This window comes from Streptomyces sp. NPDC104106, from assembly GCF_055584345.1.
Genome location: NZ_JBVJMF010000002.1, coordinates 114,556 through 171,594, shown reverse-complemented (window position 1 = coordinate 171,594; position 57,039 = coordinate 114,556). Strand labels below are relative to the sequence as shown.

The 57,039-nt window shown below is 72.4% G+C and carries 49 protein-coding genes, 2 pseudogenes and 1 riboswitch (2 of these 52 cut by a window edge); of the genes and pseudogenes, 18 read left to right on the top strand and 33 right to left on the bottom strand.

What is annotated here, in order from left to right; genetic code table 11:
• Positions 1-750: the 3' portion of a methylmalonyl Co-A mutase-associated GTPase MeaB gene (meaB, locus tag ACZ60X_RS04750; protein WP_469593294.1), read on the top strand. It extends 255 nt beyond the left edge of the window; only the last 750 of its 1,005 coding nucleotides appear in the window; its start codon lies beyond the left edge, outside the window; its stop codon occupies positions 748-750.
• A gap of 216 nt (positions 751-966) precedes the next feature.
• Entirely contained in the window at positions 967-4,587 is a 3,621-nt protein-coding gene (locus ACZ60X_RS04745; RefSeq protein ID WP_469593292.1) for a hydantoinase B/oxoprolinase family protein, read from the top strand.
• Between the two features lie 60 nt (positions 4,588-4,647).
• Here ACZ60X_RS04745 and lgt read toward each other — a convergent pair whose 3' ends face one another.
• Positions 4,648-5,538, bottom strand: coding sequence for a prolipoprotein diacylglyceryl transferase (gene lgt / locus ACZ60X_RS04740; protein ID WP_469593290.1), 891 nt, complete (start codon positions 5,536-5,538; stop codon positions 4,648-4,650).
• Positions 5,539-5,706: 168 nt separating this feature from the next.
• Here lgt and ACZ60X_RS04735 point away from each other — a divergent pair, with 168 nt between their 5' ends.
• Positions 5,707-6,213 (top strand): MarR family winged helix-turn-helix transcriptional regulator, encoded by a 507-nt coding sequence (locus tag ACZ60X_RS04735; protein WP_469593288.1) that lies wholly within the window; start codon positions 5,707-5,709, stop codon positions 6,211-6,213.
• Between the two features lie 25 nt (positions 6,214-6,238).
• On the opposite strand, the gene ACZ60X_RS04730 is transcribed toward ACZ60X_RS04735, so the two are convergent.
• Positions 6,239-7,600: an MptA/MptB family glycosyltransferase gene (locus ACZ60X_RS04730; protein WP_469593286.1), complete on the bottom strand. Its 1,362-nt coding sequence runs from the start codon at positions 7,598-7,600 to the stop codon at positions 6,239-6,241.
• 878 nt (positions 7,601-8,478) lie between these two features.
• Here ACZ60X_RS04730 and ACZ60X_RS04725 point away from each other — a divergent pair.
• Positions 8,479-9,036 (top strand): hypothetical protein, encoded by a 558-nt coding sequence (locus ACZ60X_RS04725; RefSeq protein ID WP_469593285.1) that lies wholly within the window; start codon positions 8,479-8,481, stop codon positions 9,034-9,036.
• 42 nt (positions 9,037-9,078) lie between these two features.
• On the opposite strand, the gene ACZ60X_RS04720 is transcribed toward ACZ60X_RS04725, so the two are convergent.
• The 5 genes and pseudogenes from ACZ60X_RS04720 to ACZ60X_RS04700 all read right to left on the bottom strand — a co-directional run bounded on the left by ACZ60X_RS04720 (position 9,079) and on the right by ACZ60X_RS04700 (position 15,984).
• Complete coding sequence (locus ACZ60X_RS04720) at positions 9,079-9,354, bottom strand: hypothetical protein (RefSeq protein ID WP_469594438.1); 276 nt, start codon at positions 9,352-9,354, stop codon at positions 9,079-9,081.
• Between the two features lie 15 nt (positions 9,355-9,369).
• A pseudogene (locus ACZ60X_RS04715) lies at positions 9,370-9,537 on the bottom strand (hypothetical protein); the annotation flags it as partial.
• Between the two features lie 95 nt (positions 9,538-9,632).
• Positions 9,633-10,940: pseudogene (locus ACZ60X_RS04710) on the bottom strand (ABC transporter ATP-binding protein); the annotation flags it as partial.
• Positions 10,941-12,482: 1,542 nt separating this feature from the next.
• Entirely contained in the window at positions 12,483-13,814 is a 1,332-nt protein-coding gene (locus ACZ60X_RS04705; protein WP_469593284.1) for a class I SAM-dependent RNA methyltransferase, read from the bottom strand.
• A gap of 112 nt (positions 13,815-13,926) precedes the next feature.
• Positions 13,927-15,984 carry an APC family permease gene (locus tag ACZ60X_RS04700; RefSeq protein ID WP_469593283.1) on the bottom strand — a complete coding sequence of 686 codons (2,058 nt, stop codon included), beginning with the start codon at positions 15,982-15,984 and terminating at the stop codon, positions 13,927-13,929.
• Between the two features lie 161 nt (positions 15,985-16,145).
• Here ACZ60X_RS04700 and ACZ60X_RS04695 point away from each other — a divergent pair, with 161 nt between their 5' ends.
• The 3 genes from ACZ60X_RS04695 (at position 16,146) to ACZ60X_RS04685 (ending at position 17,762) form a co-directional block, all read left to right on the top strand.
• Positions 16,146-16,274, top strand: coding sequence for a hypothetical protein (locus tag ACZ60X_RS04695; RefSeq protein ID WP_469593282.1), 129 nt, complete (start codon positions 16,146-16,148; stop codon positions 16,272-16,274).
• Positions 16,275-16,419: 145 nt separating this feature from the next.
• Positions 16,420-17,091, top strand: a complete 672-nt coding sequence (locus ACZ60X_RS04690; RefSeq protein WP_469593281.1) for a potassium channel family protein — start codon at positions 16,420-16,422, stop codon at positions 17,089-17,091.
• Positions 17,091-17,762: a potassium channel family protein gene (locus ACZ60X_RS04685; protein ID WP_469593279.1), complete on the top strand. Its 672-nt coding sequence runs from the start codon at positions 17,091-17,093 to the stop codon at positions 17,760-17,762. The genes ACZ60X_RS04690 and ACZ60X_RS04685 overlap by 1 nt, the downstream gene beginning before the upstream one ends.
• A gap of 64 nt (positions 17,763-17,826) precedes the next feature.
• On the opposite strand, the gene ACZ60X_RS04680 is transcribed toward ACZ60X_RS04685, so the two are convergent.
• The 7 genes from ACZ60X_RS04680 to ACZ60X_RS04650 form a co-directional block, all read right to left on the bottom strand.
• Positions 17,827-18,597, bottom strand: coding sequence for a DUF3159 domain-containing protein (locus tag ACZ60X_RS04680; RefSeq protein WP_469593277.1), 771 nt, complete (start codon positions 18,595-18,597; stop codon positions 17,827-17,829).
• A gap of 3 nt (positions 18,598-18,600) precedes the next feature.
• Entirely contained in the window at positions 18,601-18,999 is a 399-nt protein-coding gene (locus ACZ60X_RS04675) for an OB-fold nucleic acid binding domain-containing protein (RefSeq protein WP_469593275.1), read from the bottom strand.
• A gap of 70 nt (positions 19,000-19,069) precedes the next feature.
• Positions 19,070-19,759, bottom strand: coding sequence for a response regulator (locus ACZ60X_RS04670; protein WP_469593273.1), 690 nt, complete (start codon positions 19,757-19,759; stop codon positions 19,070-19,072).
• Positions 19,756-22,311 carry an ATP-binding protein gene (locus tag ACZ60X_RS04665; protein WP_469593271.1) on the bottom strand — a complete coding sequence of 852 codons (2,556 nt, stop codon included), beginning with the start codon at positions 22,309-22,311 and terminating at the stop codon, positions 19,756-19,758. The genes ACZ60X_RS04670 and ACZ60X_RS04665 overlap by 4 nt, the downstream gene beginning before the upstream one ends.
• Before the next feature lie 209 nt (positions 22,312-22,520).
• Positions 22,521-23,288, bottom strand: coding sequence for a DUF3710 domain-containing protein (locus tag ACZ60X_RS04660; RefSeq protein WP_469593269.1), 768 nt, complete (start codon positions 23,286-23,288; stop codon positions 22,521-22,523).
• 1 nt (position 23,289) lies between these two features.
• Positions 23,290-23,841, bottom strand: coding sequence for a dUTP diphosphatase (gene dut, locus ACZ60X_RS04655; protein ID WP_469593267.1), 552 nt, complete (start codon positions 23,839-23,841; stop codon positions 23,290-23,292).
• On the bottom strand, positions 23,838-24,422 hold the full coding sequence (locus ACZ60X_RS04650; RefSeq protein WP_469593265.1) for a PaaI family thioesterase: 585 nt from the start codon (positions 24,420-24,422) through the stop codon (positions 23,838-23,840). The genes dut and ACZ60X_RS04650 overlap by 4 nt, the downstream gene beginning before the upstream one ends.
• 58 nt (positions 24,423-24,480) lie before the next feature.
• Here ACZ60X_RS04650 and ACZ60X_RS04645 point away from each other — a divergent pair, with 58 nt between their 5' ends.
• Positions 24,481-24,945 (top strand): DUF3093 domain-containing protein, encoded by a 465-nt coding sequence (locus ACZ60X_RS04645; protein WP_469593263.1) that lies wholly within the window; start codon positions 24,481-24,483, stop codon positions 24,943-24,945.
• Here ACZ60X_RS04645 and ACZ60X_RS04640 read toward each other — a convergent pair.
• From ACZ60X_RS04640 to ACZ60X_RS04625, 4 genes are all read right to left on the bottom strand, one after another.
• Complete coding sequence (locus tag ACZ60X_RS04640) at positions 24,942-25,877, bottom strand: hypothetical protein (RefSeq protein ID WP_469593261.1); 936 nt, start codon at positions 25,875-25,877, stop codon at positions 24,942-24,944. The genes ACZ60X_RS04645 and ACZ60X_RS04640 overlap by 4 nt on opposite strands.
• A gap of 13 nt (positions 25,878-25,890) precedes the next feature.
• A complete protein-coding gene (locus ACZ60X_RS04635) occupies positions 25,891-26,187 on the bottom strand; it encodes a DUF4193 domain-containing protein (protein ID WP_005481602.1) in 297 nt (98 codons plus the stop codon).
• Between the two features lie 390 nt (positions 26,188-26,577).
• A complete protein-coding gene (locus ACZ60X_RS04630) occupies positions 26,578-27,825 on the bottom strand; it encodes a sensor histidine kinase (RefSeq protein ID WP_469593258.1) in 1,248 nt (415 codons plus the stop codon).
• A gap of 4 nt (positions 27,826-27,829) precedes the next feature.
• Positions 27,830-28,483 carry a response regulator transcription factor gene (locus tag ACZ60X_RS04625; protein ID WP_003993508.1) on the bottom strand — a complete coding sequence of 218 codons (654 nt, stop codon included), beginning with the start codon at positions 28,481-28,483 and terminating at the stop codon, positions 27,830-27,832.
• A 418-nt stretch (positions 28,484-28,901) separates the two neighbouring features.
• On the opposite strand from ACZ60X_RS04625, the gene ACZ60X_RS04620 reads away from it, so the two are divergent.
• Positions 28,902-29,075 (top strand): hypothetical protein, encoded by a 174-nt coding sequence (locus ACZ60X_RS04620; protein ID WP_384476634.1) that lies wholly within the window; start codon positions 28,902-28,904, stop codon positions 29,073-29,075.
• 121 nt (positions 29,076-29,196) lie between these two features.
• Here the strand turns inward: ACZ60X_RS04620 and ACZ60X_RS04615 are convergent, their stop codons facing one another.
• Together ACZ60X_RS04615 and ACZ60X_RS04610 are read right to left on the bottom strand one after the other, a co-directional pair.
• Positions 29,197-30,012 carry an inositol monophosphatase family protein gene (locus ACZ60X_RS04615; RefSeq protein WP_469593255.1) on the bottom strand — a complete coding sequence of 272 codons (816 nt, stop codon included), beginning with the start codon at positions 30,010-30,012 and terminating at the stop codon, positions 29,197-29,199.
• A gap of 8 nt (positions 30,013-30,020) precedes the next feature.
• Positions 30,021-31,148: a ferrochelatase gene (locus ACZ60X_RS04610; protein WP_469593253.1), complete on the bottom strand. Its 1,128-nt coding sequence runs from the start codon at positions 31,146-31,148 to the stop codon at positions 30,021-30,023.
• A 181-nt stretch (positions 31,149-31,329) separates the two neighbouring features.
• Between ACZ60X_RS04610 and ACZ60X_RS04605 the strand changes: the two genes are divergently transcribed.
• Positions 31,330-32,568: an MFS transporter gene (locus tag ACZ60X_RS04605; RefSeq protein ID WP_469593251.1), complete on the top strand. Its 1,239-nt coding sequence runs from the start codon at positions 31,330-31,332 to the stop codon at positions 32,566-32,568.
• Positions 32,528-33,847 carry a D-arabinono-1,4-lactone oxidase gene (locus ACZ60X_RS04600; RefSeq protein WP_469593249.1) on the top strand — a complete coding sequence of 440 codons (1,320 nt, stop codon included), beginning with the start codon at positions 32,528-32,530 and terminating at the stop codon, positions 33,845-33,847. Before ACZ60X_RS04605 ends, ACZ60X_RS04600 begins: the two co-directional genes overlap by 41 nt.
• Here ACZ60X_RS04600 and ACZ60X_RS04595 read toward each other — a convergent pair.
• Positions 33,771-34,505 carry a hypothetical protein gene (locus tag ACZ60X_RS04595; RefSeq protein ID WP_469593247.1) on the bottom strand — a complete coding sequence of 245 codons (735 nt, stop codon included), beginning with the start codon at positions 34,503-34,505 and terminating at the stop codon, positions 33,771-33,773. The two genes, ACZ60X_RS04600 and ACZ60X_RS04595, sit on opposite strands and share 77 nt — an antisense overlap.
• 510 nt (positions 34,506-35,015) lie before the next feature.
• Here ACZ60X_RS04595 and sepH point away from each other — a divergent pair.
• Complete coding sequence (gene sepH, locus ACZ60X_RS04590) at positions 35,016-36,062, top strand: septation protein SepH (protein ID WP_469593245.1); 1,047 nt, start codon at positions 35,016-35,018, stop codon at positions 36,060-36,062.
• A gap of 79 nt (positions 36,063-36,141) precedes the next feature.
• On the opposite strand, the gene ACZ60X_RS04585 is transcribed toward sepH, so the two are convergent.
• A complete protein-coding gene (locus ACZ60X_RS04585) occupies positions 36,142-36,993 on the bottom strand; it encodes a sulfurtransferase (protein WP_469593243.1) in 852 nt (283 codons plus the stop codon).
• 321 nt (positions 36,994-37,314) lie between these two features.
• Between ACZ60X_RS04585 and ACZ60X_RS04580 the strand changes: the two genes are divergently transcribed.
• Positions 37,315-38,106: a VOC family protein gene (locus tag ACZ60X_RS04580; protein ID WP_469593240.1), complete on the top strand. Its 792-nt coding sequence runs from the start codon at positions 37,315-37,317 to the stop codon at positions 38,104-38,106.
• Between the two features lie 12 nt (positions 38,107-38,118).
• On the opposite strand, the gene ACZ60X_RS04575 is transcribed toward ACZ60X_RS04580, so the two are convergent.
• From ACZ60X_RS04575 to ACZ60X_RS04555, 5 genes are all read right to left on the bottom strand, one after another.
• The gene (locus ACZ60X_RS04575) at positions 38,119-38,769 is read right to left on the bottom strand and encodes a thymidine kinase (RefSeq protein WP_469593238.1); all 651 of its coding nucleotides are present in this window, start codon (positions 38,767-38,769) and stop codon (positions 38,119-38,121) included.
• A 57-nt stretch (positions 38,770-38,826) separates the two neighbouring features.
• On the bottom strand, positions 38,827-40,020 hold the full coding sequence (locus ACZ60X_RS04570; protein ID WP_469593236.1) for an alkaline phosphatase family protein: 1,194 nt from the start codon (positions 40,018-40,020) through the stop codon (positions 38,827-38,829).
• On the bottom strand, positions 40,020-40,616 hold the full coding sequence (locus tag ACZ60X_RS04565) for a DUF5998 family protein (protein WP_469593234.1): 597 nt from the start codon (positions 40,614-40,616) through the stop codon (positions 40,020-40,022). Before ACZ60X_RS04565 ends, ACZ60X_RS04570 begins: the two co-directional genes overlap by 1 nt.
• Before the next feature lies 1 nt (position 40,617).
• Positions 40,618-40,932 (bottom strand): hypothetical protein, encoded by a 315-nt coding sequence (locus tag ACZ60X_RS04560; protein WP_469593232.1) that lies wholly within the window; start codon positions 40,930-40,932, stop codon positions 40,618-40,620.
• A gap of 163 nt (positions 40,933-41,095) precedes the next feature.
• Entirely contained in the window at positions 41,096-43,930 is a 2,835-nt protein-coding gene (locus tag ACZ60X_RS04555; RefSeq protein ID WP_469593230.1) for a bifunctional acetate--CoA ligase family protein/GNAT family N-acetyltransferase, read from the bottom strand.
• Positions 43,931-44,107: 177 nt separating this feature from the next.
• On the opposite strand from ACZ60X_RS04555, the gene ACZ60X_RS04550 reads away from it, so the two are divergent.
• Complete coding sequence (locus ACZ60X_RS04550; protein ID WP_003993478.1) at positions 44,108-44,389, top strand: HPr family phosphocarrier protein; 282 nt, start codon at positions 44,108-44,110, stop codon at positions 44,387-44,389.
• Between the two features lie 168 nt (positions 44,390-44,557).
• On the opposite strand, the gene ACZ60X_RS04545 is transcribed toward ACZ60X_RS04550, so the two are convergent.
• From ACZ60X_RS04545 to ACZ60X_RS04530, 4 genes are all read right to left on the bottom strand, one after another.
• Positions 44,558-45,244 (bottom strand): GntR family transcriptional regulator, encoded by a 687-nt coding sequence (locus ACZ60X_RS04545; protein ID WP_469593228.1) that lies wholly within the window; start codon positions 45,242-45,244, stop codon positions 44,558-44,560.
• 217 nt (positions 45,245-45,461) lie between these two features.
• Complete coding sequence (locus tag ACZ60X_RS04540) at positions 45,462-46,202, bottom strand: M23 family metallopeptidase (protein ID WP_469593226.1); 741 nt, start codon at positions 46,200-46,202, stop codon at positions 45,462-45,464.
• 12 nt (positions 46,203-46,214) lie between these two features.
• A riboswitch (cyclic di-AMP (ydaO/yuaA leader) is annotated at positions 46,215-46,375 on the bottom strand.
• A gap of 207 nt (positions 46,376-46,582) precedes the next feature.
• A complete protein-coding gene (locus tag ACZ60X_RS04535; protein WP_469594373.1) occupies positions 46,583-47,953 on the bottom strand; it encodes a M16 family metallopeptidase in 1,371 nt (456 codons plus the stop codon).
• A 17-nt stretch (positions 47,954-47,970) separates the two neighbouring features.
• Positions 47,971-49,365 (bottom strand): M16 family metallopeptidase, encoded by a 1,395-nt coding sequence (locus ACZ60X_RS04530; protein ID WP_469593223.1) that lies wholly within the window; start codon positions 49,363-49,365, stop codon positions 47,971-47,973.
• 261 nt (positions 49,366-49,626) lie between these two features.
• On the opposite strand from ACZ60X_RS04530, the gene ACZ60X_RS04525 reads away from it, so the two are divergent.
• Entirely contained in the window at positions 49,627-52,086 is a 2,460-nt protein-coding gene (locus ACZ60X_RS04525) for a DNA gyrase/topoisomerase IV subunit A (protein ID WP_469593221.1), read from the top strand.
• Here the strand turns inward: ACZ60X_RS04525 and ACZ60X_RS04520 are convergent.
• On the bottom strand, positions 52,083-53,141 hold the full coding sequence (locus ACZ60X_RS04520; RefSeq protein WP_469593219.1) for a CobW family GTP-binding protein: 1,059 nt from the start codon (positions 53,139-53,141) through the stop codon (positions 52,083-52,085). The genes ACZ60X_RS04525 and ACZ60X_RS04520 overlap by 4 nt on opposite strands.
• A gap of 65 nt (positions 53,142-53,206) precedes the next feature.
• Positions 53,207-54,373 (bottom strand): citrate synthase/methylcitrate synthase, encoded by a 1,167-nt coding sequence (locus ACZ60X_RS04515; protein ID WP_469593217.1) that lies wholly within the window; start codon positions 54,371-54,373, stop codon positions 53,207-53,209.
• A gap of 112 nt (positions 54,374-54,485) precedes the next feature.
• Here ACZ60X_RS04515 and ACZ60X_RS04510 point away from each other — a divergent pair, with 112 nt between their 5' ends.
• The 3 genes from ACZ60X_RS04510 to ACZ60X_RS04500 form a co-directional block, all read left to right on the top strand.
• A complete protein-coding gene (locus ACZ60X_RS04510) occupies positions 54,486-55,766 on the top strand; it encodes a citrate synthase (RefSeq protein ID WP_469593214.1) in 1,281 nt (426 codons plus the stop codon).
• Positions 55,767-55,908: 142 nt separating this feature from the next.
• Entirely contained in the window at positions 55,909-56,847 is a 939-nt protein-coding gene (locus ACZ60X_RS04505) for a sucrase ferredoxin (RefSeq protein ID WP_469593212.1), read from the top strand.
• Between the two features lie 107 nt (positions 56,848-56,954).
• Positions 56,955-57,039 carry the beginning of a sensor histidine kinase gene (locus ACZ60X_RS04500; RefSeq protein WP_469593210.1) on the top strand. It continues 1,604 nt past the right edge of the window, so only the first 85 of its 1,689 coding nucleotides appear in the window; it begins with the start codon at positions 56,955-56,957; its stop codon lies off the right edge, out of view.

Here is a 57,039-nt window from a genome sequence, read left to right as displayed (position 1 = left end):
GTCCTCGCCGTCGACCCCTCCTCCACCCGCACCGGCGGCTCCATCCTCGGCGACAAGACGAGGATGGAACGCCTGGCGGTGGACCCGGCGGCCTTCGTCCGCCCCTCCCCCAGCGCGGGGACCCTGGGCGGTGTCGCGAAGGCCACCCGGGAGTCGATGGTGGTGATGGAGGCGGCGGGCTACGACGTGATCCTCGTGGAGACGGTGGGCGTCGGCCAGTCCGAGACGACGGTGGCCAGCATGGTCGACACCTTCCTCCTGCTGACCCTGGCCCGCACCGGCGACCAGCTCCAGGGCATCAAGAAGGGCGTCCTGGAACTGGCCGACGTCATCGCCGTCAACAAGGCGGACGGCCCGCACGAACGCGACGCGCGGGCCGCCGCACGGGAGCTGGCCGGGGCCCTGCGCCTGATGCACGGCAAGGACGCCTTCTGGACCCCGCCGGTGCTGCACTGCAGCGCCCGCGAGGGGAGCGGCCTGGACACCCTCTGGGACCGCCTGGAACAGCACCGGACGCTGCTGGACTCCACCGGCCGCCTCACCGCCAAGCGCCGCGACCAGCAGGTCGCCTGGACCTGGTCGATGGTCCAGGACGAACTCCTGGGCCGCCTGCACGCCGATCCGGCGGTACGGCAGACCGCCCCGCTCCTCGAACAGCAGGTCAAGGAGGGGACGCTGACGGCGACGCTGGCCGCGGAGCGGATCCTGGCGGCGTTCGAGAAGGGCACGCCGGAAGGGGCGGGAGCCTGACGGCGACCGCCTCTGCCCGACCGGCCGCGCCCGACCCAGGCCCGCTCTCGTCCGGCCCGGCACCGCCCCTCGCCCCGCTGACCGGCTCCCGCCCCGGAGGCACACGGCCGTGCGGCGGCCGGGACGGTGCGGCGTCACCGCTGTTTCGCCGGCGAGCCGGGTGCGGGGGCCGGGGCGCGACCTGCGTCCGTCGCCGGGGGCGCTCAGTATGGGGGCATGACGGGTCGCTGGCAGTTCTGGATCGACCGGGGTGGCACCTTCACCGATGTCGTGGCGGTGACGCCGCAGGCCGAGGTGGTCAGCCGCAAGCTGCTGTCGGAGCGGCCGGAGGCGTACCGGGACGCCGCGGTCGCCGGGATCCGGCTGGTGCTGGGGCTCGACGCGGACGAACCGGTGCCGGCCGACCGGATCGAGGTGGTGAAGATGGGCACCACCGTGGCCACCAACGCGCTGCTGACCCACTCGGGCGAGCCGACCGTCCTGGTGATCACCCGGGGATTCCGGGACGCCCTGCGCATCGCCTACCAGAACCGGCCGCGCATCTTCGACCGCCGCATCCTGCTTCCCGAGGCCCTGTACGACCGGGTGATCGAGGTGGAGGAGCGGGTGGGCGCGCGCGGCGACGTCGTCCGCCCGCTCGACCTGGACGCCGTACGCGCGGCGCTGGAGTCGGCGTACGCGGACGGGTTCCGCAGCGCCGCCGTCGTCCTCATGCACGGCTACCGGCACCCGGACCACGAGTCCGCCGTCGCCGGGGCGGCCCACGCGGCCGGCTTTCGGCAGGTGAGCTGCTCGCACGAGGTGAGTCCGCTGATCAAGCTGGTGCCGCGGGGCGACACGACGGTGGTCGACGCCTACCTCTCGCCCGTCCTGCGCCGCTATGTCGACCAGGTGGCGGCCGAACTGAGCGGGGTGCGGCTGCTGTTCATGCAGTCCGGGGGCGGTCTGCGCGCGGCGGGCCGCTTCCGGGGCAAGGACGCGGTGCTCTCCGGTCCGGCTGGCGGCGTCGTCGGCATGGCCCGCGCCGCGAGGCGCGCGGGCCGTACCCGGGCGATCGGCTTCGACATGGGGGGCACCTCGACCGACGTGTCCCACTACGCGGGCGAGATCGAACGGGTCCTGGGCACCCAGGTGGCCGGGGTGCGGATGCGGGCGCCCATGACCGACATCCACACCGTCGCCGCGGGCGGCGGCTCGGTCCTGCGCTTCGACGGGATGCGCTACCGCGTCGGGCCCGACTCGGCCGGCGCCGACCCCGGCCCGGTCTGCTACCGGCGCGGCGGGCCGCTGACCGTCACCGACGCCAACGTCATGCTCGGCCGGGTCCAACCCGCCTTCTTTCCCCGGGTGTTCGGTGAGCACGGCGACCAGCCGCTGGACGAGGCCGCGGTCCGCGCCCGCTTCACCGAGCTGGCCGAGCGGACGGCCGCCGCGACCGGGCGGCGCCGCACTGCGGAGGAGGTCGCGGCGGGCTTCCTCGACATCGCCGTGCTCGGCATCGCGAACGCGGTGAAGAAGATCTCCGTGCAGCGCGGCCGCGACATCACCCGCTACGCGCTGGTCGCCTTCGGCGGGGCGGGCGGCCAGCACGCGTGCGCGGTCGCCGACCGGCTCGGCATCGACACCGTCCTGGTCCCGCCGCTCGCCGGAGTCCTGTCCGCGTACGGCATCGGCACGGCGGACGCGGTCGCGCTGCGCGAGCGCTCCCTGGAGGCCCCGCTCGACCGGCCCGAGACGCCGGCCAGGGTGGAGGCGGTCCGCGCGGAGCTGGAGGAACGGGCACGCGCCCAGCTGCGCGAGGACGGCGTGCCGGACAGCACCGTCCGTACGGCCGCCCGCGCGCTGTTGCGCTACGCGGGCACCGACGTCGCGCTGCCCGTCCCGCTGGGCCCGGCCGAGGAGATGCGCGCCGGCTTCGCCCGCGACCACCGCGACCGCTACGGCTTCACCATGGACAAGCCGCTGGTCGTCGAGGCACTCGCGGTCGAGGCCACCGGTTCCTCCGGCCCGCGCTGCGCCGCCGCGCCGGTGCCGCCGCCGCGCACCGGCGCGCTCCGCCCCACCGCCGTCGTACGGATGTTCAGCGAGGGCCGCAGGCAGGCCACGCCGCTGTACCGGCGCGCGGACATCCGCCGCGGGGACGCGGTCGAGGGTCCGGCGATCGTCACCGAGGCGGACGGGACCACGGTCGTCGACCCCGGCTGGCGCGCCACGGCGGACGAGCACCGCGACCTCGTCCTCACCCGCTGCCGGCCCCGCCCGTCCCGCACGGCGGCCGGCACCACCGTCGACCCGGTGCTGCTGGAGGTCTTCAACAACCTCTTCATGGCGGTCGCCGAGCAGATGGGGGTACGGCTGGAGAGCACCGCCCACTCGGTCAACATCAAGGAGCGCCTGGACTTCTCCTGCGCCCTGTTCGACCCGGCCGGCAACCTGATCGCCAACGCGCCGCACATCCCGGTGCACCTGGGCTCGATGGGCGAGACCATCAAGGAGGTGCTGCGGCGGGGCGAGGGCTCGATCCGGCCCGGCGACGTCTACGCCGTCAACGACCCGTACCACGGCGGCACCCACCTGCCCGACATCACCGTGGTCAGCCCCGTCTTCGACGAGGCGGGCGAGCGGCTGCTCTTCCTGGTCGCCTCGCGCGGCCACCACGCCGAGATCGGCGGCATCAGCCCCGGATCCATGCCCGCGTTCAGCACCACCATCGAGGAGGAGGGCGTGCTCTTCGACAACTGGCTGCTGGCGCGCGGCGGTCACGTCCGCGAGGACGCGACCCGCCGCCTGCTGACCGGTGCCCGCCACCCCTCCCGCGACCCGGAGACCAACCTCGCGGACCTGCGCGCGCAGATCGCCGCCAACGAGAAGGGCATCCAGGAACTGCGGCGCGTCATCGACCAGTTCGGCCTCGACGTCGTCCACGCCTACATGGGCCACGTCCAGGACAACGCCGAGGAGTGCGTACGCCGCATCATCGCCGCCCTCCACGACGGCGAGCACCGCTACGAGACCGACAACGGCGCCGTCATCCGGGTCGCCCTGCGCGTGGACCACGACCGTCGCGGCGCCGTGCTGGACTTCACCGGCACCTCGCCCCAGCAGCCCGGCAACCTGAACGCGCCCGCCTCCGTCGTCATGGCGGCCGTGCTGTACGTCTTCCGCACCCTGGTCGCCGACGACATCCCGCTCAACGGCGGCTGTCTGAAACCCCTCGACGTGCGCATCCCCGCCGGCTCGATGCTCTCCCCCGTCCACCCGGCCGCGACCGTCGCCGGGAACGTGGAGACCTCCCAGGCCGTCACCGGTGCCCTGTACGCCGTGCTGGGCGCCCAGGCCGAGGGCTCCGGCACGATGAACAACGTCTCCTTCGGCAACGAGCGCGTCCAGTACTACGAGACGGTCGCCTCCGGCGCCGGCGCGGGCGAGGGCTTCGACGGGGCGGACGCCGTGCAGACCCACATGACCAACTCCCGCCTCACCGATCCCGAGATCCTGGAGTGGCGCTTTCCGGTGCGGGTGGAGGAGTTCCGCGTCCGCGAGGGCAGCGGTGGCGCGGGCCGCTGGCACGGCGGCTGCGGGGTGGAGCGCCGGATCCGGTTCGCGGAGCCGATGACGGTCGCGGTCGTCTCCGGTCACCGCCGCGTCCCGCCGTACGGGATGGCGGGCGGCGCGCCCGGCGCCCTCGGCGAGAACCTGGTCGAACGCGCCGACGGCCGCGTCGAGCGGCTGCGCGGCTGCGACACGGCGGACGTCACCGAGGGCGACGTGCTGGTGGTCCGCACGCCGGGAGGCGGCGGGTACGGCCGCGCGGAGGGGGCCGGGACCGGGGGGTGACGTGCGGGGGCCCGGCGGGGGCGCCCGGCGCGGACCGGTCTCAGGCCGTCCTGTCCCGGTTCACGCCCGTTCGCGGTCGGGGGCGTCGGTCGCGGCCGGCTCCGGGGCGTCCGCCGCCGCCTTCCCGTCCGGGTACGGTGCGTCGTCGGTCGCGCGCGGGTGACGGGTGACGACGAGGCAGGCCAGGGCGCCGACGAACAGGGCGAGGGAGACGTAGTCGTTCAGGCGCAGGCCGAGGAAGTGGTTGGCGTGGTCGATGCGCAGGGCCTCGATCCAGGCCCGGCCGGTGGTGTAGGCGAGCACGTAGCAGGCGAACAGCCGCCCCCGGCGCAGCCGCTGGTGGTGCCGGCGGCCGAGCCACAGCAGCAGCGCCATGACACCGAGGTCCCACAGCGACTCGTACAGGAACGTCGGGTGGTACAGCCCCACCGTCGGCAGGTCGGACGGGCGGTGCGCGGGGTCGATCTCCAGCGCCCAGGGCAGGTGGGTGGGGCGGCCGTACAGCTCCTGGTTGAAGTAGTTGCCCCAGCGGCCGATGGCCTGGGCCAGCACCAGTCCGGGGGCGACCGCGTCGGCGAAGTCGGAGAGCTTGACGCCGAGGCGCCGGCAGCCGAGCCAGGCGCCGACCGCGCCGAGGGCAACCGCGCCGGGGATGCCCAGGCCGCCGTCCCAGATGTAGAGGGCGCGGACGGGCTGCCGGCCGGCGCCGAAGTACAGCTCCGGGTCGGTGATCACGTGGTAGAGGCGGCCGCCGGCGATGCCGAAGGGCACGGCCCATATCGCGATGTCGGCGATGTCCTCGCGGCGCCCGCCCCTCGCCTCCCAGCGGCGGCCGGTGAGCCACACGGCGGTGAAAACGCCCGCCAGGATGCACAGCGCGTAGGCGCGGATCGGCACCGGGCCGAGGTGCCAGACCCCCTGGGAGGGACTCGGGAGGTACGCCAGGTTCAAGGGCTCGACCGTTTCTCGCGGGTACGGACCCGGCTCGTGAGCCGGAGCGGATCCACCCGACGATACATCGGACACCGAAGCTTCAGGTGAGGGGACGACCGGGGCACCCACGGTCCGAGCCGTGGACGGCCGGGCCGCACCCGCCCGCGCCGCGACTACCCTTGCCGCATGTCTGCGCAGCCCCGTACCGATGTCTCGCTGCCCCGTACCGGCGGGGCGGAGCCGGACGCGCGTCTGCTCACCGAGGCCGTCACCCGGCTGCGGCGTGCGCTGCGCTCCTCGATCCGCACCGACTACCCGTGGGAGACCCTGCCCATGGCGCAGGTGGAGCTGCTCCAGGTGCTCGGCGAGCACTCGCCCACCCGGATCAGCGACCTCGCCGCCCGCCGCCGCCTCGCCCAGAGCACGGTCAGCGGGCTGATCGGGCAGATGATCACCGCCGGGCTGGTCACCCGCGACGTCGACGCCGCCGACCGCCGGGCCTCCCTCGTCGCCCTCACCGACGCCGGCCGCGAGAAGCTCGCCGCCTGGACCACCGCCCACGAACGCCGCATCGACGCCGCACTCGCCACCCTCGACGACAGCGCCCGCGCCGCCATCACACACGCCCTGCCCGCCCTGTTCCAACTCGCCGAGCACCTCGGCGAACCCGGTGAGCACAGGGACTCGTCGTGACCGGGGCCCTGGCGTGATCGTCCGGTTACCACGTCCAGCCGTGCCCCCCACTGTTGTGGAACAGGGCCAGGACGGCGGTGGTCACGACCAGGTACCGGGTGAGCCGGTGCTCCCGGAACAGGGCCGCCACGGCGAAGGCGAGGGCCGTGTACCAGGGCATCGACCACGGCGCCGCGAGGATCCAGGCGAAGGCGAGCACGAACGGTACGGCGACGGCGGCCGGCGCGTCCGCCGGGATACGGCGGTACAGCAGCCAGGCCAGCACGAGCATCAGCACCGGCCACAGCAGACCGGTCACGGTCGCCGTGACCCGAGGGCCGAGGAGTGCCGCGCCGACGTGGTCGAACGCGGCCCACGGAGACGGGGTGGAGACGAGGCGGGAGGCCGCGGACAGCGGGGCGAGGGCGTGCAGGCCGTAGGCGCAGTACAGGACGGCGAGGGTCAGCGCGGCCGCGCAGGCCTGCCGCGCCGCCCGTCCCCAGGCTCCCGCCCGCAGCAGCGGCCAGGCCAGCCCGGCGCCGAGCAGGGCCGCGCTGATCTTGACGCCGCAGGCCAGGCCGACCAGCGCTCCGACGAGCAGATCGTGGGGCGGGCGGGCGGCCCGGCGGGCGAGCTGGATCGCGCACACGGCCAGGCAGGCGACGAGGGTGTCCAGGTGCCCGCCCGCGACCACCACCCCGATCAGCAGCGGGTTGGCCGTCCACAGCAGGCCGGCCCGGATCGGGTCGTCGGCGGTGCGCAGCAGCAGATAGCCGGTGCCGAGGAACGCGGCCCCGTTCGCCAGCATCAGCGCCCATACCGTCAGCCACGGCCGGTCGCCGCCGACGCCGGCCGCGGCCGCCTGCCACCAGGTCGCGACCGGGCCGTACACGGACGGGGTGTGCTGCCAGGCGTCGCTCACCAGATGGGCGTAGGCGCCGCCCAGCATGGCGGGGGTCGTCTCGTACGGATCGCCGCCGAGCGCCGCGATCCGGCCGTACGCGGCGTAGCTGGCCGTGTCGGAGGAACCGACCGGGGTGAGATCGGCGACGAGGAGGACGGCGAGCGCGCCCGCGCCGAGCAGCAGACGCGGGCTGGGCCGCCAGCCCCGCGCATGGGCGTGGATCATGCCGAGCGCGCCCAGGCAGGACAGCACTATGGCCGCGGTGGTGGCCACCTCGGAGACGGTGCCGGGCATGACCGGCAGCCGGAGCCAGGGGATCGGCGCCCTGAGGGTGTTGTGGTTGGGCGCGCTCGCGCCGACCAGTCCGAACAGGGCGATGCCCGCGGCGGACGTCCACACGGCCGCGCGGGGCCGGGACCGCGCCGCGGCGGTCGGTGCCGGCGAGAAGGCTGTCCGGGTCCGGTGGGTCCATCGCGGGGCCCACTCGCTGTTGCTGGTCGTCAAGGTCGCTCTCTGGTTCGTCGGTGCGTCGGCGCGCGGCGAGGAGGGCCGTGACGATCCCTGCCCGCGAACGCGTGTCCCAACCGCTGCCGGGGGCAGCACGGCCGCCGCCGTCACGTCGTCACGGTAGGCGACGAACCGGCTGCCGGACGTCGTACGGCCGTCCGCCACCGCTCAGCGGGCCCTCGCGCGGGTCTCGCCGCTCGGGCTGCCTCCGGCCGGCGACGCCGTGACCAGCGGGCCGGCACCGTCCGGCGGACGGAGCACGGGACCGGCGGTCAGCCGACGACTCGCCGGCCGGCGTCAGCGCGGCGGCAGCGTACCCCCCGCAACGGAGGACACCGCAAAGGAGGACACCCGCGCGCCCGCCGGCTTGACGCCGAGGCGCGGCCGCCCGCCGAACCGGCCGGCACGACACTACATCCGTCACCGAACGTTTCGGACCCCGGGAGCAGGCGCACGTCGCGAGTGGTCCCCCTGTACGCCGGTTCGTGCGTCGGCCCGCGCAGACGCTATGGGCGGCCGCGGCCACGGCGGACACGTCACCGCGGGCGCCACCCATCCGGCCTGCGCGGGCGCCCCCGGGAGGGCCGCGTCGCGGTTCTCCCTCCTTCGGACGACCGCCGACGCTCCCGCCCCCCACTCGCGCCCATGCGCGTCGTGCCCCAACCGGTCAGACGCTATGGGCGGCCGCGGCCACGGCGGACACGTCACCGCGGGCGCCACCCATCCGGCCTGCGCAGGCGCCCCCGGGAGGGCCGCGTCGCGGTTCTCCCTCCTTCGGACGACCGCCGACGCTCCCGCCCCCCCACTCGCGCCCATGCGCGTCGTGCCCCGGCCTGCTGCCGGACGCCGAGCCGCCGCCCGGTTTCGAGACCCGCGTGGCGCGCACGCTGGCCGAGCAGACGGCGGCGCAGGAGAGCCCGCCGGGCACCTCCGGCCGCGCACTCGGCGACCTGCGCGGGCGGGTCCGGCGGGCCCGGCTGCGGCTCGCGGCCGTCTCCACGGCGTTCGTCGTCGCCGTCGGGCTCGCCGGCTGGGGAATCGGCACCGCCGTCGAGGGCGTCCTCGCCTCCTCCGGGCCTGCCACCGCGGCCGAACCCATGATCGTCGGGGACATGATCGCGCCGGTGCGCGGCGGCGGCACCGTCGGCGAGGTCTACGCCCACCCCGGCAGTCCGGGCTGGGTCTTCGTCTCCGTCGCTCTGAGCGGTCCGCACGCCGCGTACACCGGCACGGTCACGTGCCTCCTGGAGCACACCGACGGCACCACCGTACGCGTCGGTGACTTCCACCTGGCCGGCGGACAGGGCCAGTGGGGTGTGACCGCCCCCGGCGACCTGACGACCCTCTCGGGCGCCCGGCTGACCGCGCCCGACGGCACCGTCCTCGCCACGGCCCACCTGCGGACGGCCCACGTCGTGGAGTCGGCGGCCTGATCCGGACGGCGCGGCACCGCAGCGCTCAGGACTGCACGGCGCTCAGGACTGCACGGCGCCGGCGCTCAGCCGGTGCAGCCGGGCGTACGCGCCCTGGTCGCGCAGCAGGTCGTCGTGGGCGCCCTCTTCCACGACCCGGCCGTGGTCGAGCACCACGATCCGGGTGGCGTCGCGGACGGTCAGCAGGTTGTGGGAGATGACGAGGGTGGCCCTCCCGGCCATGACCCGGCGCAGCGGCTCCATGATCCGCCGGCCCGAGCGCGGGTCGAGACCGGTGGTCGGCTCGTCCAGCAGCAGCACGGGCGCGTCCCTGATCATCGCGCGGGCGATCGCCAGGCGCTGGCACTGCCCGCCGGACAGGGTCCGGCCGCGCTGGCCGACCAGGGTGTCGTAGCCGTCCGGGAGCCGCTCGATGAACTCGTGGGCGTCCGCCGCACGCGCCGCCGCGACGATGTCCGCCTCGCTCGCCCCCGGCCGGCCATAGGCGATGTTCTCCCGCACGGTGCCGTGCAGGACCAGCGTCTCCGCACGGTGCCGTGCAGGACCAGCGTCTCCTGGAGCACCACCGCGACGCACTGCCGTACGTCGGCCAGGCTCAGCTCGCGCAGATCGACGCCGTCGAGCCGGACCGCTCCCCGGTCGGGGTCGTAGAAGCGCAGCAGGAGCCTGGCGAGCGTCGACTTGCCGGCCCCGCTGGCCCCGACCAGCGCCAGCGTCTCGCCCGGGGCCACCCGGAACGTCACGTCCGACAGCGCCCACGAGGAGGCACCCGGGTACCGGAACCAGACACCGTCGAACGCCACCTCGCCCCGCGCCCGGCCGGTCCGCCGGGCGCCCGGGATCTCGGTGACCTGCGGGCGCTGGTCCAGCAACTCGATGATCCGCTCGGCCGAGGCGGCAGCCGTGTAGAAGGTGGTGCCCAGCCCGGACAGGCCGTGGACCGGGCCGTAGAGCTTGCCGATCAGCGCGAGGAAGACCAGCAGGCCGCCCAGCGTGAGCTGGCCCTGGCCCAGCTTCCAGGTGCCGAGCCCCATGACCGCGAGCCCGCCGCTCACCTCGATGATCTCGACGACGGGCCCGTAGACGGCCCGAATCCGCACCGCGGCCATCGCCGCCCGGAACCTGCCCGCGTTCTCCCGCTCGAACCGGTCCTGCTCCCACCCCTGCCGGTTGTACGCCTGCACCAGGGCGACGTTGCCGAGCACCTCCTCCGCGATCGCACTGAGCGAGCCGCTGCGCCGCCTGCGCTCCCGCGACGCCGACTTGAGCAGCCGCGCGAAGTGCCGGGCGGCGGCCCAGAACAGCGGCACGATGACGAGGGCGAGCAGCGTCAGGTCCCAGCGCAGATAGAACAACAGGCTCAGGAAGAAGCCCAGTTGGACGACGTAGTAGAGGACGTCCGCCACGCCCGAGAGCAGGAACGTCTCGACGGCGTCGACGTCCCCGGTGAGCCGGGACAGCACGTCCCCGAGCCGCCGGCGTTCGAAGAAGCCGAGCGACAGCCCCTGGACGTGCCGGAACACCGCGGAGCGCAGCGTGAGCAGGAAGCGCTCGCCGACCCAGGTCGACAGGACCTCGTCGGCGTACGCCACCACTCCGGAGCAGCCGATCAGCCCCAGGTAGGCCGGTGCGATCCACAGCAGCGGCCGCAGATCACGGGGGACGAGCACGCCGTCCACGACGACCTTGAACAGCCAGATCTCCGCGGCCTCGACCGCCGGACCGGCCAGACTGAAGAAGAGCGCAGGAAGCAGCCAGCGGCGGCCACCGCGCGTGTACGGCCACAGCCGCCGGAACGCCTCACGCGGCGAGACGACGGGCGCGGCCGCGACGACGCTGTCGTGACCAGAGTGAAGGCATGGTCTCGGCAACGTGCGAACAGCCCCCTGCGCCTGCGACGACACGGCCGGTAGAACGCTGTCGGCCCCCCGCAACGTGACACCAGCATGGACCCACCGGTCACCAGTAACGCGATGACAAGCAGCAACGGATCCCCCCGTTCCCCAAGCAAGTCTTCATGAGTATCGGGAAAACCACCGTCCCGACCAGTACAACTTCGGCCGAACCAATGGAACCGAAGGACGCATGGGGGCGCTGACGACGTTCACTCGTTCCTCGCGCGCCCTCCTGGACTCCGCAGGGCCCTTCCTGATCTTCGACTACGTCCTGTGCATCCTCTGGCCCATGGACCCTTTGCTGCGACGAGTACACGTTCCACCGTGGTGGGAGCAGCGGCCGGATGACCCTGGTGCGCCAACTCGCCGAGCACTGCGCGGCCTCAGGCTCTCACCAGCCCTCCCCCGTCGCCTGACCATTGCGGCGCTCGCGGCGATACTGCCAACTCCGAGGGCGCACGCGACTGGCCTTTCGGGACCGAAGGCCTTCTCGACGTGGACGACGGCCTAGGAATCGCCGGCATCCACCCAACCTGTGTGCACCGTCGCCGAGTTGGGCGCCCTGGATTGTCAGCACCGGTCGCCATCGTCGAATGCCGAACCGAGGAACACCTGGCCTCGCCCGCAGGGCACCAACCATCCCCTTCGCCGTTAAGGACTCCCCGTGACCTACGTACGCCCCCACTACCGCCGCGACGGCACCTACGCCAAAGGCCACAACCGCCGCAACCGGTCCCGCGCCGCGCAGCCCCATGCGGCGTCCCGACGTATCGCCCCGCGTCCCACTCCTGAGCCGCGGCCCCGCCGAATCTCCACTGGACCGACAGCCTATGTCCGTCCCTACTACCGTTCGGACGGTACCCGTGTACGCGGGCACCACCGGTCCATCAGCCCTCGCACCCGCGCCGTGGCGGCGGGCACGGGCGGAGGCGGTCTCCTGCTGTTCCTGTTACTGCTGGCCCTGGCCAGCGGGCCGGAAACAGGCAACAAGGCACCGTCCGGCGTGACGCCTTCGCACTCGGCGTCGTTCTCGGCGACGCACCACCCGTAGATCACGGCCCACACGGTCGGGCCCCTACCGCCCACGGCCGTGTCATGAAGTCAGCCTTCGCGGTGAAGCCGCAGAACGCAAACGCCGCGAGAGCAGCAAGCCCGCGAGGAGCAGCAGCGGCGCTGGGAAGCCGCCATGCACGAAGCCCGCGCCGCATACACCCACGCCTACCGCGTCAAACACCTCGAAGAACAGGCAGACGCCTGGTATCAGGCCAAGCGCGTGACCGAATACGTCACAGCAGTACGCGACCACGCCACATCACTGCCGCCCGGGCAGGAAAGAGCCGAGATCGGGCCACAACCCCACGGATTTTCACCAAGAGACAGTGAGGAAGCAATCCCGACAGGCCACACCCGACGCATCGTCGCCTGCGTAAACTGCTGCCTGACGCACCATCAGAATGTGCGTCACACGTGCGTCACATGCGTCGAATATGCGTCAAGATGTCGCCCGTAACGCCCACAGCGCACGTCCTGCACACTCGACGAAACAGCAGGTCAGCGTCCCTTCTCAACGGGCTCCAGAATCGCCACGCACTCCACATGATGCGTCATCGGAAACAGATCGAACGCCCGCAGCGTCCGCACCCGGTATCCGCCGTCCCGGAAGTACGCCAGGTCGCGGGCCAGGGCGGCCGGGTCGCAGGCGACGTAGGCGATACGGCGGGCGCCGAGGGAGGTGAGGTGGGAGACCGTGGTCCGGCCCGCACCGGCGCGGGGCGGGTCGAGGACGATGAGGTCGACCTCGGTGATGCCCGTGCGCGGGAGGACGGACTCGACCTTGCCCTGTTCGATGCGGACCCGGGGGAAGTCGCCGAGGTTGTGGCGCGCGTCCTCGACCGCTCGTTTGCCGGACTCGATCCCGAGCACCGCGCCCTTCTCGCCGAGGCGGTCGGCCAGCGCGCCCGCGAACAGGCCCACTCCGCAGTAGAGGTCCAGCGCCATCTCGCCCTTGCGCGGGAGGAGGCCCTGCATGACCGCCGTCACCAGGGTGTCCGCCGCCTTCGGGTGGACCTGCCAGAAGCCGCCGTTGCCGACGCGGTACGTGCGTCCGTCCGCGCGTTCACGGACGAAGGGGCGGCCGTGGACGCGGTGCACGCCGCCGGACTTCTCGTCCACCCGGAGGACCGAGACCGGCTTGTCCAGTTCGACGAGGGGAAGGCGGGCGCCGGGGCGCGGGGTCAGGATGACCTGGCGGTCCTGGGAGCCCGTCGCCGCGATCGCCTCCACCGACTCCATGCCGGTCCAGTCGCGGCGCTCGATGCCCAGCTCGGACACCCCGGTCGCCGCGATCATGCAGTGGTCGACGGGCTCCACCTCGTGGGAGCGATGGCGGCGCAGGCCCGCCTCGCCCGTGGTGGGGTCCACGGCGTACTGGACGCGCGTGCGCCACTGCGGGACCTCGCCCGCGGGCAGCTTGTCGCCCTCCGCCGGCATCACCGTGCCGTCCCAGCCGGCCTCCTCGGGGGTGAGGCCCGCGAGCCGTGCCAGCTGCTCGGCGATCACCTCGCCCTTCAGCCGGCGCTGGGCGCCGGGCTTGGCGTGCTGCCAGTCGCAGCCGCCGCAGCGACCGGGCCCCGCGAAGGGGCAGGGGGCCTCGACGCGGTCCTTGGACGCCGACAGCACCTTCACCGCGTCGGCGCGCAGGAAGCGCGCGCCCTCCTCGCCCTCCGTGACGCGGACCACCACCCGCTCGCCCGGGAGCGCGTGCCGGACGAACAGCACCTGCCCCTCGGCGGTACGGGCGATGCAGTGGCCGCCGTGGGCGACGGGGCCGATCTCGACCTCGTACTCCTCCCCGACCAGCGACTTCTTCGGTTCTGCCTGCATGGCGGGGTGACTCCAGATCGGGAACGGAAAACGGCCGGACAACAGCCCACCAGTCTACGTGGCCGCTGTCCGGCCGTTCACCACAGGCCGAGGCCCCGCCCCAAGCGGCAGCTCAGTCCTTGGCGGCAGGCTGCTGCTTCGGACGGTCGCCCGCCGGGCCGCGGCGCACCGCGCCCGGCGCGCTCCACTCCTGGCGCTTGCGCGCCCGCGCCTTGGCCGCCTCGGAGGACGCCAGCTGGTAGGGGACGGAGGTGACCATCACGCCGGGTGTGAACAGCAGACGGCCCTTCAGGCGCAGGGCACTCTGGTTGTGCAGCAGGTGCTCGTACCAGTGGCCGACCACGTACTCGGGGATGATCACCGACACCGCGTCCCGCGGCGACTCGGCGCGCAGGCTCTTCACGTACTCGATCACCGGGCGCGTGACCTCCCGGTACGGCGAGTCCAGGACCTTCAGCGGTACGTCGATGCCGCGCCGCTCCCACTCCTCGCGCAGCGCCTTGGTCTCCGTGGCGTCGACGTTGACCGTGAGCGCCTCCAGGGTGTCCGAGCGCATCAGCCTGGCGTAGGCGAGGGCGCGCAGCGTCGGGCGGTGGATCTTCGAGATCAGCACCACCGAGTGCACCCGCGAGGGGCGGACCAGGTCGTCGGAGGCGGCGGGTTCCTCGGGGGCGGCGATCTCCTCGGCGACGCGGTCGTAGTGCTTCCGGATCGCGGTCATCGTCGCGTAGAAGATGCACATGCCCATCAGGGCCACCCAGGCGCCGTGCGTGAACTTGGTGACCAGGACGACGACGAGCACCAGACCGGTGAAGAAGGCACCGAAGGCGTTGATCGCGCGGGAGCGCATCATGTGGCGGCGCTTGGCCTGGTCCTTCTCGACCGCGAGGTGGCGGTTCCAGTGCCGGACCATGCCGGTCTGGCTGAGCGTGAAGGACACGAACACACCGACGATGTACAGCTGGATGAGCCGCGTGGAGTCCGCACCGTAGATGATCGTCAGCAGGCTCGCCGCGCCGGCGAGCAGCACGATGCCGTTGGAGAAGGCGAGGCGGTCGCCGCGGGTGTGCAGCTGGCGCGGGAGGTAGCGGTCCTGGGCGAGGATCGAGCCGAGCAGCGGGAAGCCGTTGTACGCCGTGTTCGCCGCGAGGAAGAGGACCAGCGCGGTGGCCGCCGCCAGCAGCACGAAGAAGAAGCTGCCCTTGCCGAAGACGGCCTCGGCGACCTGGGAGATCACCGGGTTCTGGACGTACCCGGAGCCGATCGGACGGCCGTTGTGGATGAGGTCGGTCGCCGGGTTCTCGGCCATGCGGACCTTGGTCGTCATGGCGAGGGCGATGATGCCGCAGAACATGGTGACGGCCAGCAGGCCCATCATCGCGAGTGTCGTCGCGGCGTTCTTCGACTTGGGCTTGCGGAAGGCCGGGACGCCGTTGGAGATCGCCTCGACACCGGTGAGCGCGGCGCAGCCGGAGGAGAAGGCGCGCAGCAGCAGGAAGACGAGGGCGAAGCCGGCGAGGCCCTGGTGTTCGGCCCTGATGTGGTAGGCGGCCGTGGGGGCGCGCATGGTGTCGCCGAGGAGCAGGCCGCGGACGGCACCCCAGGCGATCATGACGAAGACGCCGCCGACGAAGACGTACGTCGGGATCGCGAAGAGCTTGCCGGACTCCTTCACGCCGCGCAGGTTCATCAACGTCAGCAGCACGATCACGGCGAGCGCGCACAGCACCTTGTGCTGGACGACGAACGGGACCGCGGAGCCGAGGTTCTCGATGCCGGAGGCGATGGAGACGGCGACGGTGAGGACGTAGTCGACCAGCAGGGCGCTGGCGACCGTGAGGCCCGCCTTGGGCCCCAGGTTGGTGGTGGCGACCTCGTAGTCGCCGCCACCGCTGGGGTAGGCGTGCACGTTCTGCCGGTACGAGGCGACCACGGTGAACATCAGCACGATGACCGCGAGGGCGATCCAGGGGCTGAAGTGGTAGGCCGACACACCCGCGATGGACAGGACCAGCAGGACCTCCCCCGGCGCGTAGGCGACGGAGGAGAGCGGGTCGGAGGCGAAGACGGGGAGTGCGATGCGCTTGGGCAGGAGCGTTTCGCCCAGCCGGTCACTGCGCAGTGCGCGCCCGATCAGGATCCGTTTGGGCACGTCGGTCAGTTTGGACACGACAGAGGATCGTAAGGGTTCGAACTGGCAGCCGCCCACCCGGCGGCACGGATCTGCCTCACGAGTGAAATCACAGGCGCGCGGCACTGCGGATTCCGTGGTCCGCGCGCTCCCCGTGCCTAGATGGCAAACCCCGCCTGTCATCGCACTTCGGAGGTTCCATGCCCGCCCCCGCGGAGCTGATCGGGGCGACACTCGCCCTCTTCGGCGTCGGAATCCTGACCCTGTGCAGCGTGCGCAGCATCACTCGCCGGCGCCCCGGCCCGGTGATCGCCGACGCCGAGCACTGACCCGGCTCTCACGCATGATCGCGGACGGTGATCACGGCGAACCCCCGCACGGGGGTGCCGACGCCACGACGCCGCTGTGTAGCTTTGGGCGTCGGTCTGAGACCCTGAAGCCGAGCAGTGAATTTTGAACACCGGAAGGACGGTCGTGCACATCGTCATCATGGGCTGCGGAAGAGTGGGTTCCGCTCTCGCCCAGACCCTGGAGCAACAGGGCCACACGGTCGCCGTGATCGACCAGGACCCCACCGCCTTCCGCCGGCTCGGCCCCGGCTTCGGCGGCCGCCGGGTCACCGGTGTGGGCTTCGACCAGGACACCCTGCGCGAGGCGGGCATCGAGGAGGCCGGCGCCTTCGCCGCCGTCTCCAGCGGTGACAACTCCAACATCATCTCCGCGCGCGTGGCCCGCGAGATGTTCGGCGTGGAGAACGTGGCGGCCCGGATCTACGACCCCCGCCGCGCCGAGGTCTACCAGCGCCTGGGCATCCCCACCGTGGCGACGGTCCGCTGGACCGCCGACCAGATGCTGCGCCGGCTGCTGCCGTCGGGCGCGGAGCCGCTGTGGCGTGACCCCACCGGCGGGGTACAGCTCGCCGAGGTGCACGCGTCCGCGAAGTGGGTCGGCCACAAGATCAGCAAGCTGCAGGAGGAGACGGGCGTCCGCGTGGCGTTCGTGACCCGCCTGGGCGAGGCGATCCTGCCGACCTCGCAGACGGTGCTGCAGGAGGGCGACCTCGTGCACGTGATGATGCGGACGGACGACGTGGACAAGGTCGAGGCGGCGTTCGCCCAGGGCCCGGAAGAGGAGGGCGGTCACTGATGAGGGTCGCCATTGCCGGAGCCGGCGCCGTCGGCCGCTCGATCGCGGGCGAGCTGCTGGAGAACGGCCACGAGGTCCTGCTCGTCGACAAGGCCCCGACCGCCATCTCGGTGGAGCGGGTGCCGCAGGCGGAGTGGCTGCTGGCCGACGCCTGCGAGATCACGTCCCTGGACGAGGCGGCGCTGCAGCGCTGCAACGTCGTCATCGCCGCGACCGGCGACGACAAGGTCAACCTGGTCGTCTCGCTGCTCGCCAAGACGGAGTACGGCGTCCCGCGGGTCGTCGCCCGGGTCAACAACCCCAAGAACGAGTGGCTGTTCAACGAGGCCTGGGGCGTGGACGTCGCCGTCTCCACCCCGCGCCTGATGTCCGCCCTGGTCGAGGAGGCGGTGAGCGTCGGCGACCTGGTCCGGCTGCTGCGCTTCAGCCACGGCGACGCCAACCTCGTCGAGCTGACGCTGCCCGAGGAGTCGGCCCTGGCCGGCACGCAGGTCGGCGACGTCCGGTGGCCGGAGGACACGTCCCTGGTCACGATCATCCGCGGCACGCGCGTGCTGACCCCGTCCCCGGAGGACTCCCTGGAGCCGGGCGACGAACTGCTCTTCGTGGCCGCGCAGGCCCGTGAGGAGCAGCTGGAGGAACTGCTGTCGGTGCGGCGCGAAGAGGGCTGAGCCGACGCGAGGAAGGGCGCCCTTGCCGCGAGGGGCGCCCTTCCTTTCGTCGTATGAGGGCTGTCTACGCCCCTCGGCGGTGCCGTCCGCCCGCCTGTTCGCCGCTCTCGGGGGCCGATGCCGCGGCCTTCCTCGCCTCGGCCGCCTTCTCCTCCGCCTCCATCTCCGCGAAAACGTCGATCGGGGCGGGCGCCTTCATCAGGAAGACCCAGGTGAGCCAGACCGCCAGGAGGAACGGCGGGATCTTCAGGGCGACCAGGACCCAGCCGAGCTTGGTGGTGTCGGACCACCAGTACAGCGGGAAGAGGATCGCGCACTTGGCGAGCAGGATCAGACCCCAGGCCCAACTGGCCTTCGCGTAGGCCTTCTTGCGGCCGGGGTTGCGGGTGCGCCAGGAGAGGTTCTCCTTGAAGATCGGGCCGAGGATCACGCCGATCAGCGGCACGCCCGCGAGGGTGGTGACGATGTACGCCAGTGCCAGGCCCAGCGTGTAGAGCATGCCGGGGAGGTAGAAGTCCTTGGCGTTGCCGGTGAACATCGCGAAGACGACGCCGAACGCCACGCCGAAGACGCCGCTGAAGGCGTGCTTGACGGTGTCCCTCATGGCGAGCCGGACCACGACCAGGACCAGGGAGACGACCAGCGCGGCGATCGCCGACACGTGCAGGTTCTTGTAGACCGTGAAGATCGCGACGAAGAGGAGGCCCGGCACGACCGTCTCGATCATGCCGCGGACTCCGCCGAACGCCTCGAACAACGCGGCCTCGGTCACCGCCCTCGCATCGTCGGTCTGCTCCTGACCGGCGTCTTCGGTCGGCTTGTCGAGGGACGTCACCGGCTACTCCCGTCCGAGGGGTCGCAGTTCGTATTTCGGGTTGAACAGCACGCGGCGGCCCCGGCTCAGCGAGATCCGGCCCGACGCGATCAGCTTGCGCCCCGGTTCTATGCCCACGATGGAGCGCCTGCCGAGCCACACCACGTCCAGCGCCGCGGAGCCGTCGAACAGCTCGGCCTCCAGGGCCGGGACTCCGGCGCGCGGACGCAGGGTGACCGTGCGCAAGGTACCAGTTACGGTGACGATCTGCCGGTCCTGGCAGTCGCCGATCCGGGTGCAGCCCGTGGTCTCGGCGTCTTCCCGCAGTTCCTCGGACTCCAGGTCCTCCTGCGAGGAGGAGAGCCGGTCGAGCATGCGCCGGAACCGGCCGGCCGGCTTTTCGGAACGAGGAACAGCGCTCATACCTGAAGCGTACCGGGGCCCGCCGACACCGCCGTAGCCACGCTCACAGCGGCTCCCGCCCGGCCGCCCCTCACCTCTCGAAGCGGTACCCCATCCCCGGCTCGGTGATGAAGTGCTCCGGGTGGGAGGGGTCCGTCTCCAGCTTGCGGCGCAGCTGGGCCATGTACACGCGCAGGTAGTTGGTCTCCGTGCCGTACGACGGGCCCCACACCTCCTGCAGCAGCTGCTTCTGGCTGACCAGGCGCCCGGTGTTGCGGACCAGCACCTCCAGCAGATGCCACTCGGTCGGGGTGAGCCGGACGTCCTTGCCCGCGCGGTTGACCTTCTTGGCGGCCAGGTCGACGGTGAAGCCCTCGGTCTCCACCGTCGTCAGGTCGTCCTCACCGGGGCCGACCGGTTCGGCCCGGCGCACGGCGGCCCGCAGCCGGGCCAGCAGTTCGTCCATGCCGAAGGGCTTGGTGACGTAGTCGTCGGCGCCGGCGTCCAGCGCCTCGACCTTCTCGTCGGAGGAGTGGCGGGCGGACAGCACCAGCACGGGCACGCGGGTCCAGCCGCGCAGGCCCTTGATCACCTCGACGCCGTCCATGTCGGGCAGGCCCAGGTCGAGCACGATGACGTCGGGGTGGCGGGAGGCGGCGAGTTCGAGGGCGGTGCGGCCGTCGTGGGCCGCGTCCACCTCGTACTTGCGTGCCTTGAGGTTGATCACGAGGGCGCGCACGATCTGCGGCTCGTCGTCGACCACGAGCACCCGGGTCGTCATAGGGTCTGCCTTTCTGGTTCTGCGATGCCCGGGCCCACGTCCAGGGGCTCGGGAGCCGATCCTGCCGCCCGCAGGCTGAGGACCATGGTCAGTCCGCCGCCCGGGGTGTCCTCGGCGTTGAGGGTGCCGCCCATGGCCTCGGCGAAGCCCCGGGCGACGGCGAGACCGAGCCCGACCCCGGCTCCGCGCGGGGCGTCACCGTAGCGCTGGAAGGGCTCGAATATCCGGTCCTTGGCCTCGTCCGGCACGCCGGGCCCGCGGTCCACGACACGCACCTCGACCCGGTCGGCGATGGCGCTGGCGGACACCAGCACGCGCCGTCCGCGCGGGCCGTACTTGACGGCGTTCTCCACCAGGTTGGCCACGGACCGCTCCAGCAGTCCGGGATCGACCGCGACCATGGGCAGCGTCTCCGGTACGTCCAGCTCGACGCTGTCCTCGGGGACACCGACCAGGGCCATGGGGACCACCTCGTCCACGTCGATCTCACGGATGATCGGCGTGACCGTGCCGGTCTGCAGGCGCGACATGTCGAGGAGGTTGCCGACCAGGTGGTCGAGGCGGTCGGCGCCCTCCTCGATGCCCTCCAGCAGCTCCGCCCGGTCCTCGTCGGACCAGGCCACGTCGTCGGAGCGCAGACTCGACACCGCCGCCTTGATGCCGGCCAGCGGGGTCCGCAGGTCGTGGCTGACGGCGGCCAGCAGCGCGGTGCGGATGCGGTTGCCCTCGGCGAGCGCGCGGGCCTGGTCTGCCTCCTCCTGCAGGCGCCGGCGGTCCAGCGCCACGGCGGCCTGCGCGGCGAAGGCGGCGAGCACCCGGCGGTCCTCGGCGGGCAGCACCCGGCCGGTGAGGGCGAGCGCCATGTTGTCGCCGACGGGCATGTCGACGTCGGCGTCCTCGGGCCGCTGCAGCGGGCGCCCGAATCCGGCGCGGCCGGCGCAGGTCCACGGCTCGACGTCGCCGGCCCGCTCCAGCAGCGCGGCGGACTCCATCGCGAAGGTCTCGCGGACCCGCTCCAGCAGCTCCTCCAGGCTGGTCTCCCCGCGCAGCACGTTCCCGGCGAGGAAGGACAGGATCTCCGACTCGGCGCGCAGCCGGGCCGCCTGGTGGGTGCGCCGGGCCGCGAGGTCCACCACCGAGGCCACCGACACCGCGACGCACAGGAAGATCGCTATGGCGACGATGTTCTTCGGGTCGGCGATGGTCCACTTGTGCAGCGGCGGTGTGTAGAAGTAGTTCAGGAGCAGGGAGCCGAAGGCCACCGAGGACAGCGCGGGCAGCAGGCCGCCGACCAGGGCCGCGGCGACCGTGACGCCCAGGAACAGCAGCATGTCGTTGGCGAGGCCGACGTCGACGGTGTTGAGCAGCAGCGCGAGCGCGGCCGGGCCGCCCAGTCCGACCAGCCAGCCCCAGACGATCCGGGCCCGTCCGAGCCGGGCGCCGCGGGCGACAGGCAGCCCGCGGCCCTTGGCGACCTCCTCGTGGGTGACGATGTGGACGTCGAGGTCGGGACCGGAGTCGCGGGCGACCGTGGCACCGACACCGGGCCCGAAGACGTACTGCCAGGCCTTGCGGCGCGAGGAGCCCAGCACGATCTGGGTGGCGTTGACACCGCGCGCGAAGTCGAGCAGGGCGGCCGGTATGTCGTCGCCGATCACATGGTGGAAGGTGCCGCCCAGGTCCTCCACGAGGGTGCGCTGGAGGGCCAGTTCCTTCGGGGAGCCCGAGGTCAGACCGTCACTGCGGGCTATGTAGACGGCGAGCACCTCACCGCCGGCGCCCTTCTCGGCGAGCCGGGCGGCACGCCGGATCAGCGTGCGCCCCTCCGGACCGCCGGTCAGGCCGACCACGATCCGCTCGCGCGAGCCCCAGATCCTGGAGACCCGGTGCTCGCTGCGGTAGGCGTTCAGGTACTCGTCGACCCGGTCGGCCACCCACAGCAGCGCCAGCTCGCGCAGCGCGGTGAGGTTGCCGGGGCGGAAGTAGTTGGACAGGGCCGCGTCGACCTTGTCGGGCTGGTAGATGTTCCCGTGCGCCATCCGGCGGCGCAGCGCCTCCGGCGACATGTCGACCAGCTCGATCTGGTCCGCCCGCCGTACCACCTCGTCCGGGACGGTCTCGCGCTGGCGGACCCCCGTGATCGACTCCACGACGTCGCCGAGTGATTCGAGGTGCTGGATGTTGACGGTCGAGACGACGTCGGTCCCGGCGGCGAGCAGTTCCTCGACGTCCTGCCAGCGCTTGGCGTTGCGCGAGCCCGGAACATTGGTGTGCGCGAGTTCGTCCACCAGGGCGACCGCGGGCGCCCGGCGCAGCACGGCGTCGACGTCCATCTCGCCGAAGACGGCGTCGCGGTACTCCAGCCGCTTGCGCGGGATCTGCTCCAGGCCGTGCAGCATCACCTCGGTGCGCGGCCGGCCGTGGTGCTCCACGAAGGCCACGACACAGTCGGTGCCCCGCTCCACACGACGATGCGCCTCGGAGAGCATGGCGTAGGTCTTGCCCACTCCCGGTGCCGCGCCGAGGTAGATCCGAAGTTTGCCGCGTGCCATGGCCCCATTGTCTTCCGGTGACTGCTGCGTACGCAGCGTCGACCTTACGGCCAACGATGCGGGCAAAGCGGACGAGGGCCGGGTCAACGGGTCTCTTTGACGCAACTCTGACGGGGTCGGCGGACGACCGCCCCTACGGCGGCGGCCCACGGAAACGGGCCGCACCCCTCGAAGGCGCGGCCCGCGTGACAACGGCTGGACCCGGCGGTCTACCGGACCTCGGTGATCTCCGGGCCCCGCTGCAGCTGGTCCACGCCGCCCGAGAAGCGGGACTCGTCCTGCTGCTGCACACCCTCGGGCACCATCTGCGCGTCGCTCGGCAGCTTCAGCACGATCGGGTCGCGGGGCGCCATAGGGCCCTCGCCGCGCACCACGACCGTGTCGCGGAAGATCTGCTCCAGCAGCCCGGCGGCCTGCGGCTGCACCGCGCCCTGACCGGAGATCACACCACGCAGGAACCAGCGCGGGCCGTCCACGCCGACGAACCGCACGACCTGGAAGCCGCCGGTGCCGTCCGGCAGCTGCACCGGCACCTGGGCCCGCAGCTCCCAGCCGAGGGGGCCCTCGACCTCGTCGACGATGCCGCCCTGCTGGGTGATGCCGGTCCCGATCTCCTCGCGGACCTCGCCCCAGATGCCCTCGCGCTTGGGCGCGGCGAAGGCCTGGAGCTGGATGGCGCTGTCGCGCAGTACGACGGTAGCGGCGACGATCGCGTCACCGGCGACCTCGACCCGCAGCTCCATGCCGTCGACGCCCGGGACGAACAGCCCGCCGAGATCCACGCGGCCCTCGCCCGGGTCGCTTACCTCGGTGCTGTCCCAGGGCCCGTCGGGCCGGGGCCCGGGCTCCAGCCGGACGCGCTCGCGCCCGCCCTCTTCCACCACCTCGTCCGCCTCGGTGTCGACGCTGTCGACGACCTGCTCGGCCTCGCCGGCCGCGTCCTCGGCGGCACCCTTCTTCTTGCGACGTCCGAACACGTCACTGTCCTTCCCGGTCGGATACGACCGAAGCGTATCGATTCCCACCCGTCGGACCGCCTACGGCGGCCTGACCGCTTGTGCCGCTCTCGCCGCCCACCGCGGCATGGCCACCGGTGGACCCGAAGCCCCCTTCGGCCCGCGCCGAGCCGGGAAGCTCCGCCACCTCCTGGAAGCGGACCCTCTCGACCTGCTGGACGACCAGTTGGGCAATCCGGTCGAAGCGCTCGAACCGCACGGACTCGCGCGGGTCGAGATTCACCACGATCACCTTGATCTCCCCACGGTACCCGGCATCAACCGTCCCCGGGGCATTCACGAGGGCGACACCGCAGCGGGCTGCGAGACCGGACCGCGGGTGCACGAAGGCCGCGTACCCCTCGGGGAGGGCGACGGACACTCCCGTGGGCAGCACGGCGCGCTCACCGGGCGCCAGTTCGCACGCCTCCGTGGTGCGCAGATCGGCTCCGGCGTCGCCGGGGTGCTCGTACGCCGGGAGCGGTACGTCGGGGTCGACGCGCCGGATCAGGACGTCGAGGGGGCCGGGGCTCACGGGTTCACCTCGAAGGCGCGGGCGCGCCGGATCTGGTCCGGGTCGTCCATGGCGGCCTGGATCTCCTCCCGGCGGCCGTGGTCGATGAAGTGGTCGACCTTCACCTCGATGAAGAGGGCGTCGGCGCGGACGGCGACGGGCCCGTCGGGGCCGCCGATGCGTCCGGTGGCCCTGGAGTAGATCTTCCGCCCGGCGACGGCGGTGACCTCGGCCTCCAGGTACAGCGTGGTGCCCACCGGCACGGGCCGCGCGAAGTCGGTCTCCAGCCGGCCGGTGACGGCGATGGTGCGCAGCAGCCAGTTCAGCGAGCCCAGGGTCTCGTCCAGGGCCGTGGCCAGCACACCGCCGTGCGCGAGGCCCGGGGCGCCCTGGTGGGCGGGCTGGACGGTGAACTCGGCGGTCAGCGAGACGCCCTCGCCGGCCCGCGCCTCCAGGTGCAGGCCGTGGGACTGTCCGGGGCCGCACCCGAAACAGTGTTCGTAGTGGGCACCGAGGAGTTCCCCGGGCGCGGGCGCGTCGGGGTGCCGTACCGGTCTCACCGCGTCGGCAGGCGGCTGAAGGCTTGCGGAACTACCACTCACAGGCGCAGACCTTACCCGCGCGTCCGCCGTATCAGGATCCCGTGCCAAGCTTGGCTTCATGCAGCTCTCCGCCACGCCGTACGAAGAACGCCTCACCGCCCCCCGCTCGTGGTGGTTCGTCAGCTTCCTCGTGGGCGTCTCGTTCGCCCTGATCCTGCTCCCCTTCGGCACGCTTCCGCTGCTCGGCGGTCTGGTCGGCGGTACGGCGGCGGCAGCGGTGGTGGCGAGCGCGTACGGCTCGCCGCGCATCCGTGTGGTGGGTGACTCGCTGATCGCGGGCGAGGCGAAGATCCCGGTGTCGGCGCTCGGCACGTCCGAGGTGCTGGACGCGGAGGAGGCCCGCGCCTGGCGGACGTACAAGGCCGACACCCGCGCCTTCCTGCTGCTGCGCGCCTACATCCCCAGGGCCCTGCGGGTGGAGGTCACCGACCCCGAGGACCCGACGCCGTACCTGTACCTGTCCACGCGTGAGCCGGAACAGCTGGCGGCGGCGATCGAGGCGGCGCGGAAGGCGAACGCCTAAAGCCCTTCCAGCGGCTTCGCCGGTCTCTCCAGGGCCGGCAGCTCGGGCAGCTCGTCCCAGGGCACCTGGATCTTGCGCAGGTCGCCGCGGATGCGGGCGGCGAGTCTCCTGGTGTCCCGGCGGTTCATGGCCGCGCCGACCGCCGCGCCCACCATGAACGGCATCAGGTTGGGCAGGTCGCGCACCACGCGCTTCATGATCTGCTGGCGCAGGTTGCGCTTCATGTGGCCGCTGAGGGCCGAGTCGTACGTCGACGGCTTCAGCACGTCGATCCCGCGCTCCCCCGACCACGAGGACAGGTACGCGGTGCTGCGGGTCTTGAGGTTGCCCGGCGGCCGTACGCCGTAGACCTCGTGGAGCTCGGCGACGAGCTTCAGCTCGATCGCGGCGACCCCGGTGATCTCGGCGGCCAGCTCGGTCGGCATGGCGGGCGGCACCGGCAGCATGGCCACCGCTCCGATCCCGGCCCCGACGGTGGACGTACCGGCCGTGGCGCCCGCCACCAGCCGGTCGGCGATCTCCTCGGGCCCGAGACCGGGGAACTGCCGGCGCAGGGTCGCGAGGTCGCGTACGGGGACACGCGGGGCGATCTCGATGATCCGGTCCGCGAGGTACGCCAGCCCCGCGCGGGCGCTGCTGCCGCCCTTACGGGCCCCTTCCCGGGCCAGGTGCCGGGCCTTGTCCCGTATCTCCGCGGCCCTTTCCCGGGCCCCGGACTCCGCACGGGCAGGGGGCGTCCCGGCCCTTGCGGCGGACGCGGGCCGCCGTACCGGCGCCGGGAGGTCAGCCGGGCCGTCCGCCGGTGCGAGCGAGGCTCCCCTGCCGGACGAGCCCCGCTCCACTTCACGCGCGCCGTGCGGGCCGTCGTGCGGCCCTGGGTCCGCTTTCCGCAGGGGGAAGCGGCGCTTCCGGGGAGGGGTCGAGCCAGTCATGGCCGACCCGTCCTCAGTCGCAGTCGCGGCAGATCGGCTGACCGTTCTTCTCCCGGGCCAGCTGGCTGCGGTGGTGCACCAGGAAGCAGCTCATGCAGGTGAACTCGTCCTGCTGCTTGGGCAGGACCCGGACGGCCAGCTCCTCGTTCGAGAGGTCGGCTCCGGGCAGTTCCAGGCCTTCGGCGGCCTCGAACTCGTCGACGTCCACCGCGGAGGTGGACTTGTCGTTCCGCCGGGCCTTCAGCTCTTCAAGGCTGTCGGAGTCGACATCGTCGTCGGTCTTGCGTGGAGTGTCGTAATCGGTTGCCATATCGCTCTCCCCCTCTGGGTGTCTGCGGTGTCTCCAGCGCACGTAACGCGTGAGAGGCCGGACTTGTGCCCGACCTGAGGCGGAGATTTTGCCTCACATCAAGGTCTGTTACTCAATCGACACCCAACCCGACCTCTCAAGAGTGATCGGCTTGGCTGGCGGTGAGGACCGTACACGGTGCGAACGAGGTGCCTCAAAGGCGCCTCACCGTGTACTTCCCGTGATCAAGTGCCCTGAAAACCAGGACTTTCCCGGCTTTCAGCCCCACAACATGATCACGCAGAGTGCATGGCCGAAAATCCGCCCATGTGATTGATCACACAGCGAGAACCATGTGAGGGGTCCGGAAAATTCCGCGTAAAGCGAACATCCCCCGGGTGTGTCGGTGGATCACAGCGGCAGGGTGACACGCATCACCAGACCGCCGCCCTCGCGCGGCCGCGCCACGATGTGACCGCCGTGGGCGCGGGCCACGGACCGGACGATGGACAGGCCGAGCCCCACCCCCTTGTCACTGCCCGTGCGCTCCGTGCGCAACCGCCGGAAGGGCTCGAAGAGGTTGTCGATCTCGTACGCGGGCACCACCGGCCCGGTGTTCGAGACCGTGAGCACCGCCTGCCCGTGCTCGACCTCGGTGGCCACCTCGACCCAGCCGTCCTCGGGGACGTTGTACCGCACGGCGTTCTGTACCAGGTTCAGCGCGATCCGCTCCAGCAGGACGCCGTTGCCCTGCACCACGGCCGGCTTGCGCTCGCCGCGGATCGCCACGCCCTTGGCCTCGGCCTCGGCGTGCACCTGGTCGATGGCCTGGGTGGCCACCTCCGCCAGATCGACCGGCTTTCGCTCAACGATCTGGTTGTCGCTGCGGGCGAGCAGCAGCAGGCCCTCGACCAGTTGCTCGCTGCGCTCGTTGGTGGCGAGCAGGGTCTTGCCGAGCTGCTGCAGCTCCATGGGCGCGTTCGGGTCCGACAGGTGCACTTCGAGCAGCGTGCGGTTGATGGCGAGCGGGGTGCGCAGCTCGTGGGAGGCGTTGCCCACGAAGCGCTGCTGGGCGGTGAAGGCCCGCTGCAGCCGCTCCAGCATGTCGTCGAAGGTGTCCGCCAGCTCCTTCAGCTCGTCGTCCGGACCGTCCAGCTCGATCCGGCGGGACAGGTCGGAACCGGCCACCGCGCGGGCGGTGCGGGTGATCCGGCCAAGCGGGGACAGCACACGGCCGGCCATCGCGTAGCCGAACGCGAAGGCGATCACGGCGAGACCCAGCAGGGCCAGCAGCGAGCGGCTGAGCAGGTCGTCCAGCGCCGCCTGGCGCTGGTGGTCCACGCACTGGCTGATCGCGTTGTTGAAGTCCCCGAGCGACAGGCTGGTGGTGTTGATCGCGGGGCAGTTGTCGCTGGAGACCTTCAGCTCCTGGAAGCTGACGATCTTGAACAGCGGCTGGTTGCCCGTGCTGATCGCCTGGGCGGCCAGCAGGTAGATGATCGACAGCAGCAGGATGCCGGCGATCAGGAACATGCCGCCGTACAGCAGCGTGAGCCGTATGCGGATGGTGGGGCGCAGCCAGGGGAACGGCGGCTGCGGTCTCCTGGGATCCCAGGTGGGCTTCGGCGGCGCCTGAGGGGGCGCGGGTGTCGCGGCCACGGGATCAGATCCGGTAGCCGGAGCCGGGCACGGTGACGATGACCGGCGGCTCGCCCAGCTTGCGGCGCAGCGTCATGACCGTCACGCGGACCACGTTGGTGAACGGGTCCGTGTTCTCGTCCCAGGCCTTCTCCAGCAGCTGCTCGGCCGAGACGACCGCGCCCTCGCTGCGCATCAGTACCTCCAGGACCGCGAACTCCTTGGGCGCGAGCTGGACTTCCTTGCCGTCGCGGAAGACCTCGCGGCGGTTGGGGTCGAGCTTGATGCCGGCGCGCTCCAGGACGGGCGGCAGGGGCACGCTCGTACGGCGGCCGAGCGCGCGCACGCGCGCGATCAGCTCGCTGAACGCGAAGGGCTTGGGCAGATAGTCGTCGGCGCCGATCTCCAGGCCCTCGACCCGGTCGCTGACGTCACCGGAGGCCGTCAGCATGAGCACGCGCGTGGGCATGCCCAGCTCGACGATCTTGCGGCAGACGTCGTCGCCGTGCACGAGCGGCAGGTCGCGGTCGAGGACGACCACGTCGTAGTCGTTGACGCCGATGCGCTCCAGGGCGGCCGCACCGTCGTACACGACGTCGACGGCCATGGCCTCCCGGCGCAGTCCGGTGGCCACCGCATCGGCGAGCAGTTGCTCGTCCTCGACGACGAGTACGCGCACGTCGCAAGTCCTTCCTCTGTCCCGCCCGCCGTCGCGCACCGTGGGCACGTCCGGGCAGGGGTGTTCGTGGGGTGTGACCTCCATCCTGCCCTTTTCGGCCGTAAGTCGGCTGTAAGGCGGGTTGCGGACCGTACGGATCGGCGTTCCGGTACGGGAATACGAGATTTTCTCCTCCGGTTGAGGTTTCCGGGTGAGGGAGCGGGGGGAGGACGGCTTTACACCCCGCGATCACGCTCTGCATGTGCCGCAGCACCATGCGGTACTCCGCCGCCGCTTTTCGCAGAGTGGACGTGGGTGTCCGGCACCGTCGCCGCCCGGCAGGGCAGCGCTGGGCACTCGCGAGGGCTGTGATCGCCCCTTTCCCACACGGCACACCCCCGTGCCACCGACCCACGACCCAAGGACGAGGGGGCGCAGCATGGACGCTTTCACCGCAGGACTTCTGCAGCGCATAAAGGCGACCGAGTCCGACCTGTCGCGGGCTCGTGACGAGGGCGACGACTTCCTTGTCGAGGTGGAGCAGGCAGAGCTTGACGACCTGCGCCGCCTCGCCGCCGAACACGGTGTGGAGGTCAGCGCGTCACGCGTCTGATCAGCCCGGCAGCGCAGACGGCGGGACCCCCGGTGAATCCAGCACCGGGGGTCCTGTCGTGTCTGGTGTCGTGCGGATCACGAAGCTCGCGGGCCTCGCGGTGATCCTCGGGGTGGTGGTGCTAGTCGTGCCAGGCGCCGAGGTCCTCCAGCAGCCCCTGCAGCGGCTCGAACACCCCCGGCGACCCGGCGACCGTCAGTTCCCGTGACGGGCCTTCTGCGGGCCGCCCGCCGACCAGCGCGCCCGCCTCCCGGGCGATCAGGTCACCGGCGGCGAAGTCCCAGGCGTTCAGCCCCCGCTCGTAGTACCCGTCGAGCCGGCCGCAGGCCACGTCGCACAGGTCGATCGCCGCCGAGCCGCCGCGCCGGATGTCGCGCAGCAGCGGGATCAGCCGGGCGGCCACCTGGGCCTGGTGGGCGCGGACCTCGGTGACGTAGTTGAAGCCGGTGGAGACCAGCGCCTGGTCCAGCGGGGGCGCGGGGCGGCAGGCCAGCGCCCGCTCGCCCTCCCACGCGCCGGTCGCCCATGCACCGCCGCCGCGTACGGCGTGATAGGTCTCGCCGCGCACCGGTGCCGCGACGACGCCGACGACGGTCTCGCCGTCCGCTTGCGCGGCGATGGACACCGCCCAGGTCGGCAGGCCGTAGAGGTAGTTCACGGTGCCGTCGAGCGGGTCGATGACCCAGCGGACGCCGCTCGTACCCGGGGCGCAGGCGCCCTCCTCGCCGAGGAAGCCGTCGTCGGGACGGCGGTCGGAGATCAGATCGGTGATCAGCTTCTCCGCGGCGATGTCCATCTCGGTGACGACGTCGATCGGGCTGGACTTCGTCTTCGCCACGGCGAGGTCGGCCGGGCGGCCGTCGCGCAGCAGCTCTCCCGCGCGGCGGGCGGCCTCCTGGGCCAGGTCGAGCAGGTCCCGGTGCAGGGCGTCGGTCACGGGGCTCCTCACGCGTAGGGGCTGTCGGCGCCCGCGGCGGCCGGGCGCGGTGCGCGGGCCGGGCAGCAGCCGACGGGGCAGACGTGGTGACTGGGGCCGAGGGTGCCCAGGGCGCAGGGGGTGACGTCCTGGCCGCGCTCCACGGCGGCGCGCTCGGTGATCAGCTCGCGGACGGCGGCGGCGAAGCGGGGGTCGGCGCCGACCGTGGCCGAGCGGCGCACCGGCAGCCCCAGCTCCTCCGCCTTGGCCTTGGCCTCGGTGTCGAGGTCGTAGAGGACCTCCATGTGGTCGGAGACGAAGCCGATGGGCGCCATGACGACGGCCGGGACGCCCGCCGCGTGCCGCTCCTCCAGGTGGTCGCAGATGTCGGGCTCCAGCCACGGGATGTGCGGGGCGCCGGACCGCGACTGGTAGACGAGCCGCCAGGGGTGGTCCACGCCGGTGCGCTCGCGGACGGCGTCGGCGATCAGCTGCGCGACGTCCAGGTGCTGCTCGACGTAGGAGCCGCCCTCCCCGTGGGCCTCGACCGGTCCGGAGGTGTCGGCGGCGGAGGTCGGGATGGAGTGCGTGGTGAAGGCGATGTGGGCGCCCGCGCGGACGTCCTCGGGCAGGTCGGCGAGAGAGCGCAGCACGCCGTCGATCATGGGCTCGACGAAACCGGGGTGGTTGAAGTAGTGGCGCAGCTTGTCGATCCTCGGCAGTTCCAGGCCCTCGGCCTCAAGGGTCGCCAGCGCGTCGGCGAGGTTCTCGCGGTACTGCCGGCAGCCCGAGTAGGAGGCGTACGCGCTGGTGGCGAGCACGAGGACGCGGCGCCGGCCGTCGGCCACCAGCTCGCGCAGCGTGTCCGTCAGGTACGGCGCCCAGTTGCGATTGCCCCAGTAGACCGGCAGGTCCAGGCCGTGCTCGGCGAAGTCCTTGCGCAGGGCGTCCAGCAGGGCGCGGTTCTGGTCGTTGATGGGGCTGACCCCGCCGAAGAGGAAGTAGTGCTGCCCGACTTCCTTCAGGCGTTCCTTCGGGATGCCCCTGCCGCGCGTGACGTTCTCCAGGAACGGGACCACGTCGTCCGGTCCTTCGGGGCCGCCGAAGGAGAGCAGGAGCAGGGCGTCGTACGGGGTGGCATCGAGCGCGTCTGGCATGACTCGATCCTGCCACCCGGCACTGACAGCCGGGCAACAGCGGGGTGACGAGTCGGGTTCCAGCCGGTTTATACCGGTTCATCATTGTGCTCCCCGACCGATATCGGGGTGCGGTGAGGTTTGCTCGACTCGTAAGCTGTATCGGCCGCATTCGCGCCTTACGAGCCGCCCCGGAGACCACGTGCCCAGCCCCTACAGAGCCCTGTTCACCGAGCCGGGCACGAAAGCGTTCTCTGCGGCGGGGTTCCTCGGCCGGATGCCACTGTCGATGATGGGCATCGGCATCGTCACGATGGTCTCCCAGCTGACCGGCCGGTACGGGCTCGCCGGCGCGCTGTCGGCCACCATCGCGCTGTCCGCCGCGGCGATCGGGCCGCAGGTCTCCCGGATGGTCGACCGGCACGGGCAGCGCCGGGTGCTGCGCCCCGCGACCCTGGTGGCGCTCGCGGCGGCGACCGGGCTGCTGCTCACCGCGCATCTGGGCGGGCCGGACTGGGCGCTGTTCGTGTGCGCCGCCGGGATCGGCTCGGTGCCGAGCCTCGGCGCGATGATCCGGGCCCGCTGGGCGGCCCTGTACCGGGGCACCCCGAAGCTGCACACGGCCTACTCGTTCGAGTCGGTCGTGGACGAGGTGTGCTTCATCTTCGGCCCGATCATCTCCATCGGGCTGTCCACGGCGTGGTTCCCGGAGGCGGGGCCCCTGCTGGCCGCCTGCTTCCTGGCCGCCGGCGTCCTCTGGCTCACCGCCCAGCGCGCCACCGAGCCGCTGCCGCACCCGCGCGAGGACCACGGCGGCGGCAGTGCCCTGCGCTCGCCGGGGCTCCGGGTGCTGGTGGCCACCTTCATGGCGACCGGCACGATCTTCGGGGCGGTGGACGTGGTGACCGTCGCCTTCGCCGACGAGCGCGGCCACAAGGGGGCCGCGAGCGTCGTACTGGCGCTGTACGCGGCCGGCTCCTGTGCGGCGGGTGTGGTCTTCGGGCTGCTGCGGTTCGCCGGAGCACCGGAACGCCGCTGGTTGCTGGGCGTGGCGGCGATGGCCGTGAGTATGATCCCCCTCCTACTGGTCGGAAATCTGCCGCTTCTGGCCGTGGCGCTGTTCGTTGCGGGGCTGTCCATCGCGCCGACGATGATCACGACGATGTCCCTCATCGAAGAGCACGTACCTCGCGCGAAGCTCACCGAGGGCATGACCTGGGTGAGCACCGGCCTGGCGGTCGGGGTCGCGCTCGGCTCCTCCGTGGCCGGCTGGGTGATCGACGCAGCCGGCGCGCGGGCCGGGTACGGGGTTCCGGCCGTGGCCGGGGCCGTCGCGGTCGCGGTCGGTTTCCTCGGGTACCGCCGGCTGCGCAGGCCGGCCGCGGGTCGGGGAGGCACCGTTGAGCAGCACAGCGAGCGGGAAGAACGGCACCTGGCGTAACTGGGGCGGGAACGTGGCCGCCCGGCCCGCCCGGCAGGTCACGCCGGCCTCCGTGGAGGAGCTGGCCGCGGCGGTGTGCCGGGCCCGGGAGGACGGCCTGAAGGTCAAGGCGGTCGGTACGGGACACTCGTTCACGTCGATCGCGGCCACCGACGGCGTCTTGATCCGCCCTCAACTCCTGACCGGCATCCGCAACATTGACCGGGAATCCATGACGGTCACGGTGCAGGCCGGCACCCCGCTCAAGAGACTCAATGCCGCTCTCGCGCGCGAGGGTCTGTCGCTCACCAATATGGGGGACATCATGGAGCAGACCGTCTCCGGTGCCACCAGCACCGGCACGCACGGTACGGGCCGCGAGTCCGGCTCCATCGCCGCACAGATCAAGGGGCTCGAACTCGTCACGGCGGACGGCTCGGTGCTCACCTGCTCCGAGACGGAGAACCCCGACGTCTTCGCGGCCGCCCGAATAGGCCTCGGGGCCCTCGGCATCGTCACCGCGATCACGTTCGCCGTGGAACCCCTCTTCCTGCTCACCGCGCGCGAGGAGCCGATGCCCTTCGAGCGGGTCCTCGCCGAGTTCGATCAACTGTGGGCGGAGAACGAGCACTTCGAGTTCTACTGGTTCCCGCACACCGGCAGCACCAACACCAAGCGCAACAACCGCAGCGCGGGCCCGGAGCAGCCGGTGGGACCGCTGGCCGGCTGGTTCGAGGACGAGTTCCTCTCCAACGGCGTCTTCCAGGTGGCCCAGTGGGTCGGCCGCGCGGCCCCGCGGACCGTCCCGGCCATCGCACGGATCTCCAGCAAGGCGCTGTCCGCGCGGACGTACACCGACATCCCTTACAAGGTCTTCACCTCACCGCGCCGGGTGCGTTTCGTGGAGATGGAGTACGCCGTGCCGCGTGCCGCCCTGGTGGAGACGCTGCGCGAGCTGAAGGCCATGGTCGACCGCTCGGGCCTGCGCGTCAGCTTCCCGGTCGAGGTGCGCACCGCCCCGGCCGACGACATCACCCTGTCCACCGCCTCGGGCCGGGACAGCGCCTACATCGCCGTCCACATGTTCCGGGGCACGCCGTACCACGCCTATTTCACCGCCGCCGAGCGCATCCTCACCGCGCACGAGGGCCGGCCGCACTGGGGAAAGGTGCACACGCGGGACGCCGAGTACTTCACGCGCGCGTACCCGCGCTTCGGCGAGTTCACTGCGCTGAGGGACCGCCTAGACCCGGATCGGCTGTTCCAGAACGACTACCTGCGGAGGGTTCTGGGGGCGTAGGCGTCGCGACGGACGCGCTGGGCGTCGGGGCCGGGGTGGCCGGCCCGCCGCTCGGCGCTCCGCTCGGGGAGTCGCCCGGAGCCGGCGTCGCGCTGCCGTCCGTACCCACGTCCGAGCCGGGGACGTACCCGCGGGAGGGCGCGTCCGAGGGGGTCGTCGACCCGTGGGAGGGAGCAGGGGAATCGGACGTCCCGGGGCGCGAGGAGGAGGAACCCCGCCCGGTGACCGCGTCGCTGACCGTCGTCCCCGCGCCGCCGCTGAAGCTGCTGCCGGAGACCAGTTCGTACGTCGTGATGCCGGCCATGGTCACACCGAAGACGACGGCGGCCGCGACGGCCGGACGCCGCCAGCTCTTCTTCACCCGCGCGCGGTAGACGGTCCCCTCGGTGAACTCGCCCGGAGCCGGCGCCACCTGCTCCCGCCGGCGGGGCGCGACCGTCACCTCCCTGAGCTGCTCCCCCGTCCGCTTGAACCAGTGCTGGAACAGCGTGCCCCCGCAGGTGGCGACGATGCTGACGACTCCGGCGCCGAGGATCGTGCCGTACACCCCGAAGTACGAGGCCAGTTTGGCGGCCACGACCGCGGCGAGGGCACTGCCGGCGACCTGGGGGACGCTCAGCTCGATCCGTTTGCGACCCGCATCGGGCGTCTTTCGCATACCCGGTACTTGCCTGCCCTTCTCATACATGACGACGCGCTTGACAGCATTGACGGCATTGACGTCATTGACCGACCGACTGCACGAGAAAGGGACGTACGACCGAAACCATTAGTTCCGTTTCTGGGGATTGCGTGAAGTTCGCCACGTTCATGATCCGCGAAACCGGTTGCCGAGGGCCAAGTCGCGCCTCTTGCAAGAAGTTGGGCGGCGCGCCCATCCACGCACATGGTCCAAATGGAGTACTGTTGCGAGCCCTGGGCCCGGTCTCCCACCAGGGTGTCCGGGGCCTTGCAGGACCGCCGGGAGGGGGGCTAGTTGCACAGGGTGACGGATTTGGTCACTTAGCGTTGCGAACGGGTCACCGTGCCATAACGGCGACCAAGGGCCCGCGCCCGACACGCCGGGCAACTCGGCAAGGTTGTGGCAGGCTGCACCCGGGCAGGCCACACTCGACTAGCGGAAGCAGCGACGCACGTGACGTCGGCAGGCACCACCCGGGAGGTCCCCATGCCCGAACTGCGTGTCGTGGCCGTCTCGAATGACGGCACACGGCTGGTGCTGAAAGCTGCCGACGCAACGGAGTACACCCTTCCCATCGACGAACGCCTCCGTGCCGCCGTGCGCGGCGACCGGCCCCGGCTCGGCCAGATCGAGATCGAGGTCGAGAGCCATCTGAGGCCCCGTGACATCCAGGCGCGGATACGCGCGGGTGCCACCGCGGAGGAGGTCGCGCAACTCGCCGGCATCCCCGTCGACCGGGTGCGGCGCTTCGAGGGGCCCGTACTGGCCGAGCGCGCCTTCATGGCCGAGCGCGCCCGCAAGACCCCGGTCCGCCGCCCCGGCGAGAACTCCGGTCCGCTGCTCGGCGAGACCGTCCAGGAGCGGCTGCTGCTGCGCGGCGCCGAGAAGGACACCGTGCAGTGGGACTCCTGGCGCCGCGACGACGGCACCTGGGAGGTGCTCCTCGTCTACCGGGTCGCGGGCGAACCGCACTCGGCGAGCTGGACGTACGACCCGCCGCGGCGGCTCGTGCAGGCCGTGGACGACGAGGCGCGCTCGCTGATCGGCGAGTCCGACGACCTCGCCGTACCCGAGCCGAGCTTCCCGTTCGTCCCGCGCATCGCCCGCCTGCCGCGCGAGCGTTCGATGGACCGTGCCCTCGACCGGAGCGACCGGGAGCGGGAGCGGCCGAGTCCGCCCGGGCAGCCGTCCGAGGCCGCCGAGGAGTCCACGGGCGAACGCGACTCGCTGACCAGCCTGTTGGAGGCCGTCCCGAGCTTCCGGGGCGACCTGGTGGTCCCGGAGCGCCGGGAGGAGACACCGCAGGAGCCCGAGTCCGAACCGGTGGCGGAGGAGCCGCCGGCGCCCGCGGCCTCGGCCGGTTCGGCCTACGCGGACGTCCTCATGCCCCGCTCCGTCGGCAGCCACCGCGACCGGCTCATCGGCGCCACCGACCGTCAGGCCGAGGCCGACGGCGTGCGCCCCGGCCGCCGCGCCGCCGTCCCGAGCTGGGACGAGATCGTGTTCGGCACGCGCCGCAAGAAGCAGGAGTGAGCGCCCGACGCGGACCGGTGACGACGGAAAAGTGGGGACACGCGTGCGTGCTCCCACTTCCGGCATGCCGCCGCGCGCGCTACTGCGGGTCCGCGCCCACCGCGACCGGGCGGTCCGGGTCGGCCGACCACGCGGACCAGGAACCGACGTACAGCGCCGCCGGGATGCCCGCCACCGCCAGTGCGAGGACCTCATGGGCGCCGGAGACGCCCGAGCCGCAGTAGACGCCCACCTCGGCGTCCTCGGCGACGCCCAGGGCCTTGAAGCGGTCGCGCAGCTCGGCCGCGGGCAGGAACCGGCCGTCGGGGCCCACGTTCTCCGTCGTCGGCGCCGACAGCGCGCCGGGGATGTGCCCGCCGACCCGGTCGATCGGCTCGACCTCGCCGCGGTAGCGCTCCCCCGCGCGCGCGTCCAGCAGGACACCCGTGCGGGCCAGGTCCGCGGCGGCGTCCGCGTCCAGCAGCCCCGTGGCGGCCGGTGCCGGACGGAAGTCGCCCTCGGCCGGAACGGGCACCCGCGTGGACAGTTCGCCCTCCCACGACGGCAACCCGCCGTCGAGGACCCGCACGTCCGGGTGACCCGTCCAGTGCAGCAGCCACCACGCGCGCGCGGCCGCCCAGCCCTGGCCGCCGTCGTAGACGACGACCGGGCGGCCCGTCGACACGCCCGCGCGGCGCATCGCGGCGCCGAACTCCTCGATGTCCGGCAGCGGATGGCGGCCGTCCGCCCCGGGCTCCCCGGCCAGCTCCCGGTCGAGGTCGACGAAGACCGCGCCGGGGATGTGCCCGGCGGCGTACTCGGCCCGCCCGTCGAAGGCCGGCGCCCCCGCCGCCTTCGCCAGGCTCAACTGCCAGCGGATGTCCAGCAGCACCGGCGGGCGGTCGCCGGTCAGCTCATGCGCGAGTTCGGTCGCGGTGATGATGGCGTTCATGGCGTCCATGCATACGCCAGGGGTGGCCGCCGCGTCCAGGTCGGGCTACTCTGCTCGGCCGGGCAGGCCCGATCACGAAGAGTATGAGATCGAGCACACGCTGTACCGCCGACGGACACCTTCCGGCCACCGACAGGGAGCGCCGAAAGCCGGCGGAACAGGCATCCTCCCGCCGGTGTCGCCGAGCGGCGGCGCGCTGTGGCCCGCGGTGGCGTGGAGGATGCGGGCACCGGCGCGGGCGTACCCGCCGCCGGCGTGGACACCCCTTCCGGGGAGCGGAAGCGACACGGCCACCGCGAGGGGCCGGGGAGAGAGTGATCGATGAGCGAGGCACCGGAACCGGCCCGACCGCACGCGCGGCGCGCGCCCGGCACGCCCTGCTGGGTGAGCCTGATGGCCCACGGGCTGACCGCCACCGAGGAGTTCTACGGCGAGCTGTTCGGCTGGGAGTTCCGGCCGGGGCCGCAGCAGCTCGGGCCGTATGTGCGGGCGCTGCTCGACGGGCGGGAGGTGGCCGGAATGGGCCAGCTGCCGCCGGACCGCAGGCTGCCCATCGCCTGGACGCCGTACTTCGCCTCGGACGACGTGGACCGGACGGCGGACACGGTGCGGCTGTGCGGGGGCACCGTGGCGGTCGGCCCGCTGGACGCCGCCGAGGCCGGGCGGATGGCGATCGCCGCCGACCCCTCCGGCGCGGTGTTCGGCATCTGGCAGGGCTCCGCGCACCTCGGCACGGCGCTCACCGGTGTCCCCGGTACGCCCGCCTGGAACGAGCTGGTGACGTTCGAGACCGAGAGCGTCGCCAAGTTCTACGCCACCGTGTTCGGCTACGAGGAGGAGCCGGTGGTGTCCGCCGACTTCGACTACGTGACCCTGCATCTGGCCGGCCGTCCGGTCGCCGGGCTGCACGGTATGGGCCACGGGCTGCCCCGGGACCGGGGGCCGCACTGGGAGACGTACTTCCATGTCGCCGACGTCGATCTGACGCTGCGGCAGGTGGCCGAACTGGGTGGCCGGCTCGTCCGGCCGGCGCACGACAGCCCGCACGGGCGCGTGGCGACCGTGGCGGACCCGGAGGGCGCGGAGTTCTCGGTGATCCAGGACCCGCACTGAGCCCTTGGGGGTTCAGCTGGGCGAGACCGGCAGGACGTCCGGGGACAGGGCCGCCGCTCGGGCCGACGCGGCGGTCATCCGGCGCCGGAAGTGGCGGCGGCACAGCACCTCGTAGCCGACCTCGCCGGTGGACTGGTCGACGTCGCCGACGACGACCTGGGCGCCCTCGACCACCATCTCGCCGCCTATGGTGCGAGCGTTGTGCGTGGCCCGGGCGCCGCACCAGCACAGCGCCTCCACCTGGAGCACCTCGATGCGGTCGGCCAGCTCCATGAGCCGCTGCGAGCCGGGGAAGAGCTTGGAGCGGAAGTCCGTGGTGATCCCGAAGGCGTACACCTCCAGACCGAGATCGTCCACCACGCGCGCGAGCTGGTCGATCTGCTCGGGCGCGAGGAACTGCGCCTCGTCCGCGATCACGTAGTCGACCCGGCCGCCCCGGGAGAGGTGCTCGACGATGTACGCGTACAGGTCCTGGTCGTCCGCGACCTCGACCGCGTCGGTGACCAGGCCGAGCCGGGAGGACAGCTTGCCCTCGCCCGCCCGGTCGTTCCGGGTGAAGATCATGCCGGTGAGGCCCCGCGCCGAGCGGTTGTGCTCGATCTGGAGAGCCAGCGTCGACTTCCCGCAGTCCATCGTTCCGGAGAAGAACACCAGCTCGGGCATGAGGGGTTGAACACCTTTCGGTGAGGAGTCGGGACGGGGCGGGTCGGCGGTCGGGCTTCAGGAGCGTACTTCGAGCAGCGGGACGAGCTGCTCGGCGGGCGTCATCGAACCGTGGTTGCCGACGAGCGCCGACTCCTTGGGCTCGCGCTCGGTGGCGATGATCAGGACGTCGTCGTGGGCGGCCGCCACGACGTCGCCGAGCCGGGCGTACACCCGCTCGTCGATGTGCGGCCCGAACCAGCCCGCCGCGATCGCCTCGTCCCGCGAGGCCACCCAGAACTGCTCGCCGATCACCTCGCGCCAGCAGGTCAGCACGTCGTTCTCGGCGCCCGGTACCGCGTACACGTGGCGGGCCCGGCCCTCGCCGCCCAGCAGGGCGACCCCGGCGCGCAGCTCCCAGTCCGTGTCGAAGTCGATGCGGTGCTCGTCGTCGAAGGGGACGTCGACCATGCCGTGGTCGGCGGTGACGTAGAGCGCGCTACGCGCGGGGAGCTGTTCGGCGAGGCGCTGGGCGAGCCGGTCGACGTACATCAGCTGGCCGCGCCAGGTGTCGGAGGCGACGCCGTAGCGGTGCCCGGAGCCGTCCAGCTCGGAGTAGTACGTGTAGACCAGCGAGCGGTCCCCGGCGGCCAGTTGCGCGGCCGCGACGTCCATGCGCTCCTCGCCGGTCAGCCGGCCGTGGAAGGTGCCGCCGCTGAGCGCGATCCGGGTGAGCGGGGTGTGCTCGAAGGCGGGCGAGGACACCTGGGCCGCGTGCACCCCGGCCTCGTGGGCCAGTTGGAAGACGGTGGGGTACGGCTGCCAGGGGCGCGGGTCGGTGTACGGCTGGAAGCGGAGCTGGTTCATCAGCTCGCCGGTGGAAGGGTTGCGCACGCTGTAGCCGGGCAGGCCGTGGGCGCCGGGCGGCAGGCCGGTGCCGACGGAGGCGAGGGAGGTCGCGGTGGTCGCCGGGTAGCCGGCGGTGAGCGGACGGCCGGTGCCGCCGCGCGAGCTGCCGAGCAGGGAGGTCAGGAAGGGGGCCTCGTCGGGGTGGGCCCGCAGCTGCTCCCAGCCGAGCCCGTCGACCAGGAAGACGCACACCCGGTCGGCAGCGGTCAACTCCGGAATCGTCGCGGTCAGACCCGGTACGCCCATTCCTGCCGCCAGGGTGGGCAGCAGGTCGGCGAGGGAGCCGGTGCCGTACTCGGGCAGCGGGGCGGTGTCGAGGGCGAGGGGTTCCGGGTGGTCCCAGGCGGAGGAGAGCTGGGTCATCAGCTCGCGAGGTCCGCGGTCGCCTCTGAGATGGCCTGCGCGAAGGCGAGCGCCTGGCGCACCGTCTCCGGGCCGTCCCCCGCCTCGCTGACGCGCAGGCTGAGGTCGTCCGCCGTGGAGCTGCCCGTGTAGCCGTGGTCGGCGTCGCAGTTGGGGTCGCCGCAGGCGGCGGGCTCCAGGTCGATGCGGCTGACCGCGCCCCAGCCGATGGTCAGCACGACCTCGCGGGGCGGGGTGCCCGGCGTGTACTGCTCGGGGTTCGCGACCACCCGGCTGACCACGACCGAGGAGATCCGGCCGAGCTTCACGGACTCGGTGGAGGTGGTCGCGTACGGCGTCGGGGAGGTGCTGTCGGCGGCCTGCTCGTCGGTGTGGCTGACGATGAAGCGGTTGCCCGTGAGGACGAGGACGGTCACGTGCCGGCGCACCTCGTTCTGGTCGAACGTGGTCTCCTGGTGGACCAGGTACGACCGGATGGGCTCGCCGCCCACAGCGGCCTCCACCGCCTCGGCCACGAGGGCCGGGTAGTAGCCGCTGCGCTCGATCGCCGCGCGCAGCCCCTGGGTCGTCGTACTGGTCTTGGCCATGGCGTCCATCCTAATCCGTGGGCAGGGGCGCTCCGGGCCAGTCGCGGGGACCGGTCGGGGCCTGGCCGGGCGCGCCTCGGTGCCGCTGTTCACGCGCCCGTGCGCCGCGCTGATCACGCGCGTGCGGGTGCCGCCGGACCAGCCGCGGCCGGATGTCGAGGTCCCCGGCGGCGATCAGGCAGGAGAGCGGTCCGGGGCCGCCGGCGTCGGCCTCGGACGCGACCACGACGGGCGGTGTCCCGCCGAGCGTCCGCCGCCGCCGGGCCGTCTCCTCGGCGGCGGGCTCGCGGAAGACGGGATCCTGGAAGACCGAGGGGCACGACACGAAGAAGGTGTCGGTGGAGTCCGCCTCCAGGCCGTGGTGGTACGAGGTCGTGGTCGGCGGCCAGGCGGAGGCGGACGCCGTCCCGGCCGATCACCTCCCGCTCCCGCCGCTGCCCTCGGGCAGCGGCCGTCCCGCGATCCCCATGCCGTCCCCCCTCCCCTGGTCAGTACGCCGGCATCGTGCGCGGGCCCAGGTCGTCGCGGGCGGGCGGCGGCGCGAGCCGGACGGTGGCGCCGAGGACGCTCGCGCCGTGGGGGGCGACGACGACCGGTTCCAGGGTGACCGCGACGACTTCGGGATGATCGTCGACGAGCCGGGACACCCGCAGCAGCAGTTCCTCCAGGGCCGGGGTGTCGACGGGCGTGGAGCCGCGCCAGCCGAACAGCAGCGGGGCCGTGCGGATCGACCGCACGAGCGAGGTCGCCTCGCGGTCGGTGACCGGGATCAGCCGGTGCGCCATGTCCCCGAGCAGCTGGGAGGCGGCCCCGGCGAGCCCGAAGGAGAGCACGGCACCGGCCGCCGGGTCGATCACGGCGCGGACGACCGTGTCGACCCCGCGCGGGGCCATGCCCTGCACCACCGGCCGCAGCTCCTGGGGCGCGCCGAACAGCCCGGTCAGCTCGGCGTAGGCCCGGCGCAGCTGCTCCTCGTCCGCGAGGTCGAGGCGTACGCCGCCCAGGTCCGCGCGGTGCCTGAGGTGCGGGGCGGTGGCCTTGAGGGCCACGGGGTAGCCGAGGGTGCGGGCGGCGTCGGCGGCGGCGTCGAGGCTGGGCGCGGACAGGGCCCGGCGGACGTGGATGCCGTAGGTCCCGAGCAGCTCGCAGGTCTCGGCGGCGCAGATGGTGAGCCCCTCGCCGCGCGTGAGCAGTTCTGCGATCAGCCGGGCGGCCGCCTTCTCGTCGATGTCGTCGTACTCGGGCACCTTCCCGGGCTCGGCCGCCTCCCGCCGCCACTGGCCGTACTTGACGGCTTCGGCGAGGGCGCGGACCGCGCGTTCGGCGGCGGGGTAGGCGGGGATGAGGTGGGTGCCCTCCGGAGGGGTGGTGCGCGCGGTGGGCTCACCGCCGTGCCGGACGGCCGCGGCGGCACCGCCCTCGGCGCCGGGTGTCCGGCCGGCGGCCTGCGGCGCGGTGCTGGTGGCCGCGGACAACGCCTCGGCGAGCCCCCCGAGTTCCACGTGCGCCACGAGTACCGGCTTGCCGGGCACCGCCGCGGCGGCGGACCGCAGCGCCTCAGCCAGCTCGGCGTCCCCCGGCGACCCCTCTCCGATCGCGGGGATCGCCGTCACGACGACGGCGTCGCACGTGTCGTCCGCCAGCGCGGCGCTCAGCGCCCGGTGGAAGTCCTCCGCCGTCGCCCCGGTCGTCAGGTCCAGCGGGCGCGACGGGCGCAGGCCCTCGGCGAGGCACCGGTCGTACGCCAGCACGCCCAGCGACTCGGAGTTGCCGAGGATCGTCACGCGCGGCCCGGCGGGCACGGGCTGCCGGGCGAGCAGCAGCCCCGTGTCGACCAGCTCGGTGATCGTGTCGACCCGCAGCACCCCGGCCTGCCGCAGCAGCGCGGAGACGGTGGCGTGCGGCAGCCGGGTCGCCCGCACCGCGTGCCCCTGCGGCGCGGAGCCGACCCCCTGCACGACGACCAGCGGCTTCGCCGCCGCGGTGCGCCGGGCGAGCCGCGTGAACTTGCGCGGGTTGCCGATGGACTCCAGGTACATCAGGGCGACGTCGGTGTCGGGGTCGTCGTACCAGTACTGCAGGACGTCGTTGCCGGAGACGTCGGCGCGGTTGCCGGCGGAGACGAACGTGGAGACACCGGTGACCCCGGTGACGCCTCCGCCGCGCCGGTGCAGCCGGGACAGCAGGGCGATGCCGATGGCGCCGGACTGGGCGAACAGGCCGATGCGGCCGGGGCGGGGCATCTCGGGGGCGAGGGAGGCGTTCAGCCGGACGCCGGGCGCGGTGTTGATGATCCCGAAGGCGTTGGGGCCGATGAGCCGCATGCCGTACGCGCGCGTGCGCCGCACCAGCGCCCGCTGCCGTTCGCGCCCCTCGGGCCCGCTCTCGGCGTACCCGGCGGACAGGACGACGATTCCCTGCACGCCGTGCTCACCGCACTCGGCGACCACCGCGGGCACGTGATCGGCGGGTACGGCGATGACGGCGAGGTCGACCGGGCCGCCGACGCCCCGGACCGAGCGGTGCGCGGGCACCCCGTCGACCTCCTGGAGGCCCTCGGGGAAGGCCCGGTTCACGGCGTGCAGCCGGCCGCCGTAGCCGCCGTCGCGGATGTTGCCGAGGACGCTGCGGCCGACTCCGCCCGGGGCGCGGCCGACGCCGATGACCGCCACCGAGCCGGGGGCGAGCAGCCGTCGGACGGAGCGGGCCTCGGCGCGCTGCTCCCTGGCGCGCTGCACGGCGAGGGAGCGGTCGGTGGGTTCGAGGTCGAACTCCAGCCGGACGACGCCGTCCTCGAAGCTGCGTTTCTGGGTGTAGCCGGCGTCCGTGAAGACCTTGATCATCTTGGTGTTGGCGGGCAGCACCTCGGCGGCGAAGCGGCGGATGCCCCGCTCGCGCGCGACGGCCGCGATGTGTTCCAGCAGGGCGGAGGCGACTCCTCGGCCGTGGTGGGCGTCCTGCACGAGGAAGGCGACCTCGGCCTCGTCGGCGGGGGCCGAGGCGGGCATGCCGCCGGCGCCGATGCGGTCATAGCGTACGGTGGCGATGAACTCGCCGCCGATGGTGGCCGCGAGTCCCACCCGGTCCACAAAGTCGTGGTGCGTGAAGCGGTGGACGTCCTTGGCGGACAGTCGTGGGTACGGCGCGAAGAAGCGGTAGTACTTCGACTCGTCCGAGACCTGCTCGTAGAAGCTGACCAGGCGGTCGGCGTCATCAACGGTGATGGGCCGGATGCGCGCGGTACCCCCGTCGCGCAGCACCACGTCCGCCTCCCAGTGGGCGGGGTACTCGTACCGGCCCTGCCGGTCCGCCGAGCTCTGCATGGGCCCCAGAGTACGGCTCGCGTCCGACAACGGCGCGAGGCAGTCTGTGGGGGGACGGAAGTCGGGCCGAGGCCGCGGTCCGACGCCACGCCGGAGGGGACGAAGGTCCGCTCCGGGCATGTTTCACGGTGTGGGAAACTGGTCTAGACAACCCTGAACACTGAAGGGCAGCAACACATGGCTGAGCGCCGCGTCAACGTCGGCTGGGCCGAGGGCCTCCACGCCCGCCCCGCTTCCATCTTCGTCCGGGCCGCCACGGCCGCAGGTGTCCCGGTCACGATCGCCAAGGCTGACGGCAACCCCGTCAACGCGGCCTCCATGCTGGCCGTCCTGGGCCTGGGCGCCCAGGGTGGCGAGGAGATCGTCCTCGCCTCCGACGCCGAGGGCGCGGACGCGGCCCTGGACCGTCTGGCCAAGCTGGTCTCCGAGGGTCTGGAAGAGCTGCCCGAGACCGTCTGAGCACCTGCAGCACCCCGAAGCCGCGTCGCCCTTTTCGGACGGCGCGGCTTCACCCTTTCCGGACCGACGCCACGGCGCCGCCTTTCCGGAATTGCGCGGGCACACCAGAATTCGGGCAGCAGAAATACACCGCAACCGAATTACTCTTCTTTGTATACGGCGCTCGTGTTAATGCCGCACCCCCGACATGTTTACGGCTTGTTGCGAAGTCCTCACACGTTCGCCGGTGCCGGAGAGGCGAAGCCGGTGCGCGGCCGTCGCGCGCTCGCCGTGCAGCGCCGTGAGCGCCCGCGCGCGCTCGCCGTCGCCGCGCGCCACCGCGTCCACGATCGCGCCGTGCTCCGCCCAGGTCTCGACCGGGCTCGGCGACGCCTCGACGGCGTACATCCACGCGATCTTGTGGCGCAGCTGGGTCAGCATCGAGGTCAGCGAGGGGCTTCCGCAGGCCTGGGCCAGCGTCTCGTGGAACCAGCCGCCCAGGGAGCGCAGATCCTCGCTGCTGCCGCGCCTGGCCCGCTCCTGTCCCAGCCTGACCAGGCCGCGCAGCACCTTCAGATGCGCCTCCGTGCGCCGCTGCGCGGCCCGGGCCGCGCCGAGCGGCTCCAGCAGCATCCGCATCTCCAGCAGATCGGCCGCCTCCCGCTCGGTCGGCTCGGCCACGCACGCGCCCGCGTGCCGGCGCGTCACCACGAAGCCCTCCGCCTCCAGGGTGCGCAGGGCCTCGCGGACGGGGACGCGCGAGACGCCGTAGCGCCGGGCGAGGACTTCCTCGGTGAGTCGGCTGCCGCGCTCGTGGACACCGGCGACGATGTCGTCCCGGATCGCCGTGCATACCGAGTGCGCCGGAATGCGCATGACCGACCTCCGCCTTAATCCCCGTGAAACGCCGACGATGGACGTGTGTTCTGCGACTCTATTGCAATGCGCCGGAATTTCCGACGGCGGGCCGGAATCCATGGATATTTTTTGGACAGCGACCGCCGCGAACTGCCGCTGGAACCACGGGAAAACGGCGAAAGCCCCGGCTCGGTGAGCCGGGGCCTGTGGTCGCGGGGGCCGTGTGCCGCGCGCGTCAGACGTTCACGCCGTGCGCGCGGAGATAGGCGACGGGATCGACGTCGGAGCCGTAGTCGGGGGTCGTGCGGGCCTCGAAGTGCAGGTGCGGTCCGGTGACGTTGCCGGTCGCGCCCGACAGGCCGATCTGCTGGCCCGGGGTGACCTGCCCGCCCACCGTGACCCCTACGGACGACAGATGGCCGTACTGGGTGTACATGCCGTCGGCCATCTTGATCACGATCTGGTTGCCGTACGCGCCGCCCCAGCCGGTGGAGACGACGGTGCCGGAGCCGACCGCGTGGACCGGCGTGCCACTGGCCGCGTGGAAGTCGATGCCGGTGTGGGAACCGGAGGACCACAGGGAGCTGCCGGCCTTGTAGCCCGTGGAGACGTACGAGTCCGAGATCGGCGCGACGAAACGGTTCAGCCGCTCGCGCTCGGCCGCGCGGGCGGCGCGGACCTCGGCCTCGCGGGCCTCCTTGGCCCGCGAGGCGGCGGCCTCTTCGGCCGCCCTCTGCTCGGCGGCCTGCTGCTGGGCGTCGGCCTGCGCGTCGATCTGCTCGGCGATGTCGTCGCCCACGGAGATCACCGGGGCGAGGCCGCTCTGCTCGACGGAGTTCTGGGCGGCGGTCGCCGGAGAGGCCGCGAGGGTGCCGATGACACCGGTGGTGAGGGCCGCGACACCGGCCGCCTGAGCGGCGGTGCGCTTGACCCGGCCGGGCTTGCGGTGCTTCCCGGTGGCGCACATGAACGCCATGGAGTGGCTGGTCCTTTCCTTCCCTCTCGCCTACCGGGTTAGCTGACGGGTTCGGAGCAGGAAGGTCTCCTACGGCTCCCCACGCGCAGGCGTGGGCGTCCGACTCACCCCAGGGGACGTGGGTCCCCGGCTCCCCTGGCTCACGCCGTACGGGGACTCGGCGATGACTGTCCGGTGCCGCGGTTGCGGCGCACTGCCTGACGAACAGCCCGGACGACGCTAGGCGGGCGCGCGTCCAATCCCCAAACGGATCCCGGACTTTGTAGCGCATCCCACAGGGCAGACAGGCAACCTCCGCACCAAAACGGGCATCTGGGGAAGAGAGTGGAACAACAGGGCCCTGACGGCCTGCCGGTCGTCAGGGCCCACGCGCGCGTGTGTTACTCGGCCGCCACCACGGTGACCTCGCCGATGCCGAGCGCCTCCACCGGCGCCTTGATCTGCGCGGCGTCACCGACGAGGACGGTCACCAGGCGGTCCACCGGGAAGGCGTTCACGACGGCCGCCGTGGCCTCCACCGTGCCCGTCGCGGCCAGCTGCTGGTACAGCGTCGCCTGGAAGTCGTCGGGCAGGTGCTGTTCGACCTGGTCGGCCAGCGTGCTCGCGACGGCCGCCGCCGTCTCGTACTTCAGCGGCGCCACCCCGACGAGGTTCTGCACCGCCACGTCCCGCTCGGCGTCGGTCAGGCCGTCCGCCGCGAGGGTGCGCAGCACCTTCCAGAGGTCCTCCAGCGCGGGACCGGTGTTCGGCGTGTCCACCGAGCCGCTGATGGCGAGCATCGAGGCGCCCGTGCCGTCCGGGGCGGAGCGCAGCACCTGGCCGAACGCCCGCACACCGTAGGTGTAACCCTTCTCCTCGCGCAGGACGCGGTCCAGGCGGGAGGTGAGGGTGCCGCCGAGGCAGTAGGTGCCGAGCACCTGGGCGGGCCACACGCGGTCGTGCCGGTCGGGGCCGACACGGCCGATGAGCAGCTGCGTCTGGACGGCGCCGGGCCGGTCCACGATGACCACGCGCCCGGTGTCGTCGGCGCTCACCGGCGGCACCGGGCGCGGCTGCCCCGGTGTACCCGTCCATGCGCCCAGGCTGTCGCCGAGCAGCGCGTCCAGGTCGATGCCGGCGAGGTCGCCCACCACGACCGCGGTGGCCGTCGCGGGGCGCACGTGGCGGTCGTAGAAGGCGCGTACGCCGGCGGCGTCGATCTTCTCGACCGTCTCCTCGGTGCCCTGGCGCGGGCGCGACATGCGCGAGGTCGCCGGGAACAGCTCCTTGGACAGTTCCTTGGCGGCCCGGCGGCTGGGGTTGGCCAGCTCGTGCGGGATCTCGTCCAGGCGGTTGCGGACGAGGCGCTCGACCTCGCTCTCGGCGAACGCGGGCGCGCGCAGGGCGTCGGCGAGCAGGCCGAGGCCCTTGGCGAGGCGGGAGGCGGGCACCTCCAGGCTGATGCGGACGCCCGAGTGGTCGGCGTGCGCGTCCAGGGTGGCGCCCGCGCGCTCCAGCTCGGCCGCGAACTCCTCGGCGGAGTGCTTGTCGGTGCCCTCGGAGAAGGCCCGCGCCATGATCGTGGCGACACCGTCCAGGCCGGCCGGCTCGGCGTCCAGGGGCGCGTCGAGCAGCACCTCGACGGCGACGACCTGCTGGCCGGGGCGGTGGCAGCGCAGCACCGTCAGGCCGTTGTCGAGCGCCGAACGCTCGGGGGCCGGGAACGCCCACGGCTTGGCCTCGCCCGGCTGCGGCTGGGGGTGGAAGTCCATGGTGGCGAGCTGCTCGGTCACTTGGCCGTCTCCTCGTTCTCGTTACCGGCCTCTACGGTCGCTTCCTGCTCCGGGTCCTCGGGCACCTCGGCGTCCGGGGCCTCCTGCGGGGCCTTGGGCTCGTAGACGAGGACCGCGCGGTTGTCGGGGCGCAGGCGGGCCTTGGCGACCTCCTGGACCTCCTCGGGGGTGATCTCCAGGACGCGCTGGACGGCGGTGAGGGCGAGCTGCGGGTCGCCGAACAGGACGGCGAACCGGCACAGTTCGTCCGCGCGGCCGGCGACCGTGCCGAGCCGGTCCAGCCACTCGCGCTCCAACTGCGCCTGGGCGCGCTCCATCTCCTCCGGCGTGGGGCCCTGCGCGGCGAACCGGGCCAGCTCCTCGTCGATGGCGGCCTCGATGACCGGCACCTCCACGTCACCGGAGGTCTTCACGTCCAGCCAGCCCATCGAGGGCGCGCCGGCGAGGCGCAGCAGGCCGAAGCCGGCCGTGACCGCCGTACGGTCGCGGCGCACCAGCCGGTTGTACAGGCGCGAGGACTCGCCGCCGCCGAGGACGGTCAGGGCGAGGTCGGCCGCGTCGCACGCGCGCGTGCCGTCGTGCGGGAGCCGGTAGGCGGCCATCAGGGCGCGCGCCGGGACCTCCTCGACGACGACCTCGCGCTTCTGCTCGCCGATGACCTCCGGCAGGGAGCCGTCGCGGGGGGCGGGCTTGCCGTCGTGCGCGGGGATCGAGCCGAAGTACTTCTCGATCCAGGCGAGGGTCTGCTCGGGGTCGATGTCGCCGACGACGGAGAGCACCGCGTTGTTCGGCGCGTAGTAGGTGCGGAAGAACCGGCGGGCGTCCTCAAGGGTGGCCGCGTCCAGGTCCGCCATGGAGCCGATCGGCGTGTGGTGGTAGGGGTGGCCCTCCGGGTACGACAGCGCGGTCAGCTTCTCGAAGGCGGTGCCGTAGGGGACGTTGTCGTAGCGCTGGCGGCGCTCGTTCTTCACGACGTCCCGCTGGTTCTCCATGGACTCGTCGTCCAGGGCGGCCAGCAAGGAGCCCATGCGGTCGGCCTCCAGCCAGAGCGCAAGCTCCAGCTGGTGGGCGGGCATGGTCTCGAAGTAGTTGGTGCGCTCGAAGCTGGTGGTGCCGTTCAGCGAGCCGCCGGCGCCCTGCACCAGCTCGAAGTGACCGTTTCCCTTGACCTGTGCCGAGCCCTGGAACATCAAGTGCTCGAATAGGTGAGCCAGGCCGGTACGCCCCTTGACTTCGTGCCGGGAGCCGACGTCGTACCAGAGGCAGACCGCCGCCACCGGGGTCAGGTGGTCCTCTGAGAGCACCACGCGCAGACCGTTGGCCAGGCGGTGCTCGGTCGCTGTCAGGCCCCCGGAGCCTGCCTCGGCTGTGGTCGTGTGACCCATGGGCATGTACGTCCCTTCGCGAGCGGAGGCGGTTGTGCACACCGCGGTTTTCCTGCCGTTCCTGCCACTGTATGCAAAGCGTGCGGGCCCTCGGCGAAGTTCCCGCCGGGCGTACGCCGACAGCGGACCGTACGGCCCGCGAAAAGGCCGTCCGCGGTGGCGGGCGAGGCCGGGGCGACCGGGTCGCGGCACGGGTTGTCAGTGCCACGGTCCACAATGGTCCGCGTCAGATCCTTCAAACGCTTCAGTAGCAAGGAGCCGGCACCGATGGCCCGCCGCAGCACGAAGACCCCGCCGCCCGACGATTCGTACGAGGAGAAGATCCTCGACATCGACGTCGTGGACGAGATGCGTGGCTCCTACCTCGAGTACGCCTACTCGGTCATCTACTCGCGCGCCCTGCCGGACGCCCGCGACGGCCTCAAGCCGGTGCACCGCCGGATCGTGTACCAGATGAACGAGATGGGCCTGCGCCCCGACCGCGGCTACGTGAAGTGCGCGCGCGTCGTCGGCGAGGTCATGGGCAAGCTGCACCCGCACGGCGACGCGTCGATCTACGACGCCCTGGTGCGCATGGCGCAGCCCTTCTCCATGCGCGTGCCGCTCGTCGACGGACACGGCAACTTCGGCTCGCTGGGCAACGACGACCCGCCGGCCGCCATGCGGTACACCGAGTGCCGGCAGGCCGAGGCGACCAGCCTGATGACCGAGTCGATCGACGAGGACACGGTCGACTTCGCGCCGAACTACGACGGCCAGGAGCAGGAGCCGGTGGCGCTGCCGGCCGCGTTCCCGAACCTGCTGGTCAACGGCTCCTCGGGCATCGCGGTCGGCATGGCGACGAACATGCCGCCGCACAACCTCGGCGAGGTGATCGCGGCCGCCCGCCACCTCATCCGGTATCCGAACGCGGACCTGGACGCGCTGATGAGGCACGTTCCGGGTCCGGACCTGCCCACCGGCGGCCGGATCGTCGGTCTGGACGGCATCCGGGACGCCTACGCGACGGGCCGCGGCACCTTCAAGATCCGCGCCACGGTGTCGGTGGAGCCGGTGACGGCCCGCCGCAAGGGCCTGGTCATCACCGAACTGCCCTTCACGGTCGGCCCCGAGAAGGTCATCGCGAAGATCAAGGACCTGGTCAACGCGAAGAAGATCCAGGGCATCGCCGACGTCAAGGACCTCACGGACCGCGAGCACGGCCTGCGCCTGGTCATCGAGATCAAGAACGGCTTCGTGCCGGAGGCGATCCTGGAGCAGCTGTACAAGCTGACCCCGATGGAGGAGTCCTTCGGCATCAACAACGTGGCGCTGGTGGACGGCCAGCCGCTCACGCTGGGCCTGAAGGAGCTGCTGGAGGTCTATCTCGACCACCGCTTCGACGTCGTCCGGCGGCGCAGCGAGTTCCGCCGCGGCAAGCGCCGCGACCGGCTGCACCTGGTCGAGGGCCTGCTGACCGCGCTGGTCGACATCGACGAGGTCATCCGGCTGATCCGCTCCAGTGACAACTCCGCGCAGGCCAAGGAGCGCTTGATGGGGCGCTTCGCGCTGAGCGAGGTGCAGACGCAGTACATCCTCGACACGCCGCTGCGCCGGCTCACCAAGTACGACCGCATCGAGCTGGAGGCGGAGAAGGAGAAGCTCACCGCCGAGATCGCGGAGCTGACCCGGATCCTGGACTCGGACGCGGAGCTGCGCAAGCTGGTCTCGGCCGAACTGGCAGCGGTGGCGAAGAAGTTCGGTACCGACCGGCGCACGGTCCTGCTGGAGTCCGCGGGCGCCCCGGTGGCCGCGGTGCCGCTGCAGGTGGCCGACGACCCGTGCCGGGTACTGATGTCCTCGACGGGCCTGCTGGCCCGTACGTCGACCGTCGAGCCGTTCCCGCAGGAGCCGGGCGCGAAGCGGGTCAAGCACGACGTGATCGTCTCGGCGGTCCCGGCGACCGCGCGCGGTGAGGTGGGCGCGGTGACCTCGGCGGGCCGCCTGCTGCGGATCAACGTGGTCGACCTGCCCCAGCTGCCGGAGACGGCGACGGCCCCGAACCTCGCCGGTGGTGCGCCGCTCGCGGAGTTCGTCTCCCTGGAGGGCGACGAGACGGTGGTCTGCCTGACCACGCTGGACGAGTCGTCCCCGGGCCTCGCGCTCGGCACCGAGCAGGGCGTCGTCAAGCGCGTGGTGCCCGAATACCCTTCCAACAAGGACGAGTTGGAGGTCATCACCCTCAAGGAGGGCGACCGGATCGTCGGGGCGGTGGAGCTGCGCACCGGCGAGGAGGACCTGGTCTTCATCACCGACGACGCGCAGCTGCTGCGCTTCCAGGCCTCCGTGGTGCGTCCGCAGGGCCGCCCGGCGGGCGGTATGGCGGGCATCAAGCTCACCGAGGGCGCGAAGGTGATCTCCTTCACGGCGGTCGACCCGGCCGCCGACGCGGTGGTCTTCACGGTGGCGGGCTCGCGCGGCACGCTGGACGACTCGGTGCAGACGACGGCCAAGCTGACCCCGTTCGACCAGTACCCGCGCAAGGGCCGGGCCACGGGCGGCGTGCGCTGCCAGCGGTTCCTGAAGGGCGAGGACTGCCTGTCGCTGGCCTGGGCGGGCCCGGCTCCCGCGCGCGCGGCGCAGAAGACCGGCAGCCCGGCCGACCTGCCGGAGCTGGACCCGCGCCGCGACGGCTCGGGCACGTCGCTGCCGAAGACGGTCGCGGTGGTCGCGGGGCCGGTGTTCTAGTACGTGCGGGCGTCGGGTTCTTCCTCGGTGCCCTGGACGTAGCGCAGGACGCCCCACATGCCGTGCTCGTCGGCGTGCGGGGCGTCGCTCGCGCACCCGTGCAGTTCCTTGTCGAGGGCTTCGCTGTCGATGCCGGAGCCGATCAGCACGAGCTGGGTGCGGCGGGCGTCGCCGGCCGGCCAGGGCTCGGGGTAGAAGCGCAGGAACCGGCCGACGGAATGCACGGCGTAGCGGTTGAGCACGTCGTTCGCTCCGAAGTCGACGTACCCCTTGATCCGGTACAGCCCGTCGGGACGGCTGTCCAGGAACCGCATGAGCCGACGCGGGTCCATCGGCGTGCCGGAGGCGAAGGACAGGCTGTCGTAGCCGGTGTGCAGGTGCCCGGTGTGTGGGTCGTCGGTGTGCTGGTGCAGGTCGTCGAAGGAGAGCTGTCCGATGCGCTCCTCACTCGGCCTGCAGTCGAAGAGGAATTCCGGGTCGACGCGGCCGTAGGTGGCCGGGACGACGGCGGCGCGGTCGGTGAGGGACCGCACGAGGCCGAGCACTCGCTCACCGTCCGGGGCCCGGTCGAGCTTGTTGACGACCACGAGGTCGGCGAGGGTCAGGTGCCGGTCGATCCCGGGGTGCCGGGCCCGGGTGTCGTGGAACTCGGCGGCGTCCACGACCTCGACGAGACCGCCGTAGACGATGCCGGGGTGCTCGCTGGCCAGCACCATCCGCACGAGTTCCTGTGGCTCGGCGAGCCCGCTGGCCTCGATGACGATCACGTCGACGCCGGTGCCGGGGGCGGCGAGCCGGTCGAGGTAGACGTCGAGTTCGCTCGCGTCGACGGCGCAGCACAGGCAGCCGTTGCCGAGCGAGACGGTCGAGTCACCGAGGGCACCGGCGACGGCCATCGCGTCGATCTCGATGGCTCCGAAGTCGTTGACGATGGCCCCGATCCGGCTGCCGCCGCTGCGGTGCAGCAGATGGTTGAGGAGTGTGGTCTTTCCCGAGCCGAGGAATCCGGCGAGTACGACGACGGGGATCTGCTGGGGGGTACTGCTGTTGCCCAACGGGCGCCCTCTCTCCTGGGGACCGGCTGCCGGACCAGGATAAGAGCGGCGCCCCGGGGCCGGGCTCACGGCTGGGCGGGCACCGCCACCGGGGGCTCGGGTCCGACATAGCGGGCGACGGGGCGGATGATCTTCGGATCGGCCGCCTGTTCCAGGACGTTGGCGCTCCAGCCCACCACGCGGGCGGCGGCGAAGGTGGGGGTGAACATCTCGCGGGGCAGGCCGCACAGTTCCATGACCACCCCGGCGTAGAACTCGACGTTGGTGTGGAGTTCACGGCCCGGCTTGAGCTCGGCGAGGATCGCCTCGACCTTCCGCTCGACCTCCACCGCGAACGCCACGCGCGGTCCACCGAAGCTCTGGGCGATCTCCCGCAGCATCCGTGAACGGGGGTCCTCGGTGCGGTAGACGGCGTGTCCGAACCCCATGATGCGGTCGCCCCTCAGCACCCGCTCCCGGATCCAGGAGTCGATCCGGTCCGGGGTGCCGATGGCGTCCAGGGTGTCCAGGGCCCGGCTGGGCGCGCCGCCGTGCAGCGGTCCGGACAGGGCGCCCACGGCTCCGGTCAGGCAGGCGACGACGTCCGCTCCCGTGGAGGCGATGACGCGCGCGGTGAAGGTGGACGCATTGAATCCGTGATCAATGGTGGAGATCAGGTATTGCTCGACCGCACGGGCCCGCCGCGGCTCCGGTTCCTCGCCGGTGAGCATGTACAGGTAGTTGGCCGCGTACGTGAGGTCCTCGCGCGGCTCGACCGGGTCGAGGCCCTGCCCGAGCCGGTACAGCGCGGTGAGCAGTGTGGGTACGGCGGAGCAGGCGGCCAGGGTGTCGGCGCGGCGCCGACCGGCGTCGATGTCGTACACCGGCCGCATGCCCTGTGCCGCGCCCAGCAGCGACAGGGCCGTGCGCAGCCCGGACAGGGGGCCGGAGACGCGGCTCGCGGCGGCGATCGCGGGTAGCGCGGCGCGGACTCCTCCCGGCAGCCGGCGCAGCGCGGCGGTCTCGGCCGCGAAGGCCGCCCGGCGCTCCGCGTCCGGGAGGGTGCCGTGGACCAGGAGGTGCCAGACGTCCTCGAAGCCGCGGGTCCGCGCGAGTTCGACGGCCGAGTACTGGCGGTAGTGGTAGAAGCCCTGCCGTCCCCGGACGTCACCGATCTCGGTTTCGGTGACGACGACGCCCGCGAGGCCACGCGGGGCGTCGATGAGCGGGGCTGGGGTCCTGTTGATGGACATGCTTACCTCCCTGGACTTGATCCGACTGTCCATGCTTGACTTCTTTGGTGTCAATATTGATTCGATCAATATTTCCCTATCAAGGTGTGCAGAGACCGCTACGGTGATCCTCATGCGCGATCACGAACCCCTTCCCGGCCGCTCCGGGCGAAGGCTGACCACCAAGGAGACCGCCGAACTGCTCGGCGTGAAGCCCGAGACGGTCTACGCGTACGTGAGCCGCGGTCTGCTCAGCAGCAGACGCGAGCCCGGAGGCCGGGCGAGCACCTTCGAGGCGAAGGAGGTCGAGGCCCTCGCGCGGCGCAACCGGCGCGAGGCGGCCGGCACTCCGGGCTCCGGCGGCGACCTGTCGGTGCGCACCCGCATCACGCTGATCGAGCAGGACCGGTATTTCTTCCGTGGCGTCGACGCGGCCGAACTGGCCACCCGCCACTCCTACGAGGAGGTCGCGGAGTGGCTGTGGACGGGCCGGCCGGCCCCAGGGGTCACGTTCTCCGCTCCCGCCGCCACGGTCGAGACGGCCCGCCGCGCGGTCAACGCCCTGTCCGAGCACGCCGCCCCCACCGACCGGCTCCGGGTGGCGGCGATCGCGGCGGCGGCCGAGGACCCGCTGCGCTTCGACCTGTCCGAGGACGCCGTGCTGAACACCGCGCGGATCCTCATTCCGACGCTCGTCGCCGCGCTGCCACCAGCCCTGCACGACCGCAGGGACGATGGCCCGCTGGCCCGCCGCCTGTGGAGCCGGCTGACCGGGCGGCCCGCCGACGAGGCCTCCCTGCGCGTCCTGGACACCGCGCTCGCGCTGCTCGCCGACCACGACCTGGCCGCCTCCACGCTCGCGGTCCGGGTCGCCGCCTCCGCCCGCGCGCACGTCTACGCGGCCGTCTCGGCCGGGCTCGGCGTCCTGGAGGGCCCGCTGCACGGCGCCGCGAGCGGCGGAGCCCACCGCATACTGCTCGACGTCCTCGACCAGGGCACGGCGGTCCCGGTGATCGCCGACGAACTACGCGCGGGCCGCCGCGTCCCCGGGCTCGGCCACCGGCTGTACCGCGGCGAGGATCCCCGCGCGCGTGTGCTTTTCAGCCTGCTGGAGCAGGTACCGCGCGCGGAGTCCGCACTGCTCGCGGCCCGGGACATCGTCGCGACGACCGCCCGGCACGCCCCGCTGCACGCCAACGTCGACCTGGCCCTGGCGGTGTTCACGGCGTCCAGCGGCATGCCTGCCACGGCCGGCGAGACCATCTTCGCCGTCGCCCGGACGGCGGGCTGGATCGCGCACGCGCTGGAGGAGTACGGCGAACGCCCGCTGCGCATGCGCCCCGTCGGTCACTACGTCGGGCCGCGCCCCCCGAGGCCCCTGCCGGACCAGGCCGAGCAGTCTCTGCCGGAGTAGGCGCGCCACCCTGCCGGGTCGGCCGCCGGCCCTTGCCGGGGCAGGCCCCCAGCTCCTTCCGGAGCAGACCTGCTGCTCCTGCCGGGGCGGGACACGACGGCGGCCGGAGCGCCCCACACGGAGTCAGGTTAGGCTCACCTCTGTGAGTAGGTGCGCGACCGTGTCCCGGAGCCTCGACGAGCCCGTTTCCGGTACGGCGGCCACGGCGACGACGTGGCTGCTGCTGGAGCAGCCCGGCCCGTGGGGAGCCAAGGCGCTCACTTCGAGCCACCTGGACCCACGGCTGGGCCGGGCACTGCAACAGGCGGCCGAGGGAACGGGCGTCCGCGTGGCCCTCATCCGGCGCCCCGGCCGCCACGCCGACTGCGGCACGCCGGCCCAGCGGCAGGTGTACGCAGCCCACACCGTTCCGGGAAACGTGTGGCTGCACAGCGCCACCGTGCGCGATCCGGGCCGGCTGCTCGGCCTCGACTTCGCCGCCCTCGGCACGGGCGACCACGGCTCCTTCGGTGCCGCGCTCGGCGGACGACCGCACCGGGGCGACCCGCTCGCGCTGGTGTGCACCAACGGCAAACGCGACCGCTGCTGCGCCCTGCTGGGCCGTCCCCTCGCCGGTGAACTGGCCGCCTCTGGAGTGCACGGCGTCTGGGAGGTCACCCATCTGGGTGGACATCGCTTCTCGCCGACGGTCCTCGTCCTGCCGTACGGCTACGCCTACGGCCGCGCCGAGGCGCACACCGTCAAGGAGGCCCTGCACGGCGTGCAGGAGGGCCGCGTGGTGGTCGAGGGCTGCCGGGGGTGCTCCGCCTGGGAACGGCCCGGCCAGGCGGCCGAACTGGCCGTCCGGACCGCGACGGGAGAGGACCGCGCGGGCGTGTTGAGCGTCGTGAGGACCGACGGCGGGACCTCGCGCTGGGACGTCACCGTCGCGCACGCCGACGGGCGGCGGTGGCGGGTCGGTGTGGCCCAGGGGGCGTCGCTGCCGCCGCGCGCGGAGAGCTGCGGCGCGGAGGTGCTCGGCACACCCGCGCGGATGGACGTGCGGACGGTGGTGGAGCTGCGGCCGGCACCGGCGCGCTGAATCGTCTCTTCCGGGGATCTCCCCTCAGGAGATCTCCCAAGAATCGGTCAAGAGATCCCCACCACATCCTCTGGGGCGTGTCGGGCCTTCCCGCGTAACGTCGTGCCATGAGCCCCACTGCCCCCGCACGCCGTCTGCGCCTGGGTCTGCCGCGACGGGTGTTCTCCCAGGTGCTGCTCATGCAGGTGGCGA

Coding starts and splice junctions, on each gene's coding strand:
- ACZ60X_RS04745 (WP_469593292.1), top strand. CDS start 967: ATGACGGGTCGCTGGCAGTTCTGGATCGACCGGGGTGGCACCTTCACC.
- ACZ60X_RS04735 (WP_469593288.1), top strand. CDS start 5,707: ATGTCTGCGCAGCCCCGTACCGATGTCTCGCTGCCCCGTACCGGCGGG.
- ACZ60X_RS04720 (WP_469594438.1), bottom strand. CDS start 9,354: ATGATCAGGGACGCGCCCGTGCTGCTGCTGGACGAGCCGACCACCGGT.
- ACZ60X_RS04705 (WP_469593284.1), bottom strand. CDS start 13,814: ATGCAGGCAGAACCGAAGAAGTCGCTGGTCGGGGAGGAGTACGAGGTC.
- ACZ60X_RS04695 (WP_469593282.1), top strand. CDS start 16,146: ATGCCCGCCCCCGCGGAGCTGATCGGGGCGACACTCGCCCTCTTCGGC.
- ACZ60X_RS04685 (WP_469593279.1), top strand. CDS start 17,091: ATGAGGGTCGCCATTGCCGGAGCCGGCGCCGTCGGCCGCTCGATCGCG.
- ACZ60X_RS04675 (WP_469593275.1), bottom strand. CDS start 18,999: ATGAGCGCTGTTCCTCGTTCCGAAAAGCCGGCCGGCCGGTTCCGGCGC.
- ACZ60X_RS04670 (WP_469593273.1), bottom strand. CDS start 19,759: ATGACGACCCGGGTGCTCGTGGTCGACGACGAGCCGCAGATCGTGCGC.
- ACZ60X_RS04665 (WP_469593271.1), bottom strand. CDS start 22,311: ATGGCACGCGGCAAACTTCGGATCTACCTCGGCGCGGCACCGGGAGTG.
- ACZ60X_RS04645 (WP_469593263.1), top strand. CDS start 24,481: ATGCAGCTCTCCGCCACGCCGTACGAAGAACGCCTCACCGCCCCCCGC.
- ACZ60X_RS04640 (WP_469593261.1), bottom strand. CDS start 25,877: ATGACTGGCTCGACCCCTCCCCGGAAGCGCCGCTTCCCCCTGCGGAAA.
- ACZ60X_RS04635 (WP_005481602.1), bottom strand. CDS start 26,187: ATGGCAACCGATTACGACACTCCACGCAAGACCGACGACGATGTCGAC.
- ACZ60X_RS04620 (WP_384476634.1), top strand. CDS start 28,902: ATGGACGCTTTCACCGCAGGACTTCTGCAGCGCATAAAGGCGACCGAG.
- ACZ60X_RS04610 (WP_469593253.1), bottom strand. CDS start 31,148: ATGCCAGACGCGCTCGATGCCACCCCGTACGACGCCCTGCTCCTGCTC.
- ACZ60X_RS04595 (WP_469593247.1), bottom strand. CDS start 34,505: ATGCGAAAGACGCCCGATGCGGGTCGCAAACGGATCGAGCTGAGCGTC.
- sepH (WP_469593245.1), top strand. CDS start 35,016: ATGCCCGAACTGCGTGTCGTGGCCGTCTCGAATGACGGCACACGGCTG.
- ACZ60X_RS04585 (WP_469593243.1), bottom strand. CDS start 36,993: ATGAACGCCATCATCACCGCGACCGAACTCGCGCATGAGCTGACCGGC.
- ACZ60X_RS04580 (WP_469593240.1), top strand. CDS start 37,315: ATGAGCGAGGCACCGGAACCGGCCCGACCGCACGCGCGGCGCGCGCCC.
- ACZ60X_RS04575 (WP_469593238.1), bottom strand. CDS start 38,769: ATGCCCGAGCTGGTGTTCTTCTCCGGAACGATGGACTGCGGGAAGTCG.
- ACZ60X_RS04570 (WP_469593236.1), bottom strand. CDS start 40,020: ATGACCCAGCTCTCCTCCGCCTGGGACCACCCGGAACCCCTCGCCCTC.
- ACZ60X_RS04565 (WP_469593234.1), bottom strand. CDS start 40,616: ATGGACGCCATGGCCAAGACCAGTACGACGACCCAGGGGCTGCGCGCG.
- ACZ60X_RS04555 (WP_469593230.1), bottom strand. CDS start 43,930: ATGCAGAGCTCGGCGGACCGGCAGGGCCGGTACGAGTACCCCGCCCAC.
- ACZ60X_RS04550 (WP_003993478.1), top strand. CDS start 44,108: ATGGCTGAGCGCCGCGTCAACGTCGGCTGGGCCGAGGGCCTCCACGCC.
- ACZ60X_RS04545 (WP_469593228.1), bottom strand. CDS start 45,244: ATGCGCATTCCGGCGCACTCGGTATGCACGGCGATCCGGGACGACATC.
- ACZ60X_RS04540 (WP_469593226.1), bottom strand. CDS start 46,202: ATGGCGTTCATGTGCGCCACCGGGAAGCACCGCAAGCCCGGCCGGGTC.
- ACZ60X_RS04535 (WP_469594373.1), bottom strand. CDS start 47,953: ATGGACTTCCACCCCCAGCCGCAGCCGGGCGAGGCCAAGCCGTGGGCG.
- ACZ60X_RS04530 (WP_469593223.1), bottom strand. CDS start 49,365: ATGCCCATGGGTCACACGACCACAGCCGAGGCAGGCTCCGGGGGCCTG.
- ACZ60X_RS04525 (WP_469593221.1), top strand. CDS start 49,627: ATGGCCCGCCGCAGCACGAAGACCCCGCCGCCCGACGATTCGTACGAG.
- ACZ60X_RS04515 (WP_469593217.1), bottom strand. CDS start 54,373: ATGTCCATCAACAGGACCCCAGCCCCGCTCATCGACGCCCCGCGTGGC.
- ACZ60X_RS04510 (WP_469593214.1), top strand. CDS start 54,486: ATGCGCGATCACGAACCCCTTCCCGGCCGCTCCGGGCGAAGGCTGACC.